Annotated in this window: 40 protein-coding genes; 23 read left to right on the top strand and 17 right to left on the bottom strand. The window is 71.1% G+C overall.

The features are described 5' to 3' along the window. Positions 1–80: 80 nt before the first annotated feature. Positions 81–758 (bottom strand): TrkA family potassium uptake protein, encoded by a 678-nt coding sequence (locus ABZS97_RS21130; protein WP_356139816.1) that lies wholly within the window; start codon positions 756–758, stop codon positions 81–83. Further along, positions 758–1429 carry a TrkA family potassium uptake protein gene (locus ABZS97_RS21125; RefSeq protein ID WP_356139815.1) on the bottom strand — a complete coding sequence of 224 codons (672 nt, stop codon included), beginning with the start codon at positions 1427–1429 and terminating at the stop codon, positions 758–760. The genes ABZS97_RS21130 and ABZS97_RS21125 overlap by 1 nt, the downstream gene beginning before the upstream one ends. Positions 1430–1885: 456 nt before the next feature. Here ABZS97_RS21125 and ABZS97_RS21120 point away from each other — a divergent pair, with 456 nt between their 5' ends. Beyond that, positions 1886–3934: an APC family permease gene (locus ABZS97_RS21120; RefSeq protein WP_356139814.1), complete on the top strand. Its 2049-nt coding sequence runs from the start codon at positions 1886–1888 to the stop codon at positions 3932–3934. Between the two features lie 75 nt (positions 3935–4009). Further along, a complete protein-coding gene (locus ABZS97_RS21115; protein ID WP_356139813.1) occupies positions 4010–5338 on the top strand; it encodes a class I SAM-dependent RNA methyltransferase in 1329 nt (442 codons plus the stop codon). A 163-nt stretch (positions 5339–5501) separates the two neighbouring features. Here ABZS97_RS21115 and ABZS97_RS21110 read toward each other — a convergent pair whose 3' ends face one another. Then, positions 5502–6653, bottom strand: coding sequence for an RICIN domain-containing protein (locus tag ABZS97_RS21110; protein ID WP_356139812.1), 1152 nt, complete (start codon positions 6651–6653; stop codon positions 5502–5504). Between the two features lie 771 nt (positions 6654–7424). Between ABZS97_RS21110 and ABZS97_RS21105 the strand changes: the two genes are divergently transcribed. After that, the gene (locus tag ABZS97_RS21105; RefSeq protein ID WP_356139811.1) at positions 7425–8102 is read left to right on the top strand and encodes a helix-turn-helix domain-containing protein; all 678 of its coding nucleotides are present in this window, start codon (positions 7425–7427) and stop codon (positions 8100–8102) included. 23 nt (positions 8103–8125) lie between these two features. On the opposite strand, the gene ABZS97_RS21100 is transcribed toward ABZS97_RS21105, so the two are convergent. Then, entirely contained in the window at positions 8126–9607 is a 1482-nt protein-coding gene (locus ABZS97_RS21100; RefSeq protein ID WP_356139810.1) for a long-chain fatty acid--CoA ligase, read from the bottom strand. 339 nt (positions 9608–9946) lie between these two features. Between ABZS97_RS21100 and ABZS97_RS21095 the strand changes: the two genes are divergently transcribed. From ABZS97_RS21095 to ABZS97_RS21085, 3 genes are all read left to right on the top strand, one after another. Next, complete coding sequence (locus ABZS97_RS21095) at positions 9947–11284, top strand: PHB depolymerase family esterase (RefSeq protein WP_356139809.1); 1338 nt, start codon at positions 9947–9949, stop codon at positions 11282–11284. Next, entirely contained in the window at positions 11284–12609 is a 1326-nt protein-coding gene (locus ABZS97_RS21090; RefSeq protein WP_356139808.1) for an SGNH/GDSL hydrolase family protein, read from the top strand. Before ABZS97_RS21095 ends, ABZS97_RS21090 begins: the two co-directional genes overlap by 1 nt. A gap of 97 nt (positions 12610–12706) precedes the next feature. Beyond that, positions 12707–13333 carry an RraA family protein gene (locus ABZS97_RS21085; RefSeq protein ID WP_356139807.1) on the top strand — a complete coding sequence of 209 codons (627 nt, stop codon included), beginning with the start codon at positions 12707–12709 and terminating at the stop codon, positions 13331–13333. Positions 13334–13364: 31 nt separating this feature from the next. On the opposite strand, the gene ABZS97_RS21080 is transcribed toward ABZS97_RS21085, so the two are convergent. The 3 genes from ABZS97_RS21080 to ABZS97_RS21070 all read right to left on the bottom strand — a co-directional run bounded on the left by ABZS97_RS21080 (position 13365) and on the right by ABZS97_RS21070 (position 19841). After that, positions 13365–14993 carry a hypothetical protein gene (locus ABZS97_RS21080; RefSeq protein ID WP_356139818.1) on the bottom strand — a complete coding sequence of 543 codons (1629 nt, stop codon included), beginning with the start codon at positions 14991–14993 and terminating at the stop codon, positions 13365–13367. Positions 14994–15204: 211 nt separating this feature from the next. Beyond that, positions 15205–15624: a TOBE domain-containing protein gene (locus ABZS97_RS21075; RefSeq protein WP_356139806.1), complete on the bottom strand. Its 420-nt coding sequence runs from the start codon at positions 15622–15624 to the stop codon at positions 15205–15207. Positions 15625–15680: 56 nt separating this feature from the next. After that, positions 15681–19841, bottom strand: a complete 4161-nt coding sequence (locus ABZS97_RS21070; RefSeq protein ID WP_356139805.1) for a bifunctional nitrate reductase/sulfite reductase flavoprotein subunit alpha — start codon at positions 19839–19841, stop codon at positions 15681–15683. A gap of 233 nt (positions 19842–20074) precedes the next feature. On the opposite strand from ABZS97_RS21070, the gene ABZS97_RS21065 reads away from it, so the two are divergent. The 4 genes from ABZS97_RS21065 (at position 20075) to ABZS97_RS21050 (ending at position 22852) form a co-directional block, all read left to right on the top strand. Further along, complete coding sequence (locus tag ABZS97_RS21065; RefSeq protein ID WP_356139804.1) at positions 20075–20509, top strand: cell division protein SepF; 435 nt, start codon at positions 20075–20077, stop codon at positions 20507–20509. Positions 20510–20626: 117 nt separating this feature from the next. Then, on the top strand, positions 20627–21781 hold the full coding sequence (locus ABZS97_RS21060; RefSeq protein ID WP_356139803.1) for an ATP-binding protein: 1155 nt from the start codon (positions 20627–20629) through the stop codon (positions 21779–21781). After that, a complete protein-coding gene (locus ABZS97_RS21055; protein WP_356139802.1) occupies positions 21778–22110 on the top strand; it encodes a nucleotide pyrophosphohydrolase in 333 nt (110 codons plus the stop codon). Before ABZS97_RS21060 ends, ABZS97_RS21055 begins: the two co-directional genes overlap by 4 nt. Before the next feature lie 268 nt (positions 22111–22378). Then, positions 22379–22852, top strand: coding sequence for a DUF6099 family protein (locus ABZS97_RS21050; protein ID WP_356139801.1), 474 nt, complete (start codon positions 22379–22381; stop codon positions 22850–22852). A 254-nt stretch (positions 22853–23106) separates the two neighbouring features. On the opposite strand, the gene ABZS97_RS21045 is transcribed toward ABZS97_RS21050, so the two are convergent. Further along, a complete protein-coding gene (locus ABZS97_RS21045; RefSeq protein ID WP_356139800.1) occupies positions 23107–23295 on the bottom strand; it encodes a hypothetical protein in 189 nt (62 codons plus the stop codon). Positions 23296–23533: 238 nt separating this feature from the next. On the opposite strand from ABZS97_RS21045, the gene ABZS97_RS21040 reads away from it, so the two are divergent. From ABZS97_RS21040 to ABZS97_RS21030, 3 genes are all read left to right on the top strand, one after another. Further along, on the top strand, positions 23534–24457 hold the full coding sequence (locus ABZS97_RS21040) for an LLM class F420-dependent oxidoreductase (protein ID WP_356139799.1): 924 nt from the start codon (positions 23534–23536) through the stop codon (positions 24455–24457). Positions 24458–24582: 125 nt separating this feature from the next. Continuing rightward, positions 24583–26196: a 3' terminal RNA ribose 2'-O-methyltransferase Hen1 gene (locus ABZS97_RS21035; RefSeq protein WP_356139798.1), complete on the top strand. Its 1614-nt coding sequence runs from the start codon at positions 24583–24585 to the stop codon at positions 26194–26196. Beyond that, the gene (locus tag ABZS97_RS21030; protein ID WP_356139797.1) at positions 26193–28763 is read left to right on the top strand and encodes a polynucleotide kinase-phosphatase; all 2571 of its coding nucleotides are present in this window, start codon (positions 26193–26195) and stop codon (positions 28761–28763) included. The genes ABZS97_RS21035 and ABZS97_RS21030 overlap by 4 nt, the downstream gene beginning before the upstream one ends. A 140-nt stretch (positions 28764–28903) precedes the next feature. Here the strand turns inward: ABZS97_RS21030 and ABZS97_RS21025 are convergent, their stop codons facing one another. Together ABZS97_RS21025 and ABZS97_RS21020 are read right to left on the bottom strand one after the other, a co-directional pair. Then, a complete protein-coding gene (locus tag ABZS97_RS21025) occupies positions 28904–29803 on the bottom strand; it encodes a hypothetical protein (RefSeq protein WP_356139796.1) in 900 nt (299 codons plus the stop codon). Continuing rightward, the gene (locus ABZS97_RS21020) at positions 29800–31029 is read right to left on the bottom strand and encodes an SPFH domain-containing protein (RefSeq protein WP_356139817.1); all 1230 of its coding nucleotides are present in this window, start codon (positions 31027–31029) and stop codon (positions 29800–29802) included. Before ABZS97_RS21020 ends, ABZS97_RS21025 begins: the two co-directional genes overlap by 4 nt. Before the next feature lie 164 nt (positions 31030–31193). On the opposite strand from ABZS97_RS21020, the gene ABZS97_RS21015 reads away from it, so the two are divergent. Both ABZS97_RS21015 and argF read left to right on the top strand, forming a co-directional pair. Next, on the top strand, positions 31194–32417 hold the full coding sequence (locus ABZS97_RS21015) for an arginine deiminase (protein ID WP_356139795.1): 1224 nt from the start codon (positions 31194–31196) through the stop codon (positions 32415–32417). Between the two features lie 152 nt (positions 32418–32569). Continuing rightward, a complete protein-coding gene (gene argF / locus ABZS97_RS21010) occupies positions 32570–33583 on the top strand; it encodes an ornithine carbamoyltransferase (RefSeq protein WP_356139794.1) in 1014 nt (337 codons plus the stop codon). A gap of 109 nt (positions 33584–33692) precedes the next feature. Here the strand turns inward: argF and ABZS97_RS21005 are convergent, their stop codons facing one another. Beyond that, positions 33693–34145 (bottom strand): ATP-binding protein, encoded by a 453-nt coding sequence (locus ABZS97_RS21005; RefSeq protein ID WP_356139793.1) that lies wholly within the window; start codon positions 34143–34145, stop codon positions 33693–33695. Positions 34146–34493: 348 nt separating this feature from the next. Here ABZS97_RS21005 and ABZS97_RS21000 point away from each other — a divergent pair, with 348 nt between their 5' ends. Beyond that, positions 34494–35321, top strand: coding sequence for an enoyl-CoA hydratase family protein (locus ABZS97_RS21000; RefSeq protein WP_356139792.1), 828 nt, complete (start codon positions 34494–34496; stop codon positions 35319–35321). After that, positions 35306–37636 carry a bifunctional salicylyl-CoA 5-hydroxylase/oxidoreductase gene (locus ABZS97_RS20995; RefSeq protein ID WP_356139791.1) on the top strand — a complete coding sequence of 777 codons (2331 nt, stop codon included), beginning with the start codon at positions 35306–35308 and terminating at the stop codon, positions 37634–37636. Before ABZS97_RS21000 ends, ABZS97_RS20995 begins: the two co-directional genes overlap by 16 nt. A gap of 11 nt (positions 37637–37647) precedes the next feature. Here the strand turns inward: ABZS97_RS20995 and ABZS97_RS20990 are convergent, their stop codons facing one another. Together ABZS97_RS20990 and ABZS97_RS20985 are read right to left on the bottom strand one after the other, a co-directional pair. Continuing rightward, the gene (locus tag ABZS97_RS20990; RefSeq protein ID WP_356139790.1) at positions 37648–38481 is read right to left on the bottom strand and encodes a PaaX family transcriptional regulator C-terminal domain-containing protein; all 834 of its coding nucleotides are present in this window, start codon (positions 38479–38481) and stop codon (positions 37648–37650) included. A 15-nt stretch (positions 38482–38496) separates the two neighbouring features. Then, positions 38497–40128: an AMP-binding protein gene (locus ABZS97_RS20985; RefSeq protein WP_356139789.1), complete on the bottom strand. Its 1632-nt coding sequence runs from the start codon at positions 40126–40128 to the stop codon at positions 38497–38499. A gap of 136 nt (positions 40129–40264) precedes the next feature. Between ABZS97_RS20985 and ABZS97_RS20980 the strand changes: the two genes are divergently transcribed. Together ABZS97_RS20980 and ABZS97_RS20975 are read left to right on the top strand one after the other, a co-directional pair. Beyond that, entirely contained in the window at positions 40265–41392 is a 1128-nt protein-coding gene (locus ABZS97_RS20980; RefSeq protein ID WP_356139788.1) for an acyl-CoA dehydrogenase family protein, read from the top strand. 25 nt (positions 41393–41417) lie between these two features. Further along, complete coding sequence (locus ABZS97_RS20975; RefSeq protein ID WP_356139787.1) at positions 41418–41816, top strand: RidA family protein; 399 nt, start codon at positions 41418–41420, stop codon at positions 41814–41816. A gap of 22 nt (positions 41817–41838) precedes the next feature. On the opposite strand, the gene ABZS97_RS20970 is transcribed toward ABZS97_RS20975, so the two are convergent. Continuing rightward, complete coding sequence (locus tag ABZS97_RS20970) at positions 41839–42030, bottom strand: DUF5999 family protein (protein ID WP_356139786.1); 192 nt, start codon at positions 42028–42030, stop codon at positions 41839–41841. A 284-nt stretch (positions 42031–42314) separates the two neighbouring features. Here ABZS97_RS20970 and ABZS97_RS20965 point away from each other — a divergent pair, with 284 nt between their 5' ends. Beyond that, positions 42315–42746: a DUF6299 family protein gene (locus ABZS97_RS20965; RefSeq protein WP_356139785.1), complete on the top strand. Its 432-nt coding sequence runs from the start codon at positions 42315–42317 to the stop codon at positions 42744–42746. A gap of 60 nt (positions 42747–42806) precedes the next feature. Here the strand turns inward: ABZS97_RS20965 and ABZS97_RS20960 are convergent, their stop codons facing one another. The 3 genes from ABZS97_RS20960 to ABZS97_RS20950 form a co-directional block, all read right to left on the bottom strand. Continuing rightward, positions 42807–44336: a UDP-N-acetylglucosamine 1-carboxyvinyltransferase gene (locus ABZS97_RS20960; RefSeq protein WP_356139784.1), complete on the bottom strand. Its 1530-nt coding sequence runs from the start codon at positions 44334–44336 to the stop codon at positions 42807–42809. 63 nt (positions 44337–44399) lie between these two features. After that, on the bottom strand, positions 44400–44597 hold the full coding sequence (locus ABZS97_RS20955; protein WP_356139783.1) for a DUF4236 domain-containing protein: 198 nt from the start codon (positions 44595–44597) through the stop codon (positions 44400–44402). Positions 44598–44606: 9 nt separating this feature from the next. After that, positions 44607–44753 carry a hypothetical protein gene (locus tag ABZS97_RS20950; RefSeq protein ID WP_356139782.1) on the bottom strand — a complete coding sequence of 49 codons (147 nt, stop codon included), beginning with the start codon at positions 44751–44753 and terminating at the stop codon, positions 44607–44609. Positions 44754–45034: 281 nt separating this feature from the next. On the opposite strand from ABZS97_RS20950, the gene acnA reads away from it, so the two are divergent. From acnA to ABZS97_RS20935, 3 genes are all read left to right on the top strand, one after another. Continuing rightward, entirely contained in the window at positions 45035–47755 is a 2721-nt protein-coding gene (gene acnA / locus ABZS97_RS20945) for an aconitate hydratase AcnA (RefSeq protein WP_356139781.1), read from the top strand. Between the two features lie 146 nt (positions 47756–47901). Next, positions 47902–48633: a response regulator transcription factor gene (locus ABZS97_RS20940; RefSeq protein WP_356139780.1), complete on the top strand. Its 732-nt coding sequence runs from the start codon at positions 47902–47904 to the stop codon at positions 48631–48633. Positions 48634–48800: 167 nt separating this feature from the next. Next, positions 48801–50270 (top strand): ATP-binding protein, encoded by a 1470-nt coding sequence (locus tag ABZS97_RS20935; protein WP_356139779.1) that lies wholly within the window; start codon positions 48801–48803, stop codon positions 50268–50270. The last annotated feature ends 487 nt before the right edge of the window (positions 50271–50757 follow it).

Below are 50757 nucleotides of genomic sequence, written 5' to 3'. Positions count from 1 at the left end.
TGCCCACTTCCCCCGATACGCGGCGGGGGCGCCCGGAGATCTCCGGGCGCCCCCTCCTCGTATCGGCGTATCGAGCGCCCCTAGCTGCCGGCGTCCTCGCGGCGCACCGACAGCAGGTCCTCCAGCTGTTCCTCGCGGGCCTGGGCGGCCACGAAGAGGAGTTCGTCGCCGGCCTCCAGCGAGTCCTCCTTGGACGGCGTCAGGACACGGGTGCCGCGGATGATGGTGACCAGGGAGGTGTCCTCGGGCCACTCCACGTCGCCGACCTGCGTGCCGGCCAGCGCCGACTCCTCCGGCAGCGTCAGCTCCACCAGGTTGGCGTCGCCGTGGCTGAAGCGGAGCAGCCGGACGAGGTCACCGACGCTGACGGCCTCCTCGACCAGGGCCGACATCAGGCGCGGGGTGGAGACGGCGACGTCCACGCCCCAGGACTCGTTGAACAGCCACTCGTTCTTGGGGTTGTTGACGCGGGCGACGACCCGCGGGACCCCGTACTCGGTCTTCGCGAGCAGCGAGACGACGAGGTTGACCTTGTCGTCGCCGGTGGCCGCGATGACCACGTTGCAGCGCTGGAGCGCCGCCTCGTCGAGCGAGGTGATCTCGCAGGCGTCGGCGAGCAGCCACTCCGCCTGCGGGACGCGCTCGACCGAGATGGCGGTCGGCGCCTTGTCGATCAGCAGGACCTCGTGCCCGTTCTCCAGGAGCTCGCCCGCGATCGAGCGGCCCACGGCGCCGGCACCGGCAATGGCGACCCTCATCAGTGACCGCCCTCCTCTTCAGGGCCCTTGGCGAACGCCGCCTCGACCTTGTCCACGTCGTCCGTACGCATCATCACGTGCACCAGGTCGCCCTCCTGCAGCACCGTCTGGGACGAGGGCAGCATCGCCTCGCCCAACCGGGTGAGGAACGCCACACGCACACCGGTCTCGTCCTGGAGCCGGCTGATCTTGTGGCCCACCCACGCGGCGGAGGCGTGCACCTCGGCGAGCTGGACGCCGCCCGTGGGGTCGCGCCACAGCGGCTCGGCGCCCGACGGCAGCAGACGGCGCAGCATCTGGTCGGCCGTCCAGCGGACGGTGGCCACGGTGGGGATGCCCAGGCGCTGGTAGACCTCGGCGCGGCGCGGGTCGTAGATGCGCGCCGCCACGTTCTCGATGCCGAACATCTCGCGGGCCACCCGGGCGGCGATGATGTTCGAGTTGTCACCGCTGGAGACGGCCGCGAAGGCGCCCGCCTCCTCGATGCCCGCTTCGCGCAGGGTGTCCTGGTCGAAGCCCACTCCAGTGACACGACGGCCGCCGAACCCGGAGCCCAGTCGTCGGAAGGCGGTGGGGTCCTGGTCGATCACGGCGACCGTGTGCCCCTGTTGCTCCAAGGTCTGGGCAAGAGCGGAACCCACTCTTCCGCAGCCCATGATGACGATGTGCACGACCGTCCTTCCGATGTCAATAGTCGTTGACTTGGTCCGAACAGGGTCTCAGACCGCCGCCCAAGGTACACACGCACGGTCCGCGGGGGGACCCCTGTGCACGCTCGCCTGCGGCTTTTCGACGATCGGTGCTCGGCCGACCCCGATGATCAGCCGCCGCGGATCCCGATGATCAGCGGCGGCTGATGCTGCGGACGCTGGCAAGTGTCAGGAATCCGAGGCCGACGAGTCCGGCAGCAGCGCCGATGAGCTCCGCGGTCGTGTGCATGGGACCTCCATCAAGAAAAGAGGAAAGGCGGGGGGTTTTGTCATATAGGCACGTGGATCCCGCCGCCCGCGCAATCCGCAGCGGGACCCCTCCGTGAATTCACTCGGAGAGCAGACTCCGGGCCGCCACAGCGCCACTCGAGCGGGGAGGGTGGGCGGGCCGTCGTTCGAACGCATACGATCCTCTGCGTGTCCAAACTGACCGACGTGCCCAAACGGATCCTCATCGGGCGCGCACTGCGCAGTGACCGGCTCGGGGAAACGCTCCTGCCGAAGCGCATCGCCCTACCCGTGTTCGCCTCCGACCCGCTCTCCTCCGTGGCGTACGCGCCCGGCGAGGTGCTGCTGGTCCTGTCCATCGCGGGTGTCTCGGCGTACCACTTCAGCCCCTGGATCGCCGTGGCGGTCGTGGTGCTGATGTTCACGGTCGTCGCCTCCTACCGGCAGAACGTGCACGCCTACCCGAGCGGCGGCGGCGACTACGAGGTGGCCAACACCAACCTCGGGCCGAAGGCGGGCCTCACGGTCGCCAGCGCCCTGCTCGTCGACTACGTCCTCACGGTCGCCGTGTCGATCGCCTCCGGCATCGAGAACCTCGGCTCCGCGGTCCCCTTCGTGGTCGAGCACAAGGTGCTGTGCGCCGTCATCGTCATCGTGCTGCTCACGCTGATGAACCTGCGCGGAGTCAAGGAGTCCGGAAAGCTCTTCGCGATCCCGACGTACGTCTTCGTGGCGGGCGTCTTCATCATGATCGCCTGGGGCGCGTTCCGCGGGGTCGTCCTCGACGACACCATGCGCGCGCCGACCGCCGACTACCACATCAAGGCCGAGCACGAGGGGCTCGCGGGCTTCGCCCTCGTCTTCCTGCTCCTTCGCGCCTTCTCCTCGGGCTGTGCCGCGCTCACCGGCGTCGAGGCGATCTCCAACGGCGTGCCGGCCTTCCGCAAGCCCAAGTCGAAGAACGCCGCCTCCACGCTGGCGGCGATGGGCCTGCTCGCCGTCACCATGTTCTGCGGCATCATCGCCCTTGCCATGACGACCAAGGTCCGGATGGCCGAGAACCCGGCCACCGACCTGATCCACAACGGCGTCGCGATCGGCTCCGACTACGTACAGAACCCGGTGATCTCACAGGTCGCCGAGGCGGTCTTCGGCAAGGGCAGCTTCCTGTTCATCGTTCTCGCCGCCGCCACCGCGCTGGTCCTCTTCCTCGCGGCCAACACGGCGTACAACGGCTTCCCGCTGCTCGGCTCGATCCTCGCCCAGGACCGCTATCTGCCCCGCCAGCTGCACACCCGCGGCGACCGCCTCGCCTTCTCCAACGGCATCGTGCTGCTCGCGGGCGCGGCGACCATGCTCGTCGTCATCTACGGCGCCGACTCCACACGCCTGATCCAGCTCTACATCGTCGGCGTGTTCGTCTCCTTCACGCTCAGCCAGACCGGCATGGTCCGGCACTGGAACCGCCACCTGGCGACGGAGAAGGACCAGGCCAAGCGCCGCCACATGGTCCGCTCCCGGGCCATCAACGCCTTCGGCGCGTTCTTCACGGGCCTCGTCCTGGTCGTCGTCCTCGTCACCAAGTTCACGCACGGCGCCTGGGTCGCCCTGCTGGGCATGTGCATCTTCTACGCGACGATGACCGCGATCCGTAAGCACTACGACCGCGTGGCCGAGGAGATCGCGGCCCCCGAGGGCCCGAGCGACGACAGCGTCCGCCCCTCCCGCGTCCATTCGGTCGTCCTGATCTCCAAGATCCACCGGCCGACCCTGCGGGCCCTGGCCTACGCCAAGCTGATGCGCTCGAACACCCTGGAGGCGCTCACCGTCAACGTCGACCCGGCGGAGACCAAGTCGCTGCGCGAGGAGTGGGAGCGGCGCGGCATCGACGTACCGCTGAAGGTCCTCGACTCGCCGTACCGCGAGATCACGCGGCCGATCATCGAGTACGTGAAATCGCTGCGCAAGGAGTCCCCGCGCGACGCGGTGTCCGTGATCATTCCCGAGTACGTGGTCGGCCACTGGTACGAGCACCTGCTGCACAACCAGAGCGCGCTGCGGCTCAAGGGTCGACTGCTGTTCACCCCGGGCGTCATGGTGACCTCCGTGCCCTACCAGCTGGAGTCCTCCGAGCGCGCCAAGCTGCGGGCCCGCAGGCGCCAGGAGTGGAACGCGCCGGGTGCGGTGCGCCGGGGACCCGCGGAGGAGCGGGCCAAGGAGCACAGCGCGAAGCATTGAGGGGTGCCGTGAGCACGTAGACTGGTGGGCTGTTGTCCGGCCGTTCCCCCTTCTCTTTCCTGGAGTCACCCCACCATGCAGGCAGAACCGAAGAATTCGCTGGTGGGGGAGGAGTACGAGGTCGAGATCGGCCCCGTCGCCCATGGCGGGCACTGCATCGCCCGTACCGACGAGGGCCAGGTCCTCTTCGTCCGGCACGCGCTGCCCGGCGAGCGGGTCGTGGCGCGCGTCACGGACGGCGAGGAGGGCGCGCGCTTCCTGCGCGCCGACGCCGTGACGATCCTGACGCCGTCCAAGGACCGGGTCGAGGCTCCCTGTCCGTACGCCGGTCCGGGCCGCTGCGGCGGCTGCGACTGGCAGCACGCGAAGCCGGGCGCGCAGCGCCGCCTCAAGGGCGAGGTCATCGCCGAGCAGCTGCAGCGGCTCGCCGGTCTCACCCCTGAGGAGGTGGGCTGGGACGGCACGGTGATGCCCGCCGAGGGCGACAAGCTCCCGGCCGGCGAGGTGCCCGCGTGGCGCACACGCATGCAGTACGCGGTGGACGCCGACGGCAACGCCGGACTGCGCCGCCACCGCTCGCACGAGGTCGAGCCGATCGAGCACTGCATGATCGCCGCGCCGGGCGTCAGCGAGCTGGGCATCGAGGAGCGCGACTGGTCCGGCATGCAGTCCGTCGAGGCGATCGCCGCGACGGGCTCCCAGGACCGCATGGTGATCCTGGAACCGCGGCCCGGCGCCCGCCTCCCCCTGGTCGAGCTCGACAAGCCCGTCTCCGTGATGCGCGTCGAGGAGCACGACGGCGGCATCCACCGTGTCCACGGCCGCGGGTTCGTGCGCGAGCGCGCCGACGGCCGTACGCACCGGGTCGGCAGCGGCGGCTTCTGGCAGGTCCACCCGATGGCCGCCGACACCCTCGTCAAGGCCGTCATGCAGGGCCTGCTGCCGCGCAAGGGCGAGATGGCGCTCGACCTGTACTGCGGCGTCGGCCTCTTCGCCGGCGCCCTCGCCGACCGCCTCGGTGACAAGGGCGCGGTCCTCGGCATCGAGTCCGGCAAGCGCGCCGTCGAGGACGCCCGCCACAACCTCGCCGCCTTCGACCGCGTCCGCATCGAGCAGGGCAAGGTCGAGGCGGTCCTCCCGCGCACCGGCATCACCGAGGTCGACCTGGTCGTCCTGGACCCGCCGCGTGCCGGCGCCGGCAAGAAGACCGTGGAACACCTGTCCGCCCTCGGCGCCCGCCGCATCGCCTACGTCGCCTGCGACCCGGCCGCGCTGGCCAGGGACCTCGGGTACTTCCGGGACGGCGGGTACAAGGTGCGGACGCTGCGGGCGTTCGATCTGTTTCCGATGACGCATCACGTGGAGTGCGTGGCGATTCTGGAGCCGGCGGCCAAGGGGTCCTGACCTGCGGTTTCGTGCGCAGGCAGGCGGCGTTTGCCGAGGTGCGCAGTGGTCATGAGGCGCCGGTCGCCGCCTGCGGCGCACCACGAGGTGGTACGGCGCAGGCGGCGGCCTGGTCATGCGGTCGGGCGCGCCGAGGCTTGACGCGCGACGCGACGCGGCGGCGCTAGTTCTGCGTCCAGACCTGGTTGGGCTGTGTTCCGCCGCCGTAGCAGTCCCATGTCTGCAGGAGCGCGCCGTTGGCGGAGCCGCTGGCGTCCAGGCATTTGCCGGACCGGGGGTTGGTGACGGTGCCGTTGGCGTTGAACTGCCACTGCTGGGCGCTGGTGCCGTTGCACGACCACAGCTGCACCTTGGCGCCGTTGGCCGTGGAACCGGAGGCCACGTCGAGGCACTTGCCGGACTGCGGGTTGACGAGGGTGCTGCCGGTCCGCTTCCACTTCTGGTTCGAGCCGGTTCCGCAGTCCCACAACTGAACGGGGGTGCCGTCGGCGGTGCCCCAGTCCTTCAGGTCAAGGCAGCGGCCGCTCTGCTGCCCGGTCATGGTGCCGGACTCACCGCCACCGCCACCGCCTCCGCCACTGCCGTTGGAGTCGTAGGAGAAGGAGTTCACGGCCAGGCCGGGGCCGCCGACCCAGGGCTCGAAGCCGAACTGCACGCTGGTCATGTACCACGCCGACGAAAGGTAGTTGCGGCTGATCGAGTCGTTGGTGAAGTCCTTGATGTTCACCGTGATCGCGTGGGTGGGCTGCTGTCGGACGTAGGAGACGGTGTTCCAGCCGACGCCGTTGTTCTGGCGGCCGTACCAGACGTCCCAGTTGGCGTTCTCGATCCAGACCGTCCCGACCTTCGAGCCGAACGGCGTGGGCGACCCGGAGTGGTTGGCCCAGATCATCATCTCCTCGCCGTTGTTCTGGCCCGACGGGTCGGCGCCGGTGTCGAACCAGATGTCGTAGGCGGCGTCCCACTGCCCGTCGGCGGTGGAGAAGTCGACGCTCGACTGCGGGTTGCCGAAGGCCGACACCTGCAGCGGCAGCCCGTTGCCGCTGGAGCAGTTGCCGTAGTGGCAGCCGGCGTAGATCGACGGATAGGCCGCCGGAGCGCCGCTGGTGCCCACGTCGTGCCAGCCGGTGGTGACCTTGAAGCCGTTGTCCCACACGTCGATGCACTGGGGGATCGAGTCACCCCACTCGTTGTTCTGGACGACGTACTTGCCGCCCGAGACCTTCATGCTGTCCGTCTTGCCGCAGAGGGTGGTGTTCGCGGACGCCGGTGAAGCGCCGGTCAGTGAGAGGGCGACCAGGAACAGGGCAGCCACGAATGCCGCGACTGCCGCGGAACCGCGGCGCGGACGGAGATGCGGGCTTCGGCGCTGCTTCCCGCGCGGTTCGAGGTGTGGTTCGAGGCATGGCTTGAGGCGCGATCCGTTCATGGGAGTCCTTTCGATCGCCGGGTGGCTTCTGCGGCACCCGGGCGGTGGGGGGATGGATCCGAAGATGTGGGAGCGCTCCCATGTGCGGCAACGCCGACGCCGGAATCTTCCGGAAATGAAATGAGGGGCCTCGGGGCAGGACGGCCCAGCAGAGCCGTCCCCGAGGGGGAACCTGTACACGGCATGCGAGCTCGCCCAGCTCACTCACGCCGCGACAAATGAAGCCAGCGAGGTTGATGGAGTGTCAAGCGGTGTGCGTGCGTTCACTTTGTGAAGGCGACGCGGGATGCTTCCGACGAGCGCGAACGGGCCGATCGTGCACCGCTTTTCCGGCGAGACGGGCGTGTCTCTTGCCGATGGATCCGGGCGGGGCTAGGGTGCCGCTCGGATAAGTCACTAGCTAGTAGCTACTAACTAATTCGCCCTGGTGGCCAACTGGCGAGCGACGAAGAGGCAGCTCGCGGCCGGACTTCGGGAAGGGGTGGGGACGCTTTGGGCTGGTGCCTGACCGCGGCGCCGCGCAGGTTGTCGCAGCGTCGCGCAGGATGAAGTCGGCCTCGCACGGCTGCTGTTGGAGGCGGCCACTCGTGTGCCGTACAGTCCCCGCAGTGTTGTCACGGAGTGATGGCGGCGCCCGACGGAAAGGTCTTGGCGAAGATGGCTGACGGTGCGTCCGGCTACCGGCGTGACCGGCCCCGGCTGCCGGGCCCCGAGCGACGGCGCCAGATCATCGACATCACTTCCGCACTCATTGCCGAGCGTGGTTTCTGGGGCCTGTCGATGCAGGATGTGGCCGACCGGTGCGGGCTCACCGTGCCCGGTGTGCTGCGCCATGTCAGCTCCAAGGCCGGCCTGCTCATCGCGGTGCTGGAACACCGGGACGCCGAGGACGCCCGATCGCTTCGGGCTCAACTCGGCGTCGGTGAGGACGAGATACCGGACGAGTGGTCCGTCGACGGCCCCGAGGGGGTCGGTCTGCGGCAGTTGTGCTCGGCGACCATGCGGCGCAATGCGGAGCAGCCGGAGATCGTACGGCTCTTCACCGTGCTCGAGGCGGAGTCGCTGACGCCGAGCCATCCCGCGCACGCCTACTTCGCCAAGCGGCAGAAGCAGGCGACAGCGGCCTTCGCGTCCCTGGCCAAGGGCCTCAGCGACCGTCCTGAATCCCTCGCCCGGCACATCATGGCGATGATGGACGGCCTGCAGATCCAATGGCTGCGCGCGCCGGAGACGTTCGGCCTGGTCCGGGAGTGGGAGGCCGCCGCCGAGGTGCTGTTCGGCGCACCGGAAGGTGATGCGCGTGGGCAGGAACGGCAGCGGAAGCGGAGTGACTGACCGAGCCGGCGCCACGCGGTGGGTCAGCGCGGGAAGGCGATCTCCCGTTTGAGGATCTTGCCGCTGGCGCCCTTCGGCAGGGCGTCGAGGAAGAGGATCTCGCGCGGATACTTGTACGGGGCCACGCGGTCCTTGACGAACTGCTGGAGTTCGGTGGGGTGTTGCCCGGCGCCGGGGCGCAGGACCACCGCGGCGGCGATGTCCTCGCCGAGGGTGTCGTGGGGGATGCCGAGGACGGCGGCTTCCAGGATGTCGGGGTGTTCGTAGAGGACTTCCTCGATCTCGCGCGGATACACGTTGTAGCCGCCGCGGATGATCATGTCCTTCTTGCGGTCGACGACGAAGAGGTAGCCGTCCTCGTCCTCGCGCACGAGATCGCCGGTGCGCAGCCAGCCGTCCACGATGGTCTCCGCCGTCGCCTCCGGAAGGTTCCAGTAGCCCTTCATCACGTTGTGGCCCCGGACGGCCAGTTCGCCCGTCTCGCCGCGCGCCACCGGTGTGCCGTCGGGGCCTATGACCTGGACCTCGACCCCTTCGATGGGGGTGCCCACCGAACCGGGCTTGCGCGGCCGGTCCGGGTGGTTGAAGGAGACCACCGGTGAGCACTCGGACATGCCGAAGCCCTCCAGGATCGCGCAGTCGAACCGTTTCTCGAAGGCGTGCAGAACGGGAACGGGCAGGGACGCACCGCCGGACACGCACAGCCGCACCGACGAGGTGTCCGTCCCGTCGGGCTGCTGCAGCAGGGCGGCGTACATCGTGGGAACGCCCTCGAAGACGGTCACCTGGTCCCGCTCGATCGCGCGCAACACCTCCGCCGGGTCGAACCTCGGGACGAGCACCAGACACGCGCCCTGTCTGACGGCCGCGTTCATCGCGCAGCCCTGCCCGAAGATGTGGAACAGCGGCAGACAGCCCAACACCACGTCCTGCTCGGTGAGGTGGAAGAGTCGGGTGACCACCTCGACGTTGCGCGCGAGGTTGTCGTGCGACAGTTCCGCGCCCTTGGGGCGGCCGGTGGTACCCGAGGTGTAGAAGATGGCGGCCGTCGCGTCATCGCTCCGCTCGGCGACCGCGGTCAGCGGCTCGTAGGACCCCGCACCGGCTGTCGCGTCGGCCACGTCGACGCGGACCAGACGGGTGCCGGTGGCCTGTGCGGCCGGTTCCGCCTCGGCCAGGGAGAGGTCCGTCGTGAAGAGGCGGACCGCGCCGGAGTCGGTCAGGTAGTACTCGATCTCCCGCGCCTTGAACAGCGGGTTGACGGGGACGACGATGCCGCCGGCCCGCAGGATGCCGTAGTAGAGGATGACGAAGGCAGGCACGTTCGGCAGCATCAGTCCGACCCGGTCGCCGGGGCGCAGTCCGTCGGCGGCCAGGGACGCCGCGACCCGGGCGGACATGACGTCCACCTCGGCGTACGTCCAGGTCCGCTCGCCCAGCCGCAGGGCGGGCCGGTGAGGATGACGTGCGGCGGCGAGCACGACGTTGTGCGCCAGGTTTGCCATGATCTACAGCTCCTCGATGGGGCGGCGGCCAGGGTCCGTCCCGGGATGGTTGCACATCCCTGTGCAGGCAAGCGTGTGCCGTGTTCCGGATCACACGCCACGGGTCGCGGTGTTCGCGGCGCGCGCTCGGCGCAGCGAACGGGAAGCGCTTTCGAGCCATTGCGTGGGAGCGCTTCCATGGCCGTCGTGTCCATGCCACGATGCTTCGGGCGCTACCCGTTCCGAGGGGTGAGGCGTGTGGATTCCGCGTGCGCGCGCCATGGTCGCTCCTCCCAACTCCCTTGGCGCCCAAGCCTGTTCCCCCGAGCAATTCCTCCTGCTGACGGATGGGGCAAGGACGTGTCCACGACTGCCGGCAACACCGCACACCGCCCGAGGAGACCGCTGCGCAGGCTGCTGGTGGCGCTCCTCGGAGCACTGCCGTTACTCGCCGCCGCACTCTTCGCCGCGCCCGCCGCTTCGGCCGCACCCGCGGCCCCGGCCCGCACCGAAGCCGCCGCCGCGGCCCTCACCGAAGTGACGAACTTCGGCACCAACCCGAGCAATCTGCAGATGTACCTGTACGTGCCCAACAGCGTCACCGCGCACCCGGCGGTCGTGGTGGCCGTGCACTACTGCACCGGCTCCGGCCCGGCGATGTACTCCGGCACCGAGTACGCCTCGCTGGCCGACCAGTACGGCTTCATCGTCGTCTACCCGTCCGTCACCCGCGCCAGCAAGTGCTTCGACGTCTCCTCCCCGCAGGCCCTGCACCGCGACGGCGGCAGCGACCCGGTGGGCATCAAGTCGATGGTCGACTGGGTCACCCGTACGTACAACGCGGACACCAGCCGGATCTTCGCCACCGGGATCTCCTCCGGCGCGATGATGACCAACGTTCTGCTCGGCGACTATCCCGACGTGTTCGCGGCGGGCGCCGCGTTCTCGGGTGTGCCGTTCGGCTGCTTCGCCACCACCGACGGCTCCGAGTGGAACAGCGCGTGCTCCGGAGGCACGGTGATCCACACCCCGCAGGAGTGGGGCAACCTGGTACGCGGCGCCTACCCCGGCTACACCGGGCCCCGGCCGCGCATGCAGGTCTGGCACGGCACCGAGGACGCGACCCTGACGTACCCGAACTTCGGGGAAGAGATCAAACAGTGGACCAACGTCCTCGGCGTCAGCCAGACGCCGTCGGCCACCGACACGCCCCAGTCCGGCTGGACCCGCACCCGCTACGGCTCCACAGGTGACCGCGCCCCCGTGGAGGCGATCAGCCTGCAGGGCGTCGGACACAACCTGTACACGTGGGGGATGGGGGCCCGCGTCCTCACGTTCTTCGGCCTCGACGGCGGCGGCACCGTGCCCCAACCCCCGGCCGGCGCCTGCAAGGTGACGGTCACCACCAACGCCTGGAACACCGGACTGACCGCCTCCGTGACCGTGTCCAACACCAGCACCTCGGCCGTCAACGGCTGGAAGCTGGGCTTCACCCTGCCCTCCGGCCAGACCATCACCAACGGCTGGGGCGCGACCTACGCCCCCGCGAGCGGCGGCGTGACCGCCACCGACGCCGGTTACAACGCCTCGATCGCACCGGGTGCGAGCGTCGGCATCGGCTATCAGGCCACACACACGGGCAACAGCGCCGCACCCACCGCCTTCACCCTCAACGGAACGGTCTGCACGGTCACATGATGCCGAAACCGCTGCCGAAGCGCTTCTCGCGCGAGGTACCGCTCGTCCACCTCCTCACCGTCTGCATCCTCGCCCTCGCCCTGGTCTGGACGTCCTCCGCCGTCCAGGCCACGGGCGGGAGCCCGGCGCCGGGCCGGAGCTGGGTGAACACCTGGACGGCGATGCCGCAGCTCACCGAGCCCGCCAACCTGCCGCCCGCGCCGTTCACCGGGAGCGACGCCACGCTCGTCGACACCACGCTGCGCCAGACCGTTCATGTCTCCACCGGCGGCACCCGGGTCCGGCTCCGCTTCTCCAACACCTTCGGCGGGACTCCGCTGCCCCTCACCGCGGTGACGGTGGCGCTGCCGTCGCAGGGGCGGGCCGGTGTCAGCGCCGTCGAGGCCGGTTCCGTACGACGGGTGACGTTCGCCGGGCGGGCCTCCGCGACCGTACCGGCGGGGGCCCAACTGGTGTCCGACGCCCTGGACTTCGACCTGCGGCCGGGGTCGAATCTGACGGTCACGGCCTATCTGGCCGAGGGGCAGGCGTCGCTGGCCCTCACCTCCCACCCGGGCTCCCGCACCACCTCGTACCTCCTCAAGGGCGGCGACCACACCGAGGACGCCGACCTGCCGCAGGCGACCCCGGTCGACCACTGGTACCTGCTCAGCGACGTCGAGGTCCTCTCCCGCCCCGGCACCGCGGCCGCCGCGGTCCTCGGTGACTCCCTCACCGACGGCCGCGGCTCCACCACCAACGCCAACAACCGTTGGCCCGACCAGCTCCTGGACCGGCTCCGGGCCCACCCCGCCACCACCGACGTCGCGGTCCTGAACCAGGCGGCCGGCGGCAACCGCGTCCTCAACGACGGCCTCGGCCCCAACGTCCTCGCCCGCCTCGACCGCGACATCCTGGCCCGCAGCGGCGTCGCATGGCTGATCGTCTTCGAGGGCGTCAACGACATCGGCACCGCCGACGCCACCGAGGCCGCCCAGCGCCGTGTCGCCACCGAACTGACCGCCGCCTACGACCAGATCGTCGTCCGGGCGCACGCCCAGGGCATCCGTGTCTACGGCGCGACCCTGCTGCCCTTCGGCGGCAACACGCCGTACGACGACGCGGGCGGCCTGCGCGAGTCGACGCGGCAGACGGTCAACAGCTGGATCCGCACCAGCGGCCGTTTCGACGCCGTCATCGACTTCGACCGCGCGGTACGCGACCCGGACAACCCCCGGCGCCTGCTCCCGACCCTCCAAGTCGGCGACTGGCTCCACCTCAACCCCGACGGCTACCGGGCGCTGGCCGCCGCCGTACCCCTGGGGCTCTTCCCCGACAGGAAGTGAGGAGCACGGCGGCCCGTCCGGTGAGGGCGCGGCCGCCGTCCGCACGGCCTGACTCGCATAGCATTTCCTCCGTCCGCAGCAGGACCCGAGGAGGAACATGAACGCCGTCACCGGATTCGAGCACGTTCCCACCACCACCCTCGCCGATGTCGTGGGACGCGCGCAGGTCATGGACATCGGCCTACGACCGCTGTGGTCCCCGCCGCCGCGCGTGGCGGGCCCGGCGTTCACCGTGCGGTGCGCTCCCGGTGACAACCTCATGCTGCACGCGGCCATCTACCGCGCGGCGCCCGGCTCGGTCCTCGTGGTCGAGACGGGCGGCGACGTGGACTACGCGCTCGCCGGCGGAAACGTCTGCGCGATCGCCCAGCGCCGGGGGATCGTCGCCCTTGTGGCCGACGGCGTGATCCGCGACCTCGCCGAGGTGCGCGAGCTGGGCTTTCCCGTGTTCGCCCGCGGAATCATCCCCGTGCCGGGGGTGAAGAAGGCCGTCGAACCGCTCAACACCCCGGTGCGGTGCGGCGGTGTGACCGTGCACCCCGGCGACATCGTCGTCGCCGACGAGGAGGGCGTCGCCGTCACTCCCGGCGCCCGCCAGGAGGAGGTGCTGCGTGCCGCCCGGGCCGCGTTGGCGAAGGAGGCCGACGAAACCCTCGACGCGTGGGAGGCGGCACACCGGGCCCGCGTCGACAGGCTTCTGGCCGACAACGGCTTCGAGGACTGAGCCACGTCGAACCGGGCGCCGCCGGCATCGCTCAGGGCTCGGCGTCGCTGCGGGCCGTCCGTAGGTCCGCGCTCGACAACGTCATCGGGCTCGCGGTGAAAGCCCGTACCCGGATGCGCACTCCGGGCCGCGGCAGCGGGAACCGGCCGTCGGGCGGCCGGAGTCGGTACCGCGCCGTGGCGTGCCCCTCCAGCGTGGCCGGACCTGTGACCAGCGTCCAGAAGCGGTTCATGCCCTGCCCCGTGGTCAGCGTGAAGTGCGGGCGCAAGGCCGAGTCGTCGGCGTTCGTGATGCGCAGGGTGAGTTCGGTCAGGGCGCCGTGGGAGCGGTGCGTGCCGAGGACGTGCATGCGCAGCGGTGGCGCCCCCGTCGCCGCCACCGTCACGGCCACCAGCGACGGACACAGCAGGAGCACGACCGTCGCGAGCCGGGCCCGGCGGCGCCCCGGCCCGTCCAGGAAGGCGGGCCGCGGCTGCCACGCGGTGGTGAACGACGTCGGCGGCGCGGTGACGGCCGCGGCCAGCCACAGCGGGGTCATCAGCAGGTAGTAACCGTCCTGGGAGCGCGTCGCCGCGAAGAACGCGCACCACGGCAGCACCGTCGCCGCAGGGCCCAGCCGCCGTACGAAAGGGACGAAAAGCGCCAGCAGCGCGGCGGCCAGCAGCAGACTCGCATGGGAGTACCAGACGAGCCGGTCGCTGCCGTCGGTGAAGTAGAGCGAGAGGCCCACCAGACCCTGGCCGTGGATGACGGCGCCCTGGGTGAGCGGGAGCGCGATGCCGGAGAACCAGGCACTCGGCTCGCTCACCAGGAAGTAGGCGTTGACCAGCAGCCAGGTCGCCGCGGCGACGCCGACGATCCGCCCCACGGCGGCCGCGGCCCCGCGCGGCCCCAGCTCACCACGGCGCAGTGCGTAGACCCCGGCGAGCAGGAACGGCGCGAGAAACCAGGGGAGTTGCTGCGCCGCACACGCCGCGCCCAGACAGGCCGCCCGCACCCAGTCGCCGCGCCCGCCGCCGCCCAGCCGTGGCCAGCCCGCCACCACCGGGATCAGCAGGGCGAGCGCGACCACCGCCGGATAGCCGAGCCGGGCGTAAGTCGGCAGCAGGCCGAAGCCGAGGCAGACCAGTGTGGCCGCCGAGCGCCACGGCGTGGGCAGCAGCCGCCACATCACGATCGTCCCCACGACCAGCGCGCCCGTGCTGACCAGCGTCGCCGCGGCCGCCCCGTGGCCCAGCCACAGCAGGGGCGCGGTCAGCAGCACGGACAGCGGCGGATAGCCGTACGTGAAGTCGTAGCCGCCCGTCACCGTCGGGGTGAGCGCGACTCCGTGGCCGAAGAGCCAGGGCCACGGCCGCCCGTACACCGGGTGACCGGAAAGGAGCTGGTGGGCGGCCTGCGTGGTGAGGACCGCCTCGTCGCTGCCGGCGTGCCTCATGGCGTACGCGCACAGCGTCAGCGTCACGGCCGTCACCAGGACGACCAGGTCGAGGCGGGCCAGCGTACGGCCGCCGCGCACGACCAGGGCCAGGACGCCGGTCACGAGAATGGAGGCGTAGCAGAGCGAGATGGCCGCGGCCACGACGGGACGGTGGCTCGCGGCCTGCACCCAGATGTCGCGCGTGCCGATGAACAGGCTGATGTCGGCGAGCAGGGTCAGGACACGGTGCCACTGCGCCGGGGTATCGTCCGGCGTCCACTTCCGCGCGGGGTTCCACCGAGCGGTGGGCGAGGGCCTTGTCTCTGCCAAGTACACGGCAGGGGACGCTAATTCCCGCAGGTGAGCGGGGTGTGGCCGGACGTGAAAAGTCCGGTGTGAGGCTGGTAAGAAGCGCGGGCCCAGCGGAGCCGTCGTCCCGCCGGGCCTTGTGTCAGGCGTTGGAGAGGGCCACCTCGGTCGACTTGATGAGCGCCACCACCGGGGTGCCGGCGGTCAGACCGAGCTCCGCGACTGCGTCCCTGGTGATCGCGGAGGTCAGCTCGCCGCCCGTGACGTCCACCTTGACGCGGGCCATGGCGCCGCCGGTGGCGACGTCGGTGACCGTGCCAGGGAGCTGGTTGCGGATGCTCACCCCGTCCACCGGGCCGACGGCCAGGGACACCTCCGTCGACTTGACCAGGGCGCGGACCTTGGAACCCGGGGCGAGCCCCAGGTCCTCGACGGCCTCCAGGGTGATGGCCGCGGTCACGTCCTGGCCCCCGTCGAGACGGACCCCGACCGTCGCCATCACCTCGCCCGGGGTGACGGTCGTGACGGTGCCGGGGAGCTGGTTGCGGATGCTCAGGCTCATGAGGGACGCCTCGATTGCGGAGGAAGGTGCCGGTTTTGCTCAATTATGTACACGTCTCAGTACACGTCGCGCACATACCGCTTGTCCGCCGCGAGTTGCTTCAGGTACGCGGCGGCCTCCGCCTCACCGAGCCCGCCGTGTGCGACGGCGATGTCCCGCAGCGCCCGGTCGACGTCCTTGGCCATACGGGAGGCGTCCCCGCACACGTAGAAGCGGGCGCCGTCCTGGAGCCAGTGCCACAGCTCGGGTCCGTGTTCACGCATCCGGTCCTGGACGTAGACCTTGGCGCGCTGGTCGCGGGAGAACGCCGTGTCCAGCCGGCTGAGGGTGCCTTCCTGCCGGAAGGCCGCCAGCTCGTCCTCGTAGTAGAAGTCGGTGGCGCGGTGCTGCTCGCCGAAGAACAGCCAGTTGGGTGCCCGGTGCCCGAGCGCCCGCCGCTCCTGGAGGAACCCGACGAACGGCGCGACTCCGGTACCGGGACCGACCATCACCATCGGCGTCGACGGATCCGCCGGCGGCCTGAAGTGCGGCGACCGCTGAACGAAGACCGGCACGGCGATGTCCGCCTCGGCGTCGGCGAGAAACGGTGAGCAGACACCGCCCCGAGGGTGCCCGAGCAGGTTCTCGTACCGCACGACGGACACGGTCAGTGATACGCGGTGCGGATCGACGAGCGGGCTCGACGAGATGGAGTACAGGCGCGGTTGGAGCCGCTTGAAGACTCCCGCCCACTCCTGCGCCGAGGCGCGCACGGGATGCTCGGCCACCGCGTCGACGGCCTGCCGCCCCCAGGACCACTGCGCCAGCCCGTCCTTGTTGTCGGGCCGCAGCAGCTTCTTCAACTCCCGGTTGTCGTGGACGCGTTCGGAGAGGAAGCGAAGCAGGTCGGGAGTGATCCTGGTGATGTCGAGGTGCCGCTCCAGAGCCTCGGTGAAGGGAACTTCACCAACTCCACCGACATCCACGGCAGTCGACCGGTCGATCCCGGTCACCGCGAGCCATTCCTCCACCAGTCGCGACGAGTTGACCGGCCGCACACCGAGCGCGTCACCCGTCTCGTACGACAGTGATGTTCCGCTGGTGTCGAAGGTGAACCGGCGGACCTCCTTGCCCGCACCGGGACGACTGAGCAGCCGGTTCCCGGCGAGGCGGACGGTGGCGGGCGCGGGCTTCGGGGCCCGGGGCGCCGGTGGTGGGGCCGGCGCGGCCACCTCGGCCGGGAGCGTCGACGGGGGCGCGGTCCCGGCGGAGCCCAGCGCGCCGATCACCTCGTCGAGCCACGCGTCCGCGGAGGGCTCGTAGTCAGGCTCCAGGTCCGTACGGGGCGCGAGGCGTACGGCGCCCAACTCGTCCAGGCGCGCGTCCAGTCGGCGTCCGTGGCCGCAGAAGTCGGCGTAGGAGGAGTCCCCGAAGGCCAGCACGGCGTAGCGCACCCCGTCGAGGCGGGGGGCCTCCCGCCCGGACAGGCTGTCCCAGAAGCCGGAGCCGTTGTCGGGAGCGTCGCCGTCGCCGAAGGTGCTGGTGATCAGCAACAGGTCGGCGCCGCGCGGGAGTCGGGCCGGATCCGTCTCGTCCATGCCGGCGAGGCTCGCGCGATGCCCGGTCGCGGCGAGCCGCTCGGCGGTGGCCACCGCGAACTCCTCGGCGTTGCCGGTCTGCGAGGCCCACAGCACGACGACCTCGCGTACGTCCTGCCGAGTGGCCGGCTCCGCCGACCGGGAGTACAGGCCGGCGAGGACACCGTTGACCCAGAGGGCGTGATCGGGGCTGAAGGGGGCGTCCGCAGGGAGCACGGGAACGCCGGGGGCACCGGAGCCGAGCCCCGCGAGGAAGCCGGTGAGGTACTGGCGCTCCTGGGCGGAGAGGACGGGCGGCGAGACCGGCTCCAGGCCGAACACCGCGGCCCCCGGGCTCACTTGAGCCGTCCCGGCGTTGGCGACCCCCGCCAGGACGACCTCGCCGACCGGAGCCGCGGCGGACGCGAACGGAGCCGCAACCGACGCGGGCGCAGTCGCAGGTGGCGCGGGCGGAGAAGGCGAGGAGACCCGCGCCACCGCCACCGCACACACCTTGAACCCGGGCTGGAACGACACCGGATCCACCGCGTCGCTGGTCACCGCGTTGATGCTCAGGTACTCGCCGAACAGGTCGTTCCAGTGGAAGGGAGCGAACAGGCACCCGGGCCGCACCCGGTCGGTGACGACCGCGGGCAGCACGGCCCGCCCCCGCCGCGAGGCGACCTCCACCGAGTCGCCCTCCGCGACGCCCAGCGCGGCCGCGTCCCGCGGATGCACCTCCACGAACGGCCCGGGATTCAGCTTGTTGAGCTTGGCGACCCTGCCGGTCTTCGTCAGCGTGTGCCACTGGTGCTGCACCCGCCCGGTGTTGAGCACGAACGGGAAGTCGTCGTCCGGCAGTTCCTCCTCGGGCAGGTGCGGCCGCGCGAAGAACACGGCACGTCCGCTGGGCGTGGGAAACGCCAACTCGCCCCCGCCGCCGCCCACATACCGGATCGGATTGCGCGCGGGACCGTCCTCCTCGGCCGACGGCCACTGCACGGGCGTCTCCCGCAGCCGCTCGTAGGTGACACCCCGCAGGTCGTACCCGGTCCTGGGGTTCCAGGCCTGCTTGATCTCCTCGAAGACCTGCTCGGCGCTGTCGTAGGAGAACCCCTTCTCGTACCCCATCTCGCAGGCGACGGCCGCGATGATCCGCCAGTCCGCCCGTGCCTCCCCGGGCGGTTCGACGGCCGGCCGCGCGAGGGTGAGCGTGCGCTCGCTGTTGATGAGGACGCCCTCGGTCTCGGTCCACAGCGCGCCCGGGAGCACGACATCTGCGTACGCGTTGGTCTCGGTCTCCGCGAAGACGTCCTGCGTGACGACGAACTCGGCGGCTTCGAGGCCCTCGATGACCGTCCTGCGATTCGCCACCGAGGCAACGGGGTTGGTGCAGATGATCCAGCAGGCCTTGATCTCGCCGTCGGCCATCTTCCGGAACATCTCGACGGTGCCCTTGCCGACCCCGTCGGCCCGGATCGTGTCCGGCGGCAGCCCCCACAACCCCTCGGTGAACGCCCGCTCCTCGTCGACGAGCACGGACCGCTGGCCGGGCAACCCCGGGCCCATGTAGCCCATTTCGCGTCCGCCCATCGCGTTCGGCTGCCCGGTCAGCGAGAGCGGGCCGCTGCCCGGGCGGCAGATCGCCCCCGTCGCGAGGTGCAGGTTGACGAGCGCGTTCGTGTTCCAGGTGCCGTGCGTGGACTGGTTGAGGCCCATGGTCCAACAGCTCGTCCACTCACCGGACTCGGCGGCCTGCCCGATCAGGCGCGCCGCCTCCCGGATGTCGTCCTCCGCGATCCCGGTGAGGTCGGCGACGACGGCCGGCGGATAGTCGGCGAGGAACTCGGGCATCGCCTCCCAGCCCTCGGTGTGCTCGGCGATGAAGCCGGGATCGGTGTGGCCGTTCTCGTGCAGCAGGTGCAACAGCCCGTTGAGCAGCGCCAGATCGGTCCCCGGCCTGATCTGCAGGAACAGATCGGCCTTGGCGGCGGTCGCGGTGCGCCGCGGATCGACGACGATCAGCTTGGCGCCCGCCTTGACCCGCTCCATGAGCCGCAGGAAGAGGATGGGATGGCAGTCGGCCATGTTCGAGCCGATGACGAGAAAGAGATCCGCCCGGTCCAGGTCGTCGTACGATCCCGGCGGGCCGTCGGCGCCCAGCGACAGCTTGTATCCCGCACCCGCACTCGCCATGCACAGCCGGGAGTTGGACTCGATCTGGTTGGTCCGCACGAACCCCTTGGCCAGCTTGTTCGCCAGATACTGTGCTTCCAGGCTCATCTGCCCGGAGACATAGAAGGCGACGGCGTCCGGACCGTGCTCGTCGATGATTCGGCGCAGCCGGCGCGCGGTCTCCCGGATCGACGCGTCCACCGGGGCGGGTACCGGCTCCTCGCCCCGGTCGTCCCGGACGAGGGCGCTGGTCAGCCGGCCGGGCGCGGCGAGCATCTCGGCGGTGGTCGCGCCCTTGGTGCACAGCCGGCCGGCGTTCGCCGGGTGGGCCTTGTCGCCGGACGCCTTCAGGACCGTACGCCGCCCGTCGGGGCCCAGGCCGATGTCGAGGAGCATGCCGCAGCCCACGCCGCAGTACGAGCAGACCGTCCGCACCGTGCGTATCTCGGCATCGGCGCCGACCCTCCGCGGGCCCTGTGCGGCCACGGGCAGCCCCTCTCCGACCGGAAACGCTGACGTCGGCCGGTGCCGGCCGACGTCACCGGACGTCGTCCGACGTCCTCTGTTGTCGCCGAGCGTACGAATTGCCCGTTACGCGGATGTCACATCGTTCGATCATGAGGGGTTACGCCGTCTGCACAGCCGCCCTGCGGCCGATGTGAGGCCGAGGCGTGGCGGACCGTGTCGCTGTTGGGCCGAACGGGTGACCATGCGTAAGAATGCACCGTGCAGATATTGAGTGCGAGCCAGGACGGGGTGGGCCAGTGAACAGCCACGACGTCACCGATGAGCAGTGGGAAGGGCTCGCCCAGGTCGTTCCTTTGCGCGGCCGGGACGCCTGGCCCTCGGCGGTCGGTCACCGGTCGATCCCCGAAGCCGAGACCGAGACGCGGCGCCGTTTCGTCGTCCTGCGGATCAACGTGTTCGCGGACGCCCGCGAGGTCGCCGAGACGCTGATGGCGGGCATTCCCGTCCTGCTCGACCTGACCAGCGCGGAAACCGAGGTGGCCAAGCGGGTCCTGGACTTCAGTACGGGCGTCGTCTTCGGTCTCGCGAGCGGCATGCACCGCGTCGACCGGAACGTGTTCCTGCTGACACCGCCCGGCACGGAGGTACGGGGGCTGATGGAAGGCGCGGGGATCCCGGAGAGGTAGCCCAGAGGTCCCAGGGGTGGTCCCCGAGGCCCGGCCTCCGGTGTGCGGGTCGCTCGATCGTAGGAAGGTCACCAAGGCGGAACGGTTCGCCTTTCTGCGGCGGCCTACCGTCCGGATATGACTCTGACATCTCCGGAGGCCCCCGCCGGGCCCGGGGCGCGTCCGGACCGGCCGAGCATCACCGAGCTGAGGCTCGCCGCCTTCGCCGGGCACCGGCGCGCCAGGTTCCCGCTCGGACCACTCACCCTCTTCGCCGGGCCCAGCGGCAGCGGCAAGACCGGTGCCCTGCGGGCGTACGAGGCGCTGGCGCGACTCGGCGGCGGCGCCGGACTCCACGAGGTGTTCCCCGACCCGGTCGCGTACGTGCCCGAACGGGCCCGCCCCGACGCCCAGCGGCGCCGGGGCTTCCGCATCGGGTGCACGGCCGACGGCCCCGAGGGACCCGTACGGCTCGACGTCGCCGTACAGGCCGAGCCCGATCTGCGCATCGTGGGCGAGCGGCTGACGGCGGGCGGCCTGGTCCTCCTGGAGACCGCGTTACGGGACCCGGAACGTCCCGTCGTCCAGGCGGCCTGGCACACCGCCGGCCTGCCCCCGGTGACCCGGGGACCGCTTCCCGACGACCGCCTCGGCACCGCGCTGCTGCCGCTGCGCGTCGCGGGCCGCACGGACGGGGAGCGCCAAGTCCTCGCAGCCGCCGAGCAGATGGTGGTCGCGCTGCGGTCGGTCTTCGCCTGCGACCCGGTCCCCGACCGCATGCGCGCGGCCGTTCCGCTCGGTGCGGGACGGCTGCTGCGCGGCTGCGACAACCTCGCCGAAGTGCTGTGGCGCACGCGGTCGGAGTGCAGCCGACGGCACGGACAACTGGTCGCGGCGGTACGGGCGGGATGCGCCGGGCCGGTCACGGAGGTGTTCGCCGAGCAGTGGGGGGACAGCAGGGTCCGCGCCCTCCTCGACCGGGGCGACGGCATCCGGACACCCCTCGGACTTCTCGGCGACGGGGAGCTGCGATACCTGGCGCTTGCCCTCGTCCTGCTCACCGGCCCCGGAGTGCTGGAGGTCGACCAGGCCGGAGAGGTCCCGGCGGCTCTGCAGACACTTACGGTCCTGGCCGACGGCCTCGACCGCGGCCTGGACGTCCGGCAGGCGGGGGAACTGGTCCGGCTGGCGGTGCGGATGTGCGAGCGCGGACACATCCGGCTCGTGGGCACGGTGAGCGATGCCCCGGGGGCGGAGACGGCCGGGGCGACGGTGGTACACCTGAGGCCGTGACAGAACTGGACGTAGCGAAGCTGCAGCGCAGGCTGGCCGAGTTCGCCGCCGCACGCAACTGGCAGCCCTACCACACCCCCAAGAACCTGGTCGCCGCGCTGAGCGTGGAGGCGTCCGAACTCGTCGAGATCTTCCAGTGGTTGACCCCGGAGGAGTCGGCGCGCGTCATGGACGACGCGGACACCGCGCACCGCGTCACGGACGAGGTGGCCGACGTCCTGGCGTACTTGCTGCAGCTGTGCGAGGTGCTCGGCATCGACCCGTTGTCGGCCCTCGATGCGAAGATCGACCGGAACGAACGGAGGTTTCCGGCACCGGAGGGGCCGTGAAAGGCCGTGAAAGGCCGCGAGGGGTCGTGAGGGATGCGGGTAGCGCGGCGTCGAGTAGCGCGGGGAGCGGGGCGGCGAGTGGCGCGGTGAAGGCCTGGCGCCTGATTCGGTCACTCTCCGGAGTTGCGAAGTTGTCCACATCCGACTTCTTGTCCACAGAATTCGGGCTACCTCTGGCTTTTCGTCGCCGGGAAGCTCACTCTGGGTAGTGGACAACGGAGTTCGGGCGGACGCGCGACAACGCGTCGGGACAGAGCGGGGGCAACGCGTGGACGCGATGCGGCTCATCATGGTGAGCAGGGATGCCCTGGCGGGGAGCGGCGACGCACCGGAGGTCATGGCGGAGGTCTGGCAGGCACAGGCCCTGGCCCAGGCGATAGGCAGCCGCTTCGCGGTCTCCGGCCCGCCCGAACTCCGCGGCGAGGCCCTGGGCCTGACCGAACTGGCAGGCAGAGGCTGTGGCGTCCTCGAAGCCTCCGCCGCCGACATCAACACCTTACGAGCCGCCCGGCTCACCGAGTTGGGCGACGCCCGCGAGGTCCTCCTCTGCCTCGGCGGCCTCCTCGGCGAGGTCGGCATAGCCCTGGTCGGCGTCGCCTGCGCCGCGGACGACGAGGCGACGTACTGGCAGTGCATGGAGGCGATCGACGCGGCGGACGAGTCGAGGGACCGGGTCCTGGAGATGCTCAGACGCCTGGCAGCGAGAGACCAGGGGAGGGGCTTCAGCGCGTCCGGGGTTTGAGGGCGGGGTTCTTCGGGGTGGGTGGGGGCTTGGGGGTGCCCCTATGTCCTTGGTCAAGGTGGATGGGTGCTGGTTCGGGCGTCTGGAACGATGCGCCTGTGCATGGTGATGATCAGGTTGGCGAGGGTGTCTCTGCGGAGCTCGCGGTGTTTCTCCGGAACGCTGCCGACGGCCGTCCGGTGAAGATCGTTCCCTCTGCCTGCGGCGGGTGTGGCGGGTGTGGCGGGTGCGGTAACGGGGGAGGGGAAGCCCTCTCAGACCTGGCCGACGGACCGGGCGTCCACCCCCGAGCCCTCAGTCCCCGGTCGCCCCGTAGAGGACTGCAGATCCGCGTCGAGCTGCGACAGGTCCGCGTTCAGTGCCGCCATCAGCTCCTCCATCTGCTGGAGCAGCCCCTTCGGCGGTGCGGGCACGGTCTGCTGCGGCGCGGCTTCTTGGGACATGACGGCCTCCTCGGCCTGTGGCCCCGTGAGAGGGCCGGCGCGGGTGACGCCCCGGCAACCGCCGGCGACGGGATGGCCGGGCGGTCCGGCTCCGCACGAGCCAACGATCATCGCCGACCGCGGTCACTGGCACGGACCCGCTCCGCACACGCGGTTGACGGATTTCACCCGACCGGGGTCGGGAGGGCTCGGCGGGACCGATGGGGTCGACCGGCAGACGACCGTGCAGGATGGATGTATGGACCTTCGAATTTTCACCGAGCCCCAGCAAGGGGCCACGTACGACACCCTGCTCACCGTGGCGAAGGCCACCGAGGACCTTGGGTTCGACGCCTTTTTCCGCTCTGACCACTACCTCCGCATGGGCTCGGCCGACGGCCTGCCGGGTCCCACCGACGCTTGGATCACGCTGGCCGGGCTCGCCCGGGAGACCAAGCGCATCCGGCTCGGCACGCTGATGACCGCGGGCACCTTCCGGCTGCCCGGTGTTCTCGCGATCCAGGTCGCGCAGGTGGACCAGATGTCCGGCGGTCGCGTCGAACTGGGGCTGGGCGCGGGCTGGTTCGAGGAGGAGCACAAGGCGTACGGCATCCCCTTCCCGAAGGAGAAGTTCGCCCGTCTGGAGGAGCAGCTGGCGATCGTGACGGGACTGTGGGCGACCGAGGTGGGCCAGACGTTCAGCCACCACGGCACCCACTACGACCTGACCGACTCGCCCGCCCTGCCCAAGCCCGCCCAGGCGAAGGTCCCGGTCCTCATCGGCGGTCACGGCGCGACCCGCACTCCCCGGCTCGCCGCCCTGTACGCGGACGAGTTCAACATGCCCTTCGCCTCGATCGAGGACAGTGAGCGCCAGTTCGGCCGGGTTCGCACCGCGGCAGAGGAGGCGGGCCGCAGGGGCAGCGATCTGACGTACTCGAACGCATTGGTGGCCTGCGTCGGCAAGGACGCCGACGAGGTGTCCCGGCGGGCCGCCGCGATCGGCCGCGACGTCGAGGAGCTGAAGGCCAACGGCCTGGCCGGCTCCCCGGCCGAGGTCGTCGACAGGATCGGCCGGTACGCGGAGATCGGCTCCCAGCGGCTCTACCTCCAGATCCTCGACCTCGACGATCTCGACCACCTGGACCTGATCTCCTCCCAGGTCATGTCCCAGCTGTCCTGAGGACCTCCCTGCCAGGATCCCGCCGCTGCACAGGCGTGGGGCCGCAGTGCACGCAGGGGGCCGCCGCACCGGGCCAGGGTGAAATTCCCTGGTCGGGGAGGGCGCCGACACCCATACTCGGACACGTGTTCCTGACGATCAGTGCCACCGGCACCCCAGAGCGACCCGCGACCGATCTCGGCTTTCTGCTGCACAAGCATCCCGACAAGGCGCAAGGGTTCTCGACGTCCTACGGCACGGCGCACGTCCTGTACCCGGAGGCGTCCGCCGAGCGGTGCACTGCTGCGTTGCTGCTGGAGGTCGACGCGGTGGCGCTGGTGCGGCGCGGCAAGGGCAAGGGGCGTGGCGGGGCGCCGGACGCCGCGCTCGCGCAGTACGTGAACGACCGCCCCTACGCGGCGTCGTCGCTGCTGGCCGTGGCGCTGAGCGCTGTGTTCTCCAGTGCGATGAAGGGGCAGTGCACGGCGCGGCCCGAGCTCCCCGCGCGCCCGCTCCCGCTCCGGATCGAGGTGCCCGCGCTGCCCGCACGCGGTGGCGCGGATCTCGTACGGGCGCTCTTCGAACCGCTGGGCTGGACGGTGACGGTCGAGGCCGTGGTGCTGGACGCGGCGTTCCCCGAGTGGGGCGACTCGCGGTACGTACGGCTCGTGCTGGAATCGGAGCGGCTGACCCTGGCCGAGGCGCTGCGGCACCTCTACGTGCTTCTGCCGGTGCTCGACGACGCCAAGCACTACTGGGTCTCGTCCGACGAGGTCGACAAGCTGCTGCGGGCCGGCGAGGGCTGGCTGCCGGACCACCCGGAACAGCGGCTGATCACCAGCCGCTATCTCGCGCGGCGCTGGTCGCTGACGCGCGCGGCGACGGAGCGGCTCGAACTCGTACGGCTCGCCGAGACCGACGACAGCGCGGTCGAGGACATCGACAACGCGGTCGAGGACCGGCCGGACGACGAGGTCGAGGACCGGCCGGACGACGAGACGGACACCGGCGCCGAGGTGGCGAAGGGGAGCCCGGACGCAAGCGCCGACGACGGGGACGTGAACGCGCACCGGAGCACGGAGGAGAGCCCGGACGGGAGCGCGGACGGCAAGGCCGTATCGCTCGCCGTCCTGCGGCGTGACGCGATCCTCGCCGCGCTGCACGCCTCGGGTGCGGGCCGTGTACTCGATCTCGGCTGCGGGCAGGGCCAGTTGGTGCAGGCGCTGCTGAAGGACCCGCGGTTCACCGAGATCGTCGGCGTGGACGTGTCGATGCGCGCGCTCACCGTCGCCGCGCGGCGGCTCAAGCTCGACCGCATGGGGGAGCGACAGGCGTCGCGCGTGCAGCTGGTTCAGGGCTCGCTCGCGTACACCGACAGGAGGCTCAAGGGGTACGACGCCGCCGTGCTCAGCGAGGTCATCGAGCACCTCGACCTGGCGCGGCTGCCCGCCCTGGAGTACGCGGTGTTCGGCTCGGCGCGCCCGAGGACCGTCCTCGTGACGACGCCGAACGTCGAGTACAACGTCCGCTGGGAGAGCCTTCCGGCCGGGCACTCCCGGCACGGCGACCACCGCTTCGAGTGGACGCGCGAGGAGTTTCGCGGCTGGGCGCACACCGTGGCCGAGCGGCACGGCTACGGCGTGGAGTTCGTGCCCGTCGGCGACGACGACCCCGAGGTGGGTCCGCCGACCCAGATGGCCGTCTTCACCATGAACGAACGACTGAACGACCCGAACGCGAAGGAGGAGAAGGCCGCATGACGAACCACAGCGAACCCCGGGTGCGCACCCTGCCCGTCACCGACCTCTCCCTCGTGGTCCTCGTCGGCGCGTCCGGGTCGGGCAAGTCCACCTTCGCGCGACGGCACTTCAAGCCGACCGAGGTCATCTCCAGCGACTTCTGCCGCGGTCTCGTCGCCGACGACGAGAACGACCAGAGCGCCAGCGGCGACGCCTTCGACGTGCTGCACTACATCGCGGGCAAGCGCCTCGCGGCGGGGCGGCGCACGGTCGTCGACGCGACCAGCGTGCAGCAGGACAGCCGCCGTCAGCTGGTCGACCTCGCCAGGAAGTACGACGTACTGCCCATCGCCATCGTGCTCGACGTGCCCGAGGAGGTGTGCGCCGAACGCAACGCGGCACGCACGGACCGCGCCGACATGCCGCGCCGCGTCATCCAGCGTCACATTCGCGAACTCAGGCGCTCCCTGCGGCAGTTGGAACGTGAGGGCTTCAGGAAGGTGCACATCCTGCGGGGTGCGGAGGAGATCGAGAGCGCCGAGGTCCGCACCGAGAAGCGCTTCAACGACCTGACCCACCTCACCGGCCCGTTCGACATCATCGGCGACATCCACGGCTGTGCCTCCGAGCTGGAGTCGCTGCTCGGGAAGCTCGGTTACGTCGACGGGGTGCATCCGCAGGGCCGTACGGCCGTCTTCGTCGGCGACCTCGTCGACCGCGGCCCGGACACCCCCGGCGTGCTGCGCCGGGTGATGTCGATGGTCGCGACGGGCAACGCCCTGTGCGTCCCGGGCAACCACGAGAACAAGTTCGGGCGTTACCTCAAGGGCCGCCAGGTCCAGCACACGCACGGCCTCGCCGAGACCATCGAGCAGATGGCGGGGGAGAGCGAGGAGTTCAGGAAGCAGGTACGGGAGTTCGTCGACGGGCTGGTCAGTCACTACGTCCTCGACGGCGGGCGGCTCGTCGTCTGCCACGCCGGTCTGCCCGAGCACTACCACGGCCGTACGTCGGGCCGGGTGCGCTCGCACGCGCTGTACGGCGACACGACCGGTGAGACCGACGAGTTCGGGCTGCCGGTGCGCTACCCATGGGCGGAGGACTACCGCGGCCGTGCGGCAGTGGTGTACGGCCACACTCCGGTGCCCACGGCCACATGGCTGAACAACACCATCTGCCTCGACACGGGTGCCGTCTTCGGCGGCAAGCTGACCGCGCTGCGCTGGCCGGAGCGCGAGCTGGTCGACGTACCGGCCGAGCAGGTCTGGTACGAGCCGACGAGGCCACTGGCCTCCGAGGCGCCCGGCGGGCACGAGGGGCGGCCGCTCGACCTGGCGGACGTGCACGGGCGCCGCACCGTCGAGACCCGGCACGCCGGGCGGGTGACCGTCCGCGAGGAGAACGCGGCCGCGGCCCTGGAGGTCATGAGCCGTTTCGCGGTGGACCCGCGGCTGCTGCCGTACCTGCCCCCGACCATGGCACCGACCGCGACCTCGCACATCGAGGCCCGCGGCGGAGCCGCTGATGGACACTTCCTGGAACACCCGGCGGAGGCCTTCGCCCAGTACAAGGAGGACGGCGTCGCGCGGGTCGTGTGCGAGGAGAAGCACATGGGCTCGCGGGCGGTGGCGCTGGTGTGCCGCGACGCGCAGGCGGCGCGTGAGCGTTTCGGCGTGGACGGGCCCACCGGGGCGCTGTACACGCGCACCGGCCGCCCGTTCTTCGACGACACCGCGGTCACCGAGGAGATCCTCGGCCGGCTGCGGGCGGCGATGACGCAGGCCGGTCTGTGGGCGGAGCTCGGGACCGACTGGGTGCTGCTCGACGCCGAGTTGATGCCGTGGTCGCTGAAGGCGTCCGGGCTGCTGCGGTCCCAGTACGCCGCCGTGGGCGCCGCGTCCGGGGCCGTGTTCCCGGGGGCGCTCGCCGCGCTCGAAGGGGCCGCGGCGCGGGGTGTCGACGTGGGCGGTCTGCTGGACAGGCAGCGTGAACGGGCCGCCGACGCAGGGGCGTTCACGGACGCCTACCGGCGCTACTGCTGGACGACGGACGGGCTGGACGGGGTGCGTCTGGCGCCCTTCCAGATTCTCGCCGTCCAGGGGCGCAGCCTCGCCGCGCTCCCGCACGACGAGCAGCTCGCGCTGATCGACCGGCTCGTCGAGCACGACGGGAGCGGGCTGCTGGGGACCACGCGACGGCTGTACGTCGACACGGGGGACGCCGAGTCCGTACGCGCCGGGGTCGACTGGTGGCTGGAGATGACCGGGCGCGGTGGCGAGGGCATGGTCGTCAAGCCGGTCGGGGCCGTCGTACGCGGTGCGAACGGGCGGCTTGTGCAGCCGGGCATCAAGTGCCGGGGGCGGGAGTACCTGCGGATCATCTACGGGCCGGAGTACACGCGGCCCGAGAACCTCGCCCGGCTGCGGGGGCGGTTCCTGAACCACAAGCGGTCGCTGGCGATTCGCGAGTACGCGCTGGGGCTGGAGGCGTTGGACCGGCTCGCGGACGGGGAGCCGTTGTGGCGGGTGCATGAAGCGGTGTTCGGGGTGCTGGCGTTGGAGAGCGAGCCGGTCGATCCCCGGCTGTGACGGGTGGGTGGCGGCGGGGGTGTTCTTCGCCCCCTCCGCCCCCTCCGCCCCTTCCCGTCCCGTCCTCCTGGGGGCTTCGCCCCCTCGCCCCCCTGTCGCGCTTCGCGCTCGTCCTCAAACGCCGGACGGGCTGAGTCGCTCTAGCCCAGCAGTCGCAAGCGGACCTCCGCCACCCCCACCCGCACCGACTGCCCCCACGTCAGTTCCAACGCGTCGCTCTCCACCCCGTCCCCGAAGGCGATCAAGCGGTCCGACTCCACCGTGAGCCTGAGTCCCGCCCCGCGCGGGAGTTCTCCGGCGACGAGTGAGGTTCCCGTGGCCGGCGACGGCCACGCCTCGCGCACGAACCACAGCAGCCGCTCCTCCGTGGGCCCCGGCGGGGGTGGGCCCCCGCCCCGCTCCTGCCGGACCGACCGGATCCATCCGCTCGCCCCCGTCCCCGTTCCCACGAGCACCCCGGACGAGGCCTGGGACTCGACGACACCCCTGTCGTCGTCGAACCCCAGGCGGTATCGGGCCGTCTGGTGTCCGGCCGCCCCGAGGTAGACCTCGTTGAGGGCGACCAGGCGCTGGGTGTCGTCGGCGACGGCCTCGACCATGGTGAGTTCGTCGGCCTGCGTGCCCGGGGCGGTGGCCGAGGAGATCAACGGGCCCGCGTCCGCGGCGCGATGGCGCACCAGCACGCCGGGGTTGCGCCCGGGGTCCGTGTCGATGCCGACCACCGGTTGCCCGGTCAGGTACTTGGCGACGTTGGCGACCAGTCCGTCCTGTCCCACGACGACCACCACGTCCTCGGGTGCGAACAGGAAGCGGTCCAAGTCACCGCGCTCCACCCGAGCCTGACGCCAGGTCAGCGGGATGGCCGACGCCACGTCGGTCAGCGCCCGGCGCGCGCGCGTGTGCCGTTCGGCGACCTCCTCGATGCTCCGGCCGCGGGACGTGAGGAAGAACGCCGCCTGGCCGTGCGTTCCGTGCCGGGCCACCAACTCCTCGTACTCCGTGGTGCGATGGACCAGCACGACCCGCGGCGCGAGACTCACGCCGACTCACCCGAACCCGAGCCCGAGCCCGAGCCCGAGCTCGAAGCCGCCCCCGCCCCCGCCGCCGCCGCCCCGCCGAGCCGCGAGAGCAGCCCCGTCAGGACGTCCGGCGACACCGTGATGCTGTCGATGTGCGGCAGGTTCTCCGCGAGCCGGGTGCCCGTCAGGGCGTTGAGGGTGGCGACGTCGACCTCGGCGTGCACGCGCAGCCAGGCGGCCTGGGCCTGGGCCCGTGCCTCGCCGACCTCCCGTGCGGCCTCCGCCTCCGCCCGCGCCAGTCGCACGGCACGCACGGCCTCGGCGTCGGCGAGCTTCACGGTGCGCGCGGCCTCCGCCTCCGTGAGCCGGGCCGACCGCCCGGCCTCGGCCTCCGCGAGCCGGAGCGAGCGCCCCGCTTCCGCCTCCGCGAGATGCAGTGACCGTGCGGCCTCCGCCTCCGCGAGACGGACCGTGCGCGCCGCCTCCGCTCCCGCGCGGACGGCGTCGGCTGCGGCGTGCTCCTCCGCCTCGCGCCGGGTGTTCGTGCCGCGCTGGTCGACCAACTGCTCCTCGCGCCGGGCCAGTTCGATCTGACTCGCCAGCTCGTTCTCGGCGATCGTCCGCTCCCGCTCGACGGCGACGGCACGCCGTTCGTACGTCGCCCGGTCCGCCTCCTGCTGGATCTGCTCGCGGGCGGGGGTGCGCAGCGCCCGCTCCACCTCGGGCTCCGGCCGCAGCGCCACCACCCGTACCGCCACCACGTCGATGCCGGTGGCGGGCAGCCGTGGTTCGGCCGCGAGGCCGCCTGCGACGCGCTCGCGCACCGATGCCACGCCGTCGGCCAGGGCGGCCGCCAGCGGCGTACGGGCGAGGACGTCCAGTGCGTGCTGCTGGGCGGTCTCCGTCAGCAGGGTGCCGAGCTGTTCGAGGGGTGCGCCGCGCCAGATCCCGGTGTCGGGGTCGATGGAGAAGTCGAGGCGCGCGGCGGCGACGGCCGGGTCGCTGATGCGGTAGGTGACCGTCGCCTGCACCGTCACGTCCTGGAAGTCGGACGTACGGGCATGGAAGGTCATCGCCAACTCGCGGTCGTCGACCGGCACTTCGGAGAGCGCGGCGGTGAGGGACCGGTACCAGAAGCTCAGGCCGGGCCCGTCGTGCGCGAGCCGCCCCGACCGATGGTGCCGGACGTGGGCGGTCGGCGCCCCGCGCAGATGGCGCCAGCCGAGTCGACGGGTGATGTCGGCCATGAAGCTCCCCTTGCCGGTGGGCGCGTCGCGGCTGCCCACCTCCCTTGTTTTCGTCATTGCGACGATAAGGCGCGCGACCCATTATCGTCAAGGGGACGAAATCAAGTGGTCCGGTTCCGGGCGATCGGCGGGTGAACGCGCGTCCGGATGGTCAGGATGGAGACATGGGATTCCATGTCGACTCCGAGGCCGGGCGGCTGCGCCGCGTCATCCTGCACAGGCCTGATCTGGAGCTCAAAAGGCTCACCCCCAGCAACAAGGACGCCCTGCTCTTCGATGACGTGCTGTGGGTGCGACGGGCGCGCGCCGAGCACGACGGGTTCGCGGACGTGCTGCGCGACCGCGGAGTCGCCGTCCACCTCTTCGGCGACCTGCTCACGGAGGCCCTGGAGGTCCCGGCGGCCAGATCGCTCGTCCTCGACCGGGTCTTCGACGAGAAGGAGTACGGCCCGCTCGCCACGGACCACCTCCGGGCCGCTTTCGAGACGCTGCCGGCGCACGAACTGGCCGAGGCCCTGGTCGGCGGGATGACCAAGCGGGAGTTCCTCGACGCCCATCCCGAGCCGACGTCCGTGCGCTTCCACGTCATGGACCTCGACGACTTCCTGCTCGGCCCCCTGCCCAACCACCTCTTCACCCGGGACACCTCCGCCTGGATCTACGACGGGGTGTCGATCAACGCCATGAAGTGGCCCGCCCGCCAGCGCGAGACGGTGCACTTCGAGGCGATCTACCGGCACCACCCGCTCTTCCGTGACGAGACCTTCAGCCGGTGGTCGGAAGGGATGGCGGACTATCCGTCGACCATCGAGGGCGGCGACGTCCTCGTCATCGGCAACGGCGCCGTGCTCATCGGGATGAGCGAGCGGACCACGCCCCAGGCCGTCGAGATGCTCGCCCACAAGCTCTTCGCAGCCGGCTCCGCGCGCACCATCGTGGCGCTCGACATGCCCAAGCGGCGGGCCTTCATGCACCTCGACACGGTGATGACGATGGTCGACGGCGACATCTTCACGAAGTACGCGGGGCTCGGCATGCTCCGCTCGTACACCATCGAACCGGGCGCGGGCGACAAGGAGTTGAAGGTCACCGACCATCCCCCGGAGCACATGCACCGCGCGATCGCCGCCGCGCTCGGCCTCGACGCCGTCCGCGTCCTGACCGCCACCCAGGACGTGCACGCGGCCGAACGCGAGCAGTGGGACGACGGCTGCAACGTCCTCGCCGTCGAGCCGGGGGTCGTCGTGGCCTACGAGCGGAACTCGACCACCAACACGCATCTGCGCAAGCAGGGCATCGAGGTGATCGAGATCCCGGGCAGCGAGCTGGGCCGGGGAAGGGGCGGGCCGCGCTGCATGAGCTGTCCGGTCGAGCGGGACGCCGTATGAGATGCCGTATGGATGCAGCGCGAGATGCGCTGGGAGTGCCGTAGTCGTGTGAGGCGCCGAAGGATCCGCAGGCGAAGAGGTGATCGTATAGAAATGTTGAGCATCGTATAGAATTCCAAAGGTCCCTGTACTCGTAACCCTGGAGCGCCCTCATGGCGACTGTCCCGACCGCCCTCGCCGGACGCCACTTCCTCAAGGAGTTGGACTTCACCGAGGAGGAGTTCCGCGGCCTGGTCGCGCTGGCCGCCGAGCTGAAGGCGGCGAAGAAGGCGGGGACCGAGACCCAGTACCTCCGGGGCAAGAACATCGCACTGATCTTCGAGAAGACCTCGACGCGCACGCGCTGCGCGTTCGAGGTGGCCGCGGCGGACCAGGGTGCCTCGACGACGTATCTCGATCCGTCCGGCTCCCAGATAGGCCACAAGGAATCCATCAAGGACACCGCGCGGGTGCTCGGCCGGATGTTCGACGCGATCGAGTACCGGGGCGACAGCCAGGCCGGCGTCGAGGAGCTGGCCGCCTATGCCGGAGTGCCCGTCTACAACGGCCTGACCGACGACTGGCACCCCACACAGATGCTTGCCGACGTGCTGACGATGACCGAGCACAGCAAGAAGGACCTGTACAACGACGGGTTCGTCTTCGCCTATCTCGGCGACGCCCGCTTCAACATGGGCAACTCGTACCTGATCACCGGCGCGCTGCTCGGCATGGACGTACGGATCGTCGCGCCCAGGGCCTACTGGCCCAGTGACGACGTCGTCGCCCGGGCGCGGAAGCTCGCCGAGGGCAGCGGCGCCGTCGTCACCCTCACCGAGGACGTCGCCGAGGGCGTCCGGGACGCCGACTTCGTCGCCACCGACATCTGGGTCTCCATGGGCGAGCCCAAGGAGGTGTGGGACGAGCGGATCGCCGCCCTGGCCCCGTACGCCGTGACCATGGACGTCCTGCGTGCCACGGGCAATCCGGACGTCAAGTTCCTGCACTGCCTTCCGGCCTTCCACGACCTGGGCACGAAGGTCGGCCGTGAGATCCACGAGACCCACGGCCTCGACTCCCTGGAAGTCACGGACGAGGTCTTCGAGTCGGCGTACTCGGTCGTCTTCGACGAGGCCGAGAACCGGCTGCACACCATCAAGGCGATCATGGTCGCCACGCTCGCCTGAGCCGGACGGGCCCAGGCCTTCCTGGTCGCCGGGCTCGTCGTGCACGTGCTCTACGGGTGGCGCGACTCGCGCCCGGTGCCCGGAGCGGAAGCGGAGGCGGGCGTCGCCCTCACGCCGGACGCCACTGGTGCGGCACCACGGGCAGCCTGAACCAGACCGCCTTGCCGGACTCGGTGGGGCGGTGGCCGCAGGCCGAGCTGAGTGCGCGGATCAGGAGCAGGCCGCGGCCGTGCTCCTGCCAGGGGTCGGGCTCGCCGGGCGGGCCGGGGACCGTGAGATCGCCGGGCGGCGCCGGGTCGGGATCGTGCACCTCGACCTGGCAGCCGGTCGCCATCAGCTCCACGACCAGCTCTATGGGGGCGTCGCCCGCGGTGTGTTCCACGGCGTTGGCGACCAGCTCGGCGGTTAGCAGCTCCGCGGTGTCGCTGTCGGCCTTGTGCTCCAGCTCGGCCAGCGCCGTACGGACCAGTGCGCGGGCCACGGGCACGGCCGCGGCGGAGTGCGGCAGCGCGATGCGCCAGGAGGCGGGGGCGGGGGGTTCGTGCAAGGCGGGTCCGTTCATGGAGCAGGCTGTCCTGCTTTCAACATTACGAATGGTACGGCGCAACCGGGCAGAGGCGCTCGGCGGGTGTTTTCCGGGACCTTCGGCCCGCAAAGCCCCCGCATCGGGCTCCGTACCCACCGCAACGTGCCGACTCCCGCGGTGTGTGCCCGCCGTTACGGGGCTATCGAAGAGCCGTGACTCGGTGACGGGAAACGGCCATTTCGCGACGGCTTATCGCGCACTCCTGACGACAGTCACAGATGAGTGATAGCTTCGTTGAGTAGGAGGAGAGGGGCCGCATCGGCGGCCCGAAACCGCCGCACCGCAGCCCCGGACCGCCGCCCCCGCCCGAGGAGGCCGCACGTCATGAGTCCCTTCACCGGCTCCGCCGCCCGCACCCCCGACTGGCAGCACCTGAGGTGCGTGATCGAGGACGGCATCGCCACGGTCACGCTGGCCCGGCCCGAGAAACTCAACGCGCTCACCTTCGGCGCCTACGCCGATCTGCGCGACCTGCTCGCCGAGCTGTCCCGGGAGAGGGCCGTGCGCGCCCTCGTCCTGGCCGGCGAGGGGCGCGGCTTCTGCTCCGGCGGCGACGTCGACGAGATCATCGGCGCGACCCTCTCCATGGACACCGCCCAGCTCCTCGACTTCAACCGGATGACCGGACAGGTCGTGCGGGCCGTACGGGAGTGCCCGTTCCCGGTGGTCGCGGCGGTGCACGGGGTGGCGGCCGGCGCGGGAGCGGTGCTGGCGCTGGCGGCCGACTTCCGGGTGGCCGACCCCTCCGCGCGCTTCTCCTTCCTCTTCACCCGCGTCGGGCTGTCCGGCGGCGACATGGGTGCCGCCTATCTGCTGCCCCGGGTGGTCGGGCTGGGGCACGCCACCCGACTGCTGATGCTGGGCGAGCCGGTGCGGGCGCCCGAGGCCGAGCGGATCGGGCTGATCAGCGAGCTGACGGACGAAGGACGCGCCGACGAGGCCGCTCTCGCCCTCGCCCGCCGCCTCGCCGAGGGCCCGGCTCTCGCGTACGCCCAGACGAAGGCCCTGCTCACGGCCGAACTGGACATGCCGCTCGCCGCCTCGGTGGAACTCGACGCCGCGACGCAGGCCCTCCTCATGAACGGCGAGGACTACGCGGAGTTCCATGCCGCCTTCACGGAGAAGCGGCCGCCGAAGTGGCGGGGGCGGTGACCGTGCCGGGCGGGTGGGGCGCCCCGGAGGCGCTGCGGGTCGCGGTGATCGGCGGCGGGCCGGGCGGGCTCTACGCCGCCGCCCTGCTCAAGCGGCTCGACCCGGCCCGCGAGATCACCGTCTGGGAGCGCAACGCGCCCGACGACACGTTCGGCTTCGGCGTCGTCCTGTCCGACGAGACGCTCGGCGGGATCGAGCACGCCGACCCGGTCGTGTACGCGGCACTGCAGGAGGAGTTCGTACGCTGGGACGACATCGACATCGTGCACCGCGGGGTGCGCCACAGCTCCGGCGGCCACGGGTTCGCGGCACTCGGACGGCGCAGGCTCCTGGAGATCCTGCACGACCGCTGCCGCGCCCTGGGAGTGGAGCTGCGCTTCCGCGCGGAGGCGCCGGCGGCCTCCGAGCTGATGTCGTCGTACGACCTCGTGGTGGCCGCCGACGGGGTCAACAGCCTCACCCGTGGGGCGGACGCCCATGTGTTCCGACCCCATGTGGTCACGCACCGGTGCCGGTACATCTGGCTCGCCGCCGACTTCGCCTTCGACGCGTTCCGCTTCGAGATCGCCGAGACCGAGCACGGGGCGATGCAGCTGCACGGCTACCCCTACGCCGCCGACTCCTCCACCGTGATCATCGAGATGCGCGAGGAAGTGTGGCAGGCGGCCGGGTTCGAGGAACTCGACGAGCAGGAGTCCGTCGAGAGGTGCGCCAAGATCTTCGCGGACGCGCTCGGCGGACGGACCCTGCGGTCCAACAAGTCGGCGTGGATCAACTTCCGCACGGTCGTCAACGAGCGCTGGTCGAGCGGCAACCTGGTCCTCCTCGGCGACGCCGCGCACACCGCGCACTTCTCCATCGGCTCCGGCACGAAGCTCGCCGTCGAGGACGCGCTCGCACTGGCCGCCTGTCTGGAGGAACAGCCGTCGCTGGAACAGGCGTTGGTCGCGTACGAGCAGGAGCGGCGCCCCGTCGTCGCCTCCACGCAGCGTGCGGCCCGCGCCAGCCTGGAGTGGTTCGAGAACCTGAACCTCTATCTCGACCAGCCCGCGCGCCAGTTCGCCTTCAACCTCCTCACCCGCAGCCGCCGCGTCACCCACGACAACCTCCGGCTGCGCGACGCGCACTTCACCGCGGGCGTGGAGCGGGAGTTCGGCTGCCCGCCCGGCACACCCCCGATGTTCACCCCGTTCCGGCTCCGCGGCCTGACCCTGCGCAACCGGGTCGTCGTCTCGCCGATGGACATGTACTCGGCCGTGGACGGCGTCCCCGGCGACTTCCACCTGGTCCACCTGGGCGCGCGGGCCCTCGGCGGCGCCGGCCTGGTGATGACCGAGATGGTGTGCGTCAGCGCCGAGGGGCGGATCACGCCCGGATGCGCCGGCCTGTACACCGGACGGCAGGCCGAGGCATGGAAGCGGATCACCGGCTTCGTGCACGCGCAGGCACCGGGCGCGGCCATCGGCGTGCAGCTCGGCCACTCCGGCCGCAAGGGCTCCACCAAGCTGATGTGGGAGGGCATGGACGAGCCGCTGGAGGAGGGCAACTGGCCCCTCGTGGCCGCCTCCCCGATCCCGTACAAGCAGCACAGCCAGACGCCCCGCGAGCTCGGCCGTGCCCAACTCACCGACATTCGCGAACAGTTCACCGCCGCCGCCTGGCGTGCCGCGCGCTGCGGCTTCGACTTGCTCGAACTCCACTGCGCCCATGGCTACTTGCTCTCCGGCTTCCTGTCACCACTGACCAACCGGCGCACCGACGCCTACGGCGGCTCGCTCGGCCGCCGGCTCCGCTTCCCCCTCGAGGTCTTCGACTCCGTACGGTCCGTGTGGCCGCAGGAACGGCCCATGACCGTCCGTATCTCCGCCACCGACTGGGCCGAAGGCGGCACCACGGCGGACGAGGCGGTGGAGATCGCGCGGGCGTTCGCCGCGCACGGCGCCGACGCGGTCGACGTGTCGACGGGCCAGGTGGTGGCGGACGAACAGCCGGAGTACGGCCGTTCGTACCAGACGCCGTACGCCGACCGGATCCGCCGCGAGACCGGCATCCCGGTGATCGCCGTCGGTGCGATCTCCTCCTGGGACGACGTCAACTCCCTGATCCTGGCCGGACGCGCGGACCTGTGCGCTCTCGCCCGGCCGCACCTGTACGACCCGCACTGGACGCTCCACGCGGCCGCCGAGCAGGGGTACACCGGTCCGGGCGTGAGCTGGCCCGCGCCCTACCGCGCGGGGAACCGGCGCCCGCAGACCGGACGCACCGACGCCCCCAAACCCCGGCTCACCCTCGGCTTGCCCGCGCTCGGCACCTGACGCAGCTGGGATCACATCTCGGTCAAGGGCTCGGGAACACCCGCGAAAGCCGCGCCCGCGTCGTGCAGCCGCTCGTGCAGCGCCCGGAACACGGCGGCGGAGCGGGCGCCCGGCCAGTCCGCGGGCAGCAGCGCGGGAGGCAGTCCGGGATCGGCGTACGGGAGGTGGCGCCAGGTGTCCAGGGCGAGCAGGTAGTCGCGGTAGGCCTCCTCGGGCGGGGTGTCCGCGCGCCCCTCCCAGGTGTGCAGCACGCGCGCGTGGCGGTCGAGGAACTCCTCGTGCTGCTTGGCGATCGCGGCGAGGTCCCACCAGCGCGCGACCGCGTCCGTCGTCGCCGCGAAGCCCAGGTGCTCCCCGCGGAACAGGTCCACGTAGGAGTCGAGCCGCAGCCGTTCCAGGGTGTGGCGGGTCTCCTCGTAGAGGCGTGCCGGGGCGAGCCACACCCCGGGGGCCGCGGTTCCGAAGCCCAGGCCGGCCAGCCGCGAGCGCAGGACGTGCCGCTTCTGCCGCTCGGACTCCGGCACGGAGAAGACGGCGAGCACCCAGCCGTCGTCCTCGGCGGGCGCCGCCGCGTACACGCGCCGGTCGCCGTCGTCGAGGAGCTGCCGCGCGTCCGGCGACAGCGCGTACCCGGCCGCGCCGGCCGCCGTGCGCACCGGTTCGAGCAGCCCGCGGCGCTTGAGCCGGGACACCGAGGACCGTACGGAGGGCGCGTCGACGCCCACCGCGGCGAGCAGGCGGATCAGCTCGGCCACCGGCACCGGGCCGGGCATGAACCGGCCGTACGCGCCGTAGAGCGTGACGATGAGGGAGCGGGGAGCGTGCTGGTCGGCCACGTTGATCATCTTAGGTCGTCGGTATCACTGCCGGTCGCCCTCGGTGCGCAGACGGAAGCGCTGGAGCTTGCCGGTCGCGGTGCGCGGGAGGGCGTCCAGGAAGACGATCTCGCGGGGGCATTTGTACGGCGCCAGCTCGGACTTGAGGAAGGCGCGCAGGCCCTCCGGGTCCTGGCGTGCGCCCGGGCGCAGGACCGTGTACGCCACCACGATCTGTCCGCGCGCCTCGTCGGAGCGCCCCACGACCGCCGTCTCGACCACGTCCGGATGGCGCAGCAGGGCGTCCTCGACCTCCGGGCCCGCGATGTTGTACCCGGCCGAGATGATCATGTCGTCGGCGCGGGCGACATAACGGAAGTAGCCGTCGGGATCGCGCACATAGGTGTCGCCGGTGATGTTCCAGCCGCCGCTCACGTATTCACGCTGACGCGGGTCGGCGAGATAGCGGCAGCCGACCGGGCCGCGCACGGCGAGCAGGCCGGGTTCCCCGTCGGGCACCGGCGCGCCGGAGTGGTCCACGACGCGCGCCTGCCACCCCGGTACCGCAACGCCCGTCGTGCCGGGCCGGATCCGCTCGTCGGCCGCCGAGATGAAGATGTGCAGGAGCTCGGTGGCGCCGATGCCGTTGATGATGCGCAGCCCGGTCCGGGTGTGCCAGGCCTTCCAGGTGGCCGCGGGCAGGTTCTCGCCGGCCGACACACAGCGCCGCAGCGACGCGGTGTCGTGGGCGTCCAGCTCGTCCAGCATCGCCCGGTACGCAGTCGGCGCGGTGAACAGCACGGAGACCCGGTGCTCGGCGATCGCGGGCAGCAGCTGCTTGGGGCCCGCCTGTTCGAGCAACAGTGAGCTGGCCCCCGCTCGCATCGGGAAGATCACCAGGCCGCCGAGACCGAAGGTGAAGCCGAGCGGGGGACTTCCCGCGAAGACATCGTCGGCATGTGGCTTCAACACATGCTTCGAGAAGGTGTCCGCTATCGCCAACACATCGCGGTGGAAGTGCATGCACCCCTTGGGCCGGCCGGTCGTGCCCGAGGTGAACGCGATCAGCGCGACGTCGTCGGCCGCCGTGTCGACGGCCGGGAACGGCTCGTCCGGCGCTCCCGTGATCCGCAGCAGCAGGTCGTCCGGCGCGTCCCCGCCGTAGGTGGTGATCCGCAGCCCGGGGATCTCCGCCTTGACGAGGTCGTCGACGGACCGGATGTCGCACAGGGCGTGGGTCACCCGGGCGATCTCGCACATCGTGCTCAGCTCGTGGGGGCGCTGCTGGGCCAGCACGGTGACGGCGACCGCGCCGACCTTGAGCACCGCCAGCCAGCAGGCCGCCAGCCAGGGCGTGGTGGGCCCGCGCAGCAGCACACGCCGGCCGGGTACGACGCCGAGCTCGGAGGTCAGCACATGGGCGATGCGGTCGACCCGGGCGAGGAGCTGCCCGTACGTCCACAGGTCGCCGTCCGCCGTCCGGAACACCGGGCGCTGCGGGTCGGTGTGCCCGAACAGCTCCGCTGCGCAGTTCAGCCGTTCGGGGTAGCGGAGCTCGGGGAGGTCGAAGCGGAGTTCGGGCCACTGGTCGGGGGGCGGGAGATGGTCACGCGTGAAGGTGTCGACGTGGGCCGAGGTCGTCGGTAGTGCGTCGTCGCCGGCGCTCCTGGTTTCCATGGCGGTTCGCCCCCTTGCCTTGGTGGGCGTCGTGGTGGGCTCGCGGCTCGCACAAGGAGCGTATCGTGTTGGTGACGACAGTCAACGGTCCGCGATAACCTCCAGAGGTAGCCCGACAGGGGAGAGGGGACCGGCAATGACGGCATTCTCGCTCGATCCGGCACAGACCGCCTGGTGTGGCGAGCTGCGCTCACTGGCCGCGGAACATCTGCGTCCGCTCGCGGAGAAGGGCGAGCCGGGCCATGTCAACCGCCCTCTTGTCGCCGAACTCGGCCGACTGGGCCTGCTGGAGAGGCTCTTCACCTCCGGGGCGCTCGATCTGTGCCTGATGCGCGAGTCCCTGGCCCAGGTCTGCACGGAGGCCGAGACCGCGCTCGCCCTCCAGGGCCTGGGTGCGCACCCGGTGCACGCGTACGGCACGCGGGCCCAGCGCGAGCGCTGGCTCCCGGCGGTGAGCGGCGGAAGCGCGGTGGCCGCCTTCGCGCTGAGCGAGCCGGGTGCGGGCTCGGACGCGGCGGCGCTGGCGCTGCGGGCCGACAAGGACGGCTCCGGCGGCTGGCGGCTCACCGGGGAGAAGTGCTGGATCTCCAACGCGCCCGAGGCCGACATCTACACCGTCTTCGCGCGCACCACCCGCGACGCCGGAGCGCGGGGCGTCACCGCCTTCCTGGTCCCCGCCGACCGGCCCGGCCTCACCGGCACCCCCCTCGACATGCTCTCGCCGCACCCGATCGGCTCCCTCGCCTTCGACGCCGTACCGGTGACGGCGGACGACGTGCTGGGCGAACCCGATCACGGCTTCCGGGTCGCGATGCGCACCCTGAACCTGTTCAGGCCGAGCGTGGGCGCCTTCGCGGTCGGCATGGCGCAGGCCGCCCTGGAGGCGGCTTTGGCGCACACGGCCCAACGGGACGCGTTCGGCGGCAAGTTGAGGGACCTTCAGGCAGTGGCCCACCAGGTCGCCGAGATGGCGCTGCGCACGGAGGCGGCCCGGCTGATGGTGTACGCGGCCGCCGCGGCGTACGACGAGGACGCCCCCGATGTGCCCAGGCGCGCCGCGATGGCGAAGCTGCTCGCCACCGAGACGGCGCAGTACGTCGTCGACGCGGCGGTCCAACTGCACGGCGCCCGCGCCCTGCACCGCGGCCACCTCCTCGAACACCTCTACCGGGAGGTGCGGGCGCCGCGCATCTACGAGGGCGCGAGCGAGGTCCAACGGGCCGTCATCGCCAAGGAGTTGTACGCCACCACGGAGGCCCCGTGAGGGCCCTGGAAGGGATGGTCCCGCGATGAGCACCGAGCGCATCAACCCGCCCGAACTCTCCCCGCCCACCGGCTTCTCCCACGCCGTGACGGCCACCGGCAGCCGGCTGGTCTTCCTGGCGGGCCAGACCGCGCTGGACACGGACGGGAAGGTGGTGGGCGAGACCCTCCCGGAGCAGTTCGAGAAGGCGCTGACCAATCTGCTGACCGCCCTGCGGGCCGCGGGCGGCACCCCCGCCGACCTCGCCCGGGTCACGGTCCATGCCACCGACGTCGGGGACTACCGCGCCCATGCCCCCGAACTGGGCCGTATCTGGCACCGGTTGGCGGGCCGCGACTACCCCGCGATGGCCGTCATCGGCACCGTACGGCTCTGGGACGACCAGGCACTCGTCGAGCTCGACGGCTTCGCGGTGCTGGCCTAGGGGGCCTGCTGCGGAGGGTCGGTCAGGCCGCGGTGGCCAGCTGCTCGACGAACACCCGGTGCGGCGCGACGACGCGGCCGTCGGCCAGCAGCTCACCGGAGTCGTCGAAGACGATCGAGCCGTCGCACAGGAGGCTCCAGCCCTGCTCGGGGTGGGCGGAGACGGTGTGTGCCGTCCCACGGCCGGTGTGGTCCGAGGTCTGGTGAGAACACATGGCGCACCTCCACGTCGGATGCGATGAGTCCGGCGGCGTTGTCGTCGCCTCGCATAGGTAGACCATGCTCCCGCGGCGAACTCATCGGAACCGCCCGCCGAGAAGCGTGACAACACGCGGACAACACTCGGACGTCCCCAGGACGGACGATGCGGACCCGGGACCGGGCGGGGGGCCCGGGCCGCGTCACCGGCGGTGCGGACTCGCCACCAAAGGGGTGACGATCACCGGCCCGGGAGCGTGGGCCCGGTACCTCTGGAGCCCCCGTTCCAGGAGGTAGTTCCATGTCCTTGCGCCAGGTCAGCCAGGCCTTCGTCGCGGCCACCGGGGCCGCGCTGCTGCTCCTCACCTCGTCGGCCGTCGCCCACTCCGCTCCCTACGAGGAGGAGGTGACCGTCGACCCGACCGGCACCGTCACCTCCGACGGCACCATCACCCTCTCCGGCACCTACCGCTGCCTCAGCGGCACCGGGCCCGTGTTCGTCTCCTCGTCCGTGTCGCAGGGCGACCCCCGGGTGCGCCACGGCATCGGCGGCACGTCGGCGCTCTGCGACGGCGCCGAGCACCGCTGGTCCAACTCCGAGACCCGCAAGGACGCCTTCACCCCGGGCGCCGCCCACGTCGAGGCCACCGTGATGGAGCTGAGCGGCGGCGGCCTCCCGATGCCACGCTTCCACGCGTCCCGCCGGCAGGACATCACGCTGACCGAGGTCTGAGAGACCGCCGCAACCCGTCGAGCCGCCTCCCCGGACAGGGAGGCGGCTCGACGGGTTCCGTCAGATGTCCCGGAAGGTCTCGATCTGCGCGCCGATCGAGTTGAGCCGCTCCGCCAGGTCCTCGTAGCCGCGGTTGATGACGTACACGTTCCGCAGCACGGACGTGCCCTCGGCGGCCATCATCGCCAGCAGGACGACCACGGCGGGTCGCAGTGCGGGCGGGCACATCATCTCGGCGGCGCGCCAGCGGGTCGGGCCCTCGACCAACACCCGGTGCGGGTCGAGGAGTTGGAGACGGCCGCCGAGGCGGTTGAGGTCCGTGAGGTAGATGGCGCGGTTGTCGTAGACCCAGTCGTGGATGAGGGTCTTGCCCTGCGCGGAGGCCGCGATGGCCGCGAAGAACGGGACGTTGTCGATGTTCAGGCCGGGGAACGGCATCGGGTGGATCTTGTCGATCGGCGCCTCCAGCTTGGAGGGGCGCACGGTCAGGTCCACCAGGCGCGTACGGCCGTTGTCGGCGAAGTACTCCGGGGTGCGGTCGTGGTCGAGGCCCATCTCCTCCAGGACCGCGAGCTCGATCTCCAGGAACTCGATGGGCACCCGGCGGACGGTGAGCTCGGACTCGGTGACCACCGCGGCGGCGAGCAGGCTCATCGCCTCGACCGGGTCCTCGGAGGGGGAGTAGTCCACGTCGACGTCGATGTTCGGCACGCCGTGCACGGTGAGCGTGGTGGTGCCGATGCCCTCGACCTCGACGCCGAGCGCCTCCAGGAAGAAGCACAGGTCCTGGACCATGTAGTTGGAGGACGCGTTGCGGATGACGGTCACGCCCTCGTGCCGCGCGGCGGCCAGCAGCGCGTTCTCGGTCACCGTGTCGCCGCGCTCGGTCAGCACGATCGGGCGGTCGGGGGAGACGCTCCGGTCCACCCGCGCGTGGTACAGCCCCTCGGTCGCGGCGATGTCCAGACCGAAGCGGCGCAGCGCGATCATGTGCGGTTCGATCGTCCGCGTGCCGAGGTCGCAACCGCCCGCGTACGGCAGCTTGAAGCTGTCCATACGGTGCAGCAGCGGGCCGAGGAACATGATGATCGAGCGGGTGCGGATGGCCGCCTCGGCGTCGATCGCCGCGATGTCCAGCTCGGCCGGCGGCACGATCTCCAGGTCCACGCCGTCGTTGATCCACCGGGTGCGTACGCCGATGGAGCCGAGTACCTCCAGAAGGCGGTACACCTCCTCGATGCGGGCGACCCGGCGCAGCACCGTGCGCCCCTTGTTGAGGAGCGTCGCGCACAGCAGTGCCACACACGCGTTCTTGCTGGTCTTCACGTCGATGGAGCCGGAGAGCCGACGTCCGCCGACCACGCGCAGGTGCATCGGACCCGCGTATCCCAGCGACACGATCTCGCTGTCCAGTGCTTCACCGATTCGAGCGATCATCTCAAGGCTGATGTTCTGGTTGCCGCGCTCGATGCGGTTGACGGCACTCTGGCTGGTGCCGAGCGCCTCGGCAAGTTGCGACTGTGTCCAGCCCCGGTGCTGCCGGGCGTCACGGATGAGCTTGCCGATGCGTACGAGGTAATCGTCTGCCATGGGTGCAGGCTATCTCAGATATGAGATGACGCATTTCGGGGGCTCCGTACGGGTGACGGGCCGTCAGTGGCGCTTGGCCGTACGGGTGCGACGCCACCCGAAGGGTCCGGGCAGATCCATCGACGTCGTACGCCGCCCCGTGCTGCTCCGCGTGCGGCGCGGTCCGTGCGGGCCTCCCGTGGTGAGTGACCACGAGTGCCGGTTGATGTTGAGCCGCACCCCGGGAAGGATCCGGAAGCTCTTACGGAACGTCAGGGCCATGACTTCTCCTCACGCTTGCCGTTCGCCGGTCCGCGCCCGGGTACCCGGCATCGGCGGCTCCATGGCCCTGGGTCCCGCGCGGGCGTCGCCGATCGGTGCGTAGCCGTAGCCGTAGCCGTGGCCGATGGTGATCGCGATGGGCCCTGTCGCCGGCACCGCTCCTCGCGGTCGTGCGAGGGGCCCGGTCGCGTGCCGGGTCCGGCGGGTGGACGATGGCCTCGGCCGGGCGGGCCGCCGAGCGGCGTGAGGGCGGGGCCGGGCATGACCAGTCCGCCCCCATGTACTAGAGTTATCTCGACATCGAGATATCTGCCGAGGCGCCCCGCAGCCGCCAACCTGGTAAGGGTTACCTAACTTAGCCGTACCTTAGCGGATCGGCCAAGACGTCGTGGCGGCAGGATGCGGTGGGTACGCGCACATCAATGAAGGAGACTGTCGTGTCGGCGAACAGCTTCGACGCCCGCAGCACGCTGCAGGTGGGCGACGAGTCGTACGAGATCTTCCGGCTGGACAAGGTGGAAGGCTCGGCTCGCCTTCCGTACAGCCTGAAGGTGCTGCTGGAGAACCTGCTCCGTACCGAGGACGGCGCGAACATCACCGCCGACCACATCCGGGCCCTCGGAGGCTGGGACTCGCAGGCGCAGCCCAGCCAGGAGATCCAGTTCACGCCCGCCCGCGTGATCATGCAGGACTTCACCGGCGTGCCCTGTGTCGTGGACCTCGCCACCATGCGTGAGGCCGTCAAGGAGCTCGGCGGCGACCCGGCGAAGGTCAACCCGCTCTCCCCGGCCGAGCTGGTCATCGACCACTCCGTCATCGCCGACAAGTTCGGCACCAACGACGCGTTCGCCCAGAACGTCGAGCTGGAGTACGGCCGCAACAAGGAGCGCTACCAGTTCCTGCGCTGGGGCCAGACCGCCTTCGACGACTTCAAGGTCGTCCCGCCGGGCACCGGCATCGTCCACCAGGTGAACATCGAGCACCTCGCGCGTACGGTCATGGTCCGGGGCGGCCAGGCCTACCCCGACACCCTCGTCGGCACCGACTCGCACACCACCATGGTCAACGGCCTCGGCGTGCTGGGCTGGGGCGTCGGCGGCATCGAGGCCGAGGCCGCGATGCTCGGTCAGCCGGTCTCGATGCTCATCCCGCGCGTCGTCGGCTTCAAGCTGACCGGTGAGCTGCCCGCCGGCACCACCGCCACGGACCTCGTGCTCACGATCACCGAGATGCTGCGCAAGCACGGCGTCGTCGGCAAGTTCGTCGAGTTCTACGGCGAGGGTGTGGCGGCCACGAGCCTCGCCAACCGCGCCACCATCGGCAACATGTCGCCGGAGTTCGGCTCCACCGCCGCGATCTTCCCGATCGACGACGAGACCCTGAAGTACCTGCGCCTGACCGGCCGTGACGCGCAGCAGGTCGCGCTCGTCGAGGCGTACGCCAAGGAGCAGGGCCTCTGGCTCGACCCGGCCGCCGAGCCCGACTTCTCCGAGAAGCTGGAGCTGGACCTCTCGACGGTCGTCCCGTCGATCGCCGGCCCGAAGCGCCCGCAGGACCGCATCGTCCTCGCGAACGCCTCGCAGCAGTTCGCCCAGGACGTCCGCAACTACGTGGACGAGGACGACGAGGCGGGCAAGGAGTCCTTCCCGGCCTCCGACGCCCCGGCCGCCACCAACGGTGTGCCGACCCGCCCGACCCTGGTCACGGCCCCCGACGGCTCGACCTACGAGATCGACCACGGTGCGGTGACGGTCGCGGCCATCACCTCCTGCACCAACACCTCGAACCCGTACGTCATGGTCGCCGCCGCGCTCGTCGCGAAGAAGGCCGTGGAGAAGGGCCTGACCCGCAAGCCGTGGGTCAAGACCACCCTCGCCCCGGGCTCCAAGGTCGTCACCGACTACTTCGACAAGGCGGGGCTCACCCCCTACCTCGACAAGGTCGGCTTCAACCTCGTCGGCTACGGCTGCACCACCTGCATCGGCAACTCGGGCCCGCTGCCCGAGGAGGTCTCCAAGGCGGTCAACGAGCACGACCTCGCGGTCACGTCGGTCCTCTCCGGCAACCGCAACTTCGAGGGCCGTATCAACCCCGACGTCAAGATGAACTACCTGGCCTCCCCGCCGCTGGTCGTCGCGTACGCCCTCGCGGGTTCCATGAAGGTGGACATCACCAAGGACGCGCTCGGCACCGACCAGGACGGCAAGCCGGTCTTCCTCGAAGACATCTGGCCGACCGAGGCCGAGGTCAACGACGTCGTGGCGAACGCCATCGGCGAGGACATGTTCAACAAGTCCTACCAGGACGTCTTCGCGGGCGACGCCCAGTGGCAGGCGCTGCCGATCCCGACCGGCAACACCTTCGAGTGGGACGCGGAGTCGACGTACGTCCGCAAGCCCCCTTACTTCGAGGGCATGACGATGGAGACCACCCCGGTCTCCGACATCACCGGCGCGCGGGTCCTCGCCAAGCTGGGCGACTCGGTCACCACCGACCACATCTCCCCGGCCGGCGCCATCAAGGCCGACACCCCGGCCGGCAAGTACCTCACCGAGCACGGTGTGGAGCGTCGTGACTTCAACAGCTACGGCTCGCGCCGAGGCAACCACGAGGTCATGATCCGCGGCACGTTCGCCAACATCCGCCTGCGCAACCAGATCGCGCCGGGCACGGAGGGCGGCTTCACCCGCGACTTCACCCAGGCGGACGCGCCGGTGTCGTTCATCTACGACGCCTCGCGCAACTACATCGAGCAGGGCACCCCGCTGGCCATCCTGGCCGGCAAGGAGTACGGCTCCGGCTCGTCCCGCGACTGGGCCGCCAAGGGCACCGCGCTCCTCGGCGTCAAGGCCGTCATCGCCGAGTCCTACGAGCGCATCCACCGCTCGAACCTCATCGGCATGGGTGTGCTCCCGCTCCAGTTCCCGGAGGGTGCCACCGCCGAGTCCCTTGGTCTGACCGGCGAGGAGACGTTCTCCTTCACCGGCGTCGAGGAGCTGAACAACGGCACCACCCCGCGCACGGTCAAGGTCACCACCGACACCGGTGTGGAGTTCGACGCGGTCGTCCGCATCGACACCCCCGGCGAGGCGGACTACTACCGCAACGGCGGCATCATGCAGTACGTGCTGCGCAGCCTGATCCGCAAGGACAAGTAAGCGGTCCGGTACGGCAGTCGAAGGGCCGCGCTCCTGGTGACAGGGGTGCGGCCCTTCGCCGTACCGTGATGTCCCGCGAACGTCCGCACGGCTGGGCCAAAGGCGGAACACAGGGTTCTCCCAGGCCACCGGGACACGATCGGCACATGTCTGGCACCCGAAGGTCTGGCACCCCGAGCGACCGCGTCCGCGTGCTGATCGTCGACGACGAACCCACGCTCACCGAGCTGCTGTCCGTGGCCGTCACCGAGGCCGGCTGGCGGCCCTACCCGGCGGCCGACGGACGCAGCGCGCTGCGCCTCGCCCGCGGCTGCGCGCCGCACGCCGTCGTCCTCGACGGGATGCTGCCCGACCTGGACGGCGTACAGGTGCTGCGCCGGCTGCGGTACGAGAACCCGAAGCTGCCCGTCCTCATGCTCACCGCCCGCGACGCGCTGGAGTACCGCATCGACGGGCTGGCCGCGGGCGCCGACGACTACGTCACGAAGCCCTTCTCGCTGGAGGAGGTCGTACTGCGGCTGCGCGGACTGCTGCGCCGGGCCGGGGCCGAGGAGCCGCGGCCCGACCCGTCCGTGCGGGTGCTCGGCGATCTCGTGCTGACCGAGGAGACCCGGGAGGTACGCCGCGACGGTACGGCGATCCGGCTCACCGCCAAGGAGTTCGAGCTGCTCGGGCTGCTGCTCGGCCACCCGCGCCAGGTGCTGAGCAAGACGCAGATCCTGTCCCATGTGTGGAGCAGTTCCTTCGACGGCGGCGGGAACCTCGTCGAGGTGTACATCTCCAGCCTGCGCCGGAAGATCGACAAGGGCCGGGCGCCGATGATCCACACCGTGCGCGGGGTCGGCTACGCCATCAGGCCGCCGGAGGACGGGAGATGAGCGCGTTCGGGCTGGGGCGGCGGGTCGGGGGAGAGGTCGGGGGGTCGGTCGAGGGGCGGGCTCGGTGGGTTCGGCCGGGTGGGCGGTCCGGGCGGGTTCGGCCGGGTGGGCGGTCTCCGCGGGCCCGGCTCGGCGGGCGGTCCCTGCGCAGCCGGCTGCTCGTCTTCGTGGGTGCCGCGCTGGTCGCCGTCTGCACCGCCCTCGCGCTCACCACGATCGTCGCCCAACGCGCCTATCTGCTGGGCAACCTGGACGAGCGCGTCACCGACTCCGCCGAGCGCAGCCAGGGCGGGCTGCAGCGCCGGGAGGGGGAGCAGTCGGACACCGACCTGGGGTTCCTGGCCGAGCGGGGGCAGGCGGTCGGGACGGTGGCCGCCCGGTTCGACGACGACGGTCACGTCATCGTCGCCGAGGTGGTCACCGGCGACGGCCACCAACAGGTCCTCACCGCCGCCCAGCGGGCCGCGCTCGCGGGCATCACCACCGACGGCACCCTGCACACCCGCAGCCTTCCGGGCCTGGGCACCTACCGCGTGACCGCCCTCGGAGGGGACGGCGTCCCGGTCCTCACCGGGCTCCCGATGGACGACGTCCAGGAGCTGATCGGCCGCCTGGTCGTGGTCGAGGCCGTGGTCGCGGTGGTGGGCCTCACCGCCGCGGGCGTCGTCTGCGCCGTCGTCATCCGGCGCCAACTGCGCCCGCTCGACCGGGTCGCGGCGACCGCCGTCGAGGTGTCCCGCTCGCCGCTGGGCCACGGCGAGGTCACCGCGCTCACCCGCGTACCCGACCGCGACACCGACCCCGGCAGCGAGGCCGGTCAGGTCGGCGCCGCCCTCAACCGCATGATCGACCATGTGGAGTCCTCGCTCGCGGAACGGCAGCGCGGCGAGGAGGAGATGCGCCGCAGCGAGGAACGGATGCGGCGCTTCCTCGCCGACGCCAGCCACGAACTGCGTACGCCACTGGCGTCCATCGCCGGATACGCGGAACTGATGAACCGCGGCACCGAGCGGATCGAAGCGTCGCTGGCCTGGCGCCGCGTCTCCGCCGAGTCGGCACGGATGACCGGGCTCGTGGAGGATCTGCTGCTGCTCGCGAGGCTCGACGAGGGGCGGCCGCTGCAGGTCGCGGAGGTGGATCTGGCGTCGCTCGTCGCGGAGGCCGTCTGGGACGCGCGGGCCGCGGGGGAGGACCACAACTGGCAGTTGGCGTTGTTCCTCGACGCCCCGGCGCTGGTCGTCGGCGACGAGGCACGGCTGCACCAGGTGGTGGCCAACCTGTTGGCCAACGCCCGTATGCACACGCCTGTTGGCACGACGGTCATCGCCTCGGTGGAGGCGACGGACGCGCACTGTGTCATCCGCGTCAGGGACGACGGCCCCGGCATTCCGCCGTCACTTCTGCCCACGGTCTTCGAGCGCTTCACCCGCGCCGACGCCTCGCGCTCCCGCACCACCGGCAAGGAGGGCGGCTCCGGCCTCGGCCTCGCGATCGTCGACGCGATCACCGCGGCACACGACGGCCACATCCACGTGGAAAGCGCCCTGGGCCACACGGAGTTCATCATCGACCTGCCCCGTGCCGGCACCACCCCGACCACGGACAGATCGGCAAGCCCGGCTTCGGTGTCGGTTTGAACTGTGGGTGGTGGGCGGGGCTTCGGTGTCGGCTTGAACCGTGGGTGGTGAGTGCGGCTCGGGTGCCGGTCTGGACTGATGGCGGGGAGCCTTGCACCGGCGCGGGTCTCGGCCGGTGGAGAGCCCGACTTCGGCGCGGGTCCGAACCGACAGGTACCTCGGCTTCGGCGCCGGTCCGAACCGGTGGCGGCGAGCCCTGCACCGACGCGAGTCCGAACAGATGGGCGGTCCCGACTTCGGCGTGGGTCTGAGCCGATGGTGCCCCGGGCTTCGGCACGGCTCTGGACTGACCGCGCCCCGGGCTTCGGCGTGAGCCCGAACCGATAGCGGCCGCGAACCGGCAGCGACCACGCTTCGGCATGGGTCCGAACCGATAGCGCCCCCCCGCATCGGTGTCGGCCTGAGCTCGGCGGCCGTGTCGGCCTGAGCTCGGCCGTGCTGTTGGTGGCGCTGAACGATGTGACCTTGGTACCCACCGGGATGATCC

It is taken from the genome of Streptomyces sp. NPDC005485, assembly GCF_040606085.1.
Taxonomy (GTDB): Bacteria; Actinomycetota; Actinomycetes; order Streptomycetales; family Streptomycetaceae; genus Streptomyces.
The sequence above is the reverse complement of the archived record's forward strand: the minus strand, read 5'-3'. Positions and strand labels throughout refer to the sequence as shown.

Bases quoted from the DNA above. Each gene is read 5' to 3' on its own strand.
- ABZS97_RS21130 (WP_356139816.1), bottom strand. From the start codon at position 758: ATGAGGGTCGCCATTGCCGGTGCCGGCGCCGTGGGCCGCTCGATCGCG.
- ABZS97_RS21115 (WP_356139813.1), top strand. From the start codon at position 4,010: ATGCAGGCAGAACCGAAGAATTCGCTGGTGGGGGAGGAGTACGAGGTC.
- ABZS97_RS21105 (WP_356139811.1), top strand. From the start codon at position 7,425: ATGGCTGACGGTGCGTCCGGCTACCGGCGTGACCGGCCCCGGCTGCCG.
- ABZS97_RS21100 (WP_356139810.1), bottom strand. From the start codon at position 9,607: ATGGCAAACCTGGCGCACAACGTCGTGCTCGCCGCCGCACGTCATCCT.
- ABZS97_RS21090 (WP_356139808.1), top strand. From the start codon at position 11,284: ATGCCGAAACCGCTGCCGAAGCGCTTCTCGCGCGAGGTACCGCTCGTC.
- ABZS97_RS21085 (WP_356139807.1), top strand. From the start codon at position 12,707: ATGAACGCCGTCACCGGATTCGAGCACGTTCCCACCACCACCCTCGCC.
- ABZS97_RS21075 (WP_356139806.1), bottom strand. From the start codon at position 15,624: ATGAGCCTGAGCATCCGCAACCAGCTCCCCGGCACCGTCACGACCGTC.
- ABZS97_RS21065 (WP_356139804.1), top strand. From the start codon at position 20,075: ATGCACCGTGCAGATATTGAGTGCGAGCCAGGACGGGGTGGGCCAGTG.
- ABZS97_RS21060 (WP_356139803.1), top strand. From the start codon at position 20,627: ATGACTCTGACATCTCCGGAGGCCCCCGCCGGGCCCGGGGCGCGTCCG.
- ABZS97_RS21045 (WP_356139800.1), bottom strand. From the start codon at position 23,295: ATGTCCCAAGAAGCCGCGCCGCAGCAGACCGTGCCCGCACCGCCGAAG.
- ABZS97_RS21040 (WP_356139799.1), top strand. From the start codon at position 23,534: ATGGACCTTCGAATTTTCACCGAGCCCCAGCAAGGGGCCACGTACGAC.
- ABZS97_RS21030 (WP_356139797.1), top strand. From the start codon at position 26,193: ATGACGAACCACAGCGAACCCCGGGTGCGCACCCTGCCCGTCACCGAC.
- ABZS97_RS21020 (WP_356139817.1), bottom strand. From the start codon at position 31,029: ATGGCCGACATCACCCGTCGACTCGGCTGGCGCCATCTGCGCGGGGCG.
- ABZS97_RS21015 (WP_356139795.1), top strand. From the start codon at position 31,194: ATGGGATTCCATGTCGACTCCGAGGCCGGGCGGCTGCGCCGCGTCATC.
- argF (WP_356139794.1), top strand. From the start codon at position 32,570: ATGGCGACTGTCCCGACCGCCCTCGCCGGACGCCACTTCCTCAAGGAG.
- ABZS97_RS21005 (WP_356139793.1), bottom strand. From the start codon at position 34,145: ATGAACGGACCCGCCTTGCACGAACCCCCCGCCCCCGCCTCCTGGCGC.
- ABZS97_RS21000 (WP_356139792.1), top strand. From the start codon at position 34,494: ATGAGTCCCTTCACCGGCTCCGCCGCCCGCACCCCCGACTGGCAGCAC.
- ABZS97_RS20990 (WP_356139790.1), bottom strand. From the start codon at position 38,481: ATGATCAACGTGGCCGACCAGCACGCTCCCCGCTCCCTCATCGTCACG.
- ABZS97_RS20985 (WP_356139789.1), bottom strand. From the start codon at position 40,128: ATGGAAACCAGGAGCGCCGGCGACGACGCACTACCGACGACCTCGGCC.
- ABZS97_RS20980 (WP_356139788.1), top strand. From the start codon at position 40,265: ATGACGGCATTCTCGCTCGATCCGGCACAGACCGCCTGGTGTGGCGAG.
- ABZS97_RS20975 (WP_356139787.1), top strand. From the start codon at position 41,418: ATGAGCACCGAGCGCATCAACCCGCCCGAACTCTCCCCGCCCACCGGC.
- ABZS97_RS20970 (WP_356139786.1), bottom strand. From the start codon at position 42,030: ATGTGTTCTCACCAGACCTCGGACCACACCGGCCGTGGGACGGCACAC.
- ABZS97_RS20965 (WP_356139785.1), top strand. From the start codon at position 42,315: ATGTCCTTGCGCCAGGTCAGCCAGGCCTTCGTCGCGGCCACCGGGGCC.
- ABZS97_RS20960 (WP_356139784.1), bottom strand. From the start codon at position 44,336: ATGGCAGACGATTACCTCGTACGCATCGGCAAGCTCATCCGTGACGCC.
- ABZS97_RS20955 (WP_356139783.1), bottom strand. From the start codon at position 44,597: ATGGCCCTGACGTTCCGTAAGAGCTTCCGGATCCTTCCCGGGGTGCGG.
- ABZS97_RS20940 (WP_356139780.1), top strand. From the start codon at position 47,902: ATGTCTGGCACCCGAAGGTCTGGCACCCCGAGCGACCGCGTCCGCGTG.